The organism is Pseudomonas lactucae (assembly GCF_036688725.1).
Classification (GTDB): Bacteria; Pseudomonadota; Gammaproteobacteria; order Pseudomonadales; family Pseudomonadaceae; genus Aquipseudomonas; species Aquipseudomonas lactucae.
Genome location: NZ_JAQQPT010000006.1, coordinates 228,060 through 284,076 on the forward strand (window position 1 = coordinate 228,060; position 56,017 = coordinate 284,076).

Consider the following 56,017-nt stretch of genomic DNA (forward strand, 5'->3'; position numbering starts at 1 on the left):
GCGTGCCGGTTTTCGAAGAAACGTGCCTGGTCGATTCGGGGCATTGAGATCAACCTGCCGTCGTTGCGCATGGCGTGCTTGCAGTTGGCCCTGGGCGCGTTGAACTGGTCGCTGATGGCGGCGGTGATTTTTACCTTGCTGCCGGCCAAGCTGGATTATCCGCTGGTGCTGGGCGTGTTGCTGATCAGCGCTATCGCCGGCGTGGTGACACACATACCGGCCGGGCTTGGGGTGCTGGAAGCGGTGTTTATCGGGCTGTTGCAACACGAGGCGTCGCGCGGCAGTTTGCTGGCGGGGTTGATCGCGTATCGGGCGATTTACTTTATTTGTCCGCTGCTGATTACGTTGGTGATGTATCTGGGCGTGGAGGCCAAGGCCAAGGCGTTGCGGGTGAAGAAGACGGCCTGACAGGACTGTTGTGATTGATACATCGCCATCGGGGGCAAGTCGAATCGTCGCACCGCCCCCTCCCACATTTGAGCGCGGGGCATCGGGTAAATGCCTCTCAGCTGTCAGACCGCCACGGGCGCGGGTGATTTATCGGGACTGGATGATGCTCAACCGCTCCCCCACCACCATCTCGGTAATCCAGTCCACCAGGATCGAGGTGTAGGCCTGCTGGGAGACTGGATCGCTAAGGGAATGGTCGGCGCCGTCGATGATGCGGTGGGTCAGGGAATGGGTCTGCTGACAGGCCGCGCGGTAGCTCATGATGGTGGCGTGGGGCACATGATCGTCGGTTTCAGATTCGACGATCAGCACGTCTCCGGTAAACGCCGAACACGCGTGCAGCGCCCGATTGGTGTCGGCCTGTACCAGCGTGCTGCGGTAATCCATCAGGTCCATCTTGTCCAGGTCACGCTTGGGCTTGGTCCACTCCTGGTCGCGATACAGCGCCGGTACCCGCAGCGCCAGCCAACGCACCGGGCGCAATGACGTGAGGATCGCCGCCAGGTAACCGCCGTAGCTGGTGCCCACCACCGCGACCGCCGAGGTGTCGATGGCGGGATGGGACAGCAGCCGGTCGTAAGCCGCCATCAGGTCGCGCAGGTTGTCTTCGCGGGTAACGCGTGACAAGGGAATACCGGTGCCGGCATGCCCGCGCAGGTCGAAGGTCAGGCACACACAGCCGAGGCCTGCGATGCCCTTGGCCCGCTCCAGGTCACGTTCCTGGCTGCCGCCCCAGCCGTGCACGAATAACACGCCCGGCACTTTGGATTTGGGACTCAGGAACGTCCCGCTCATCTGTTCGTCGTCGATATCGATCGCAATGCTTTCGCTTCTAGCCGTCATAAGGGTTAACCGTTACATACTTGAGAAGAAAGTCGCTGTGGTCCGCAGGGCCGCGGTACACCTCGATGGCATCGGCCGGCAGCGCTTGCTCCTGGTAGGTTTCTACCGAGGACACCCGTATCGCCTTGAGCCCCGGATCGTTGATGAAGCACTGCAGCGCTGCGACTTCCGCGCTGCTGGCCCCGCCCATGCGCCAGGATTGTTCGAGCACGCCGCTGCGGCGTTGGCCATCACTGTCCAGGCCTTGGGCGATGTCGTAGTTGCGCCGCGAGGCGTAGAAGCCAGGGTAGGCTTCGTCGGCGGCTGCGTCGAAGACCTGGGCTTGCTCGATAGCCAGACGCACGTCGTCAGGCAGGTCGAGCGTGAGCAAGTCCTCGTAATACCCCGGCACCACCAGCAGGTTGGACCCGCCGTAGACGTCCTCACCCTGCCCGTCCTTTGTCAGGTATTGCTCGCCGCAATAACTGAACACGTGCTCGCCGATAAAACTCTGGCCCACACTATGGGTGACCACATCGCGCAGGTCTTGTTCCAGCACCACGCCCGCATTGAACAGCGTCGCCGCATCGGGCCGCGCCAATAGCGCTTCGAACGCGTCGAGGCTGTGGATAACTTCCTGGCCTCGCCCGGCGCAGGCGTGTACCGGCTTTAGCCGGATGGGTCCGCTGTAGAGCAGGCGTGTGGCCGCTGGTCGCGCGTCTTCCAGTGCGAATACGCTGAGGCCATCGAGCACCACGTTGCGCACGCGCTCGCAGAACAGCGGCGACCAGCCTTCGGGCGCCCTGGCTTCAGGGCCCAGCAGACCGTGGCTGATGGCTTTGGTGCAGATGAAATCGTGATCGACATAACCGCCCCACAAGTCTTCGGGGCCCCTGACGTTGAGTGCAAGCGCCTGGGCCGGACCCACCAGGGTCTGCGTGGGCAGCACGTAGAGTTCACGGCCTGCGTGGTGTTGCGGATCGTAGCGACCGCCGAATTCAAGCCCCAGGACCTGCGCCAGCCAGCGCGCCAAGGCTCGGTTGGTGTCGACTTCGTGCTGGGGCGCCTCTGCTCGAGTGGAGTGAGCGACGACCAGCTTTTGAGGATGAATCGGGGTCATGCGTCCCCCTTGGCCATGCTTCCATGTGTGTAGCAGGAGCGTTGCAGAGATCAGGCCAAATGCGCTGTGCGCAGGAGTGGTTTGAAATCAGCCGGTTGGCACAATCCCGATGGCAGTTGGCCTGTTTTATTCTGCACGACGCCGCCACGGGAAGACGGCGTTCTGCACGATTCACACGCCAAACCGATGACGGTAATCACTGGGGGCCAGGCCGGTGATTTTCTTGAACGTGGCGCGAAAGGCGCTGGGGTCCTGGTAGCCGACGGTCCAGGCGATATGGTCAATGGTGCCGTTGGTGAACTCCAGCATCTGCCGTGCCTTGCCCACGCGCAGGTGCTGGCAGTATTCGGTGGGTTTCAAGCCGGTGGCGCTGCGAAAACGCCGCAGGAAGGTGCGCTCCTCCAGGCCCGCTTGCTGCGCCATGGCGGCGATGGACACATCCACCGCGCCGCTGGCTTGCAAGCCATGCTGAACCTTGAGGATGGCGGCGTCGCCATGGCTGAGGATGGGTGCGAAGTTACTGCCGCACTGGCTGGCGCTGTCGCTGTGTTCGATGACCAAAAAGCGCGCGGTGTCCGCCGCAATGCTCGGCCCCATCAACCGGTCCACCAGGCGCAGGCCCAGTTCGGACCAGGCCATCAGCCCGGCGGTGGTGATCAAGTCACCGTCATCGACAATAGGCTTGTCCGCCTCCAGGCGCACGGCCGGAAAGCGCGCGGCAAAAGACTCGGCGGACGACCAGTGGGTCGTCGCGCTACGACCGTCCAGCAGGCCACTGCGCGCCAGCATGATCGACCCGATGCACACGCCACCCAGTACCGTGCCCTGTGCGTGCTGCCGGCGTAGCCATTCCAGCAATGCCGGGGGCGTCTGTTGCTCGCTGAACTCACCAATCGACGGCGGCACCAGCACGGCCATCAGCGGTTGATCGAGACCTGGGTGGCTATCGAATACGCGGGTCGGTTGGCCATCGTCCTGAACCTGCCAATGGCTGATGCGCAGCAACGGCAATTGCGCCGACTGGTGCTCGGCGGCGATGCGGTTGGCGACCCCGAACAGGTCGGTCAAGCCGTGCACCGCCGCCAGTTGCGCGCCTTGGTAGATCAACACGCCCAATTCCACAACAGCCATTGTCAGTTTTCCCCCTGTTATTGTCGGTGCAGCCAATGCCCGGCGTCGACGCCAGCTAAGATACTGGCCCCATCCACCCATCACGAGGCACTCACCATGGCCAAGCAAGCGCTCATCCTAATCGATATCCAGAACGACTACTTCCCCGCAGGCAAGTGGCCGCTTGACGGCGTGCAGGCGGCGGCGGACAAGGCCGCCCAGGTGCTGCAGGCGTTCCGCACAGCCGGGGACGCGGTGATTCATGTGCGCCATGAATTTACCTCCGAGGACGCACCCTTCTTCACACCAAACTCCGAGGGCGCCCATTTGCACCCGACCGTGCTGAACGAAGGCAACGAGCCGGTGGTACTTAAACATTTTGTGAATGCGTTTCGCGAAACCAACCTGCGCGCCCTGCTGGAGCAACGCAGCATCACCGAACTGGTGGTGGTCGGCAGCATGAGCCATATGTGCATCGATGCCGTGGTGCGGGCGGCGACGGACCTGGGCTACAGCGTCACGGTGATCCATGATGCGTGCGCCACGCGGGACCTGGAATTCAATGGGCAAGTGATTCCGGCGGCACAGGTGCATGCCGCTTACATGGCGTCACTGGCGTTCGGGTACGCGAGTGTGGTGTCGGCCGATGAGTATGTGCAGGCTCAGGCAGCCGTATGACCGCTACCGGCGTTAGCGGGTCGCGATGATGAACAGGCGCGGGAATGGCAGCAACACCGTGCCATCTGCCAGGGCTGGGTAGGCCTGGGTAATGCGCGCCTGATAATCCCGCAGGAACGCGGCTTTTTCACTATCGCTCAGCGGTGCGAGATAAGGCCGCAACGCCGAGGCCTTGAACCACTCCACCACTGCCGCGTGATCCGCCAAGGGGTGCAGGTAGGTGGTGCGCCATACGTCGACGCTGCTGCAGTGCGGAGTCAGCAGTTCGTAGTAGTCACTCGCGGTGTGACGCGCATTGTGTTTGACCGCGCCGATCCTGTCCGCCCACGGCCCCTCCCCCGCAACCTCACGCGCCAGCCGGTGCGCGGGTTCGTCGAGGTTGTCCGGGGTTTGCACCGCCAGCGTACCGCCGGGGTTCAATTGCCTGACCAGGTGCGGGTACAGGGTGGCGTGGTCCGCCAGCCACTGCAGGGAAGCGTTGGCCAGGATCACATCGAAGCTTTGCGCAGGAGCCCAGGCGCCGATATCCGCCAGTTCGAAGCTGAGCGTCGGCAGACGCTTGCGGGCGTCGATCAGCATGTCGTCGGAGCTGTCCAGCCCCGTGATCCGCGCCTGCGGAAAACGTTCGGCCAGAACTTCGGTGGAATTGCCAGGGCCGCAGCCCAGGTCAACAGCGGTCTGCACTTCGGTGCTTGGAATGGCCGCTACCAAGTCGCGGACGGGGCGAGTGCGTTGTTGTTCAAATAGTGTGTACTGCTTGGCGGACCAGGTCATTGCGGCTTTCCTTTAAAACGCAGCGCCTTTAAAACGCAGGGCGCTAAGGCTGGCGTTGTTGCGCGGTGAGGGTGTTGTCCGACTCCATCTGCATCAACTGGCCAACGGTCTGCCCGACCTTTTGCACGGCCATCTCGACCTTGCGGGTGGGCGGGTTGGCGAAATTCAAGCGGATGCAATTACGGTATTTTCCCGCCGCCGAGAAAATATTGCCATTGGCCACCTGCACATCCTGGGCTTCCAGCAGGCGGTTGAGGGCATAGGTGTCGAACTCCCCAGGCAATTCGACCCACAGGGTAAAGCCACCCTGGGGCTGGCTGACGCGGGTGCCGGCCGGGAAATAGCGGTTGACCCACTCACTCATCAGGTCGCCGTTGCGCTTGTACTGCTTGCGCATGCGGCGCAGGTGCAGCAGGTAGTTGCCCTTGGCGATAAATTCGGCCGCCGCCAGTTGCGGTTGGGTGACGGTGGCGCCGGAGCCGATGTATTTCATATGCAGCACCTGGGGCAGATAGCGCCCGGGAGCGATCCAGCCGACGCGCAGGCCTGGGGCCACGGTTTTGGAAAGCGAACTGCACAACACGACCCGATTGTCCTCATCAAAGGACTTGAGCGAGCGCGGGCGTGGATAGCGGTGCGACAGGTCACCGTAGATATCGTCTTCAATGATCGGCACGTCGAAGCGCTGGGCCATGCGGATCAGCTTGAGCTTGCGCTCGTCGGGCATGATGTAGCCCATGGGGTTGTTACAGTTGGCGGTCAATTGGATCACCTTGATCGGCCACTGTTCCAGGGCCATTTCCAAGGCTTCCAGGTTGATGCCGGTCACGGGGTCGCTGGGGATTTCCAACGCCTTGAGATCGGCCGCCTTGAGGATCTGCATCATCCCGTGGTAGCTCGGCGAGGCGACCGCCACAATGTCGCCGGGCGAGCAGATCGCGCGGATTGCGGTGGACAGCGCTTCCTGGCAGCCGCTGGTGATAATCAGGTCGGCCGGGGTGAGGCGAACGCCCGAGTCGATGGACAGCCGGGCGATCTGTTCGCGCAAGGCCAATACGCCCTGGATGTGGCTGTATTGCAGGCTGGTGCTGTCACTGCGCCGGCTGATACGCGCCATCGCGGTCAGCAGCGGTTTGAGGGTCGGGGAGCTGATATCCGGCATGCCGCACCCCAGTTGGACGATATCGGCGCTTTGATCGAAGCGCATCAGCTCCTGGACCATGTCCCACTGAGAGATGTCCACCGGCCGCAGGATCGGCCGGCCCATCTGCGGCAAGGGTGCCACGCGCCGGTCCGACGGCACGAAATAGCCCGACTTGGGACGCGGTATCGCCAACCCCGAACATTCCAATACACGGTAGGCCTGTTGCACGGTGGTCAGGCTGACGCCGTGCTCGTGACTGAGGGTGCGTACAGATGGCAAACGCTCGCCAGGCCCGTACAGGCCTTGCTCGATGCGGCTGCTGATGAATTCGGCGAGGTTCAGATAAAGAGTCATAAGTCTGACTGTAGCTGCTCATCTGTGGCTTAAGAAGTTACAGATAGGCATTTTTTTGAAAAATTTTCGGCCTTAAAAGCGTATCTGTATTTAAAAGATTGAGTTCTGCTGTATCTGCAATACACACCGTCGCCTTGGGATGATAGGCCCCAGAACGGTGCACAGGGCCTAGGACACGGTAGCCGCAAAATAACAAAGCAGCACAGTACGCACCAATTTTAAGAAATGCCCTACAAAACAGACGCCTGATAATTATCAACGCCAGGTGTTGGAAACTGCCCAGCGAATACCAAGGGGACCCAGCGCAATGACGGCAAGGATGACGCTCACACCGCAGATGGCCGAGTACGAACAGAAATTTACCGATGCCGGTGAAGTTCGATGGTTACCCTATTTGATGTACTTCCACCCGACTGACCATTGTTCTCCCGTGGTCAATACAGATTCGTCCGGTTTCCGTTATTCCGAGTCATTGGGCACCAATTATTCAGTGATCGATGGCGGCAAGAATAACGGCCCGGTGCGCCTGTTGGCGGGCAGCTCCACTGTATTCGGCATTGGCGCCAGCGCCGACAGCTGGACGCTGGCCTCGCGCCTGACGCACAACGACTCCCGGGGTCAACGCTGGATCAATTTCGGCGGTCGCAGTTTCAACTCCACTCAAGAATTGGTGCTGTTCACCCTGAACCGGCACCACCTGCCGCGGGTGGATGAAATCGTGCTGTTCTCCGGGTTCAACAACCTTGGCCTGGCGCGCCAGCCCCAGGCCTATCGGGGCGAACACGGGGCGTTTTTCAACTGCCATCAGTTTTTCGATGCCCTGACGCCGCAACAGCCGGCCGCCAGCCACTGGAGCCTGTCGAATCTGTTCGGCAAGCCTCAGGAGCCCGAGCAACCCGCGCCGCCGTCGATGCAGGAACAGATCGACTACGCCGCCAACCTGACTTTGCAGCATCTGGATATCTGGCGCGCCCTGGCGGCCGACATGGGGGCGAAGCTGACATTCATCCTGCAACCCTTGGCCGGCTGGGTCCGCGAGACCGGCAGCGCCGAGGAAGAGCAACTGTTTGCCGAACTCGACCAGCTCGGCAACTTCACCGAGGTGTATGGCGACATCCTGCAAACCTCGGTGCGCGAAGCCTATGCCCAGCGCCTGCGTGAAGGGGCACAGGCGATGGGGGTGGGGTTTGTCGACATCACGCCATTGCTGGCCGAGGCATTGGCCCCGCAGGACTGGCAGTTCGTCGACCGTATCCACTTCACCGATGCCGGCAACGACCTGGTTTCAAAACTCATTCTTGACGTCACTCGCTGAAAAGGACTTGCACATGAAATCCATCAAAAAGTTTTTCCTGCGCCTGTTTGGAAAAAAGAAGAAAAAGCCTGATTCCTCCATTTATCCGATGTTCTGACGCGGCACTGCAAGGTAATGGCTATGGATGGCTCGGTTTTAACGCGGGACCCCGCACACGACAGGTGGCGCGAACTCTATCGTTTGGCGCTCGACCCTGAATGTTTCCTGGATGCGGAGTATCTCGACAACCTGCTGGGTGACGACGGCGAGCCGGCGCAATTACCGCTGCTGTCGCGGCAGATTGACGCGTGGCAGCTGGAGCAGGCGTCGGCGTATGCCGGTGCCGCGGCCGCCGCGGTCGAACAGCACAACGCCCGCGCCTTTGCCCAGGCGCTGGCCATCTATTCGGCACCGCTGGCCTCGGTGCTGGGCTGCTGGCTGCAGGGCATGAGCGCGCCAGGGGTGTTTGAAGACCCCGCACAGTTGCGCTTGATGCAATTGTTCGCCCATGACGTCGGCGTCGGTTACCCGAACGCCTCCCGCGCCCATCATTTCAATGCGCTGTTGGGGCAGTTGCAGTTGACGACGTACGCCTTGGCCCCGGCGCAACTGGCGACCCTGCCGGACCTGAATGACGATGCGTTCGAACTGCCCGCGCTGTTACAGGCCTTGAGCCGGCGCAGCGATGCCTTCGGCGATGAACTCTGTGGTGTCGATTGGGCCTTGCGCGCCGTCGGGCTGTGCCCGGGCTGGGCAGCCATGGGACAGCTTGAAGGTCTCGCGCTGGAGTTGGGACGGCTGGACCTGAGCGCCGCCTTCCCTGGCCTGGAACCGGCCTCGCTGCGCCATATCAGCCAATGGGTCGCGCAGCGGATCATCGAGCAGGGCGAAGAACGCCAGGCCCGTCTGCTGCGCGGCGCCAACTGGTTGTTCGGCGCGCTGCGGCGCTGGAATGCGCGGCTGTATAACGCCTCGCTGACCGCCACCTCGCCCCAGCAGGCCATGGCGCATTTGATGCAACGCCTGGCCCGGGTTGGCGCGGTGTATCACCAGAATTACCTGATCGAAGGCCGCAGCCTGGCGCTGTGGCTTGAAGACGCGCAGCACGACCCGTTGCCCTTGCTGGACGTGCTGTCGCGCAGCCGCCTGATCGTGCCTGGCAATGCGAAAAAAAGCCTGCTGGTGACCAGCCTGGTCGCGCCGACCGGGCGCATGTTCCGCATCTTCAGTGAGGCGGACTTGAACGTGATCCGCCAGTGGATCGACTGGTTGCCCCAGGCGGGTACCACTGAGCAACTGCCGCGTCAGCCGATCGACAGTTGCGCCATGGCGGCCCGCCCGACTACAGCCAGCGCGGCCGACACCGGGCACTGGCCCCAGAGCCTGCGCGAGGCCTATTTTGTCTTGCAGGGGCGCGCGCTGCAGCCCACCACCCTGAAGTTCGCCCATGCCTATGTGAGCCGTTGGCTGGAGCGCTCGCGCCAATCGCTGAAAACGTCCGAGCGCCAATTGCCCGAGCAATGGGGCACCCAGGTGCTGCGCGGCTGGTTGCTGGACAAGCATGACCAGAACGGCCAGCAGTTCGATGACAGCGACCCGGCGCAAATCCCCAGCCGTGAAGAAATCGTCGAGTCGACCTTGCAACTGGCGCCCCTGACGCTGATCGACGGCGCGTGGCTGCAAGGCTTCACCGACGTGGGGCTGGCGTCGTCCCATGTGGGCTACACCTTGTTCCAGACCTATTGGGACGAATTGGGCAACGGCATCGAGGCGCTCAATCACCCGAAGATCTACCGCGATGGCCTGCGGGAAATGGATTTCGAACTGGCGCCTACCGGTAGCCGGGAATTTGCCGAAGACCCGCGCCTGTATGAAGAGTCCTTCCGCCTGCCGGTGTATTGGCTGTGCCTGGGCAAGTTGCCGGTGACGTTCATGCCTGAAATCCTCGGCATGAACCTGGCGATGGAATTATCCGGCGTGGGCGGCAGCTATCGCTCGGCACGGCGCTTTTTACGGCACTACGGGTTCAGCACGGCGTTCGTCGATCTGCACAACACCATCGATAACGTGTCCACCGGGCACTCGGCCTGGGCCGCCGATGCTATTGATGCGTACATGCGCTCGCTGACCAGCGCCGAGCAGGTCGCCGCGCAATGGCAGCGCGTGCGGGTGGGCTATGAGTCCCTGGCGCCGATGCCGGGCAAGTGGACCTCGATGCTGCGTCGATTGGGTCTTTCGTCCGCAGGCAATGTCCTTCCGCGTCCGGCACGTGCAGCAACGTCAAGCCGCTATCTGCATCACTTGCCGATCACCCGGGAAGTGCTGCTGGAAACCCACGAACCTTAACGCCACGAGGAACAATTATGTCTTTGGTAGAAGTGCATAACGAATGGGACCCCCTCGAGGAAATGATCGTGGGTGTTGCCCATGGCGCGCGCGTGCCTCGACCGGACAGGGGCCTGTTCGCCCTCGACTACAGCGAGCACCACGACTCGCCCCACGAGATTCCGTCAGGCCCCTATCCTGAACAGTTGATCGAAGAGGCCCAGGAAGATCTGGACGCCTTTGCAGCCTTCCTGGTCGGTCACGGGGTGACCGTGCGCCGGCCCAGGGAGACCTACCATGCCGCGCTGTTCGGCACCGCCGACTGGAAGACCGACGGCGAATACAACTACTGCCCCAGGGATGTCCTGCTGCCGATTGGAAAGACCATCATTGAAGCGCCGATGGCTTTACGCAGCCGTTACTTCGAACCGTTTGCCTACCGAGAACACCTGCAGGCGTACTTCGCCAGCGGCGCCAACTGGATTTCCGCGCCCAAGCCGGAACTGCCGGACAGCACCTACCGGGTCAACCCGCGTGAAGGCTCGATCATCGCCAACGATGAGCCGATCTTCGATGCGGCCAACGTGCTGCGCATGGGCCGCGACATTCTTTACCTGGTGTCGCGCAGCGGCAACCGCCTGGGCTACGAGTGGCTCAAGCGCGTGCTCGGCGATCAATACCGGGTGCACGCCCTCAGCGGCTTCTACGACGGTACGCACCTGGACACTACCATCACCCTGGTGCGCCCGGGGCTGGTGGTCTTGAACCCCGAGCGCATCGGCAAGGATCAGGTACCTGACGTGTTCAAGAACTGGGACATCATCTGGGCCCCCGACATGGTGGACACCGGCTACTGCTGGTCGTACCCGCGCGCGTCGATCTGGCAGGGCATGAACTTCATCATGGTCAACCCGTCGCTGGCGGTGATCAACGACCAGCAGGTCGCACTGATTCGCGCCCTGGAAAAACACCATGTCGATGTGGCGCCGTTGAAGATGCGCCATGCGCGCAGTTTGAGCGGCGGTTTTCACTGTGTGTCCGTCGACATTCGTCGACGCGGCACGCTGGAAGATTACCGTTGAGCAGGACGTGAGCATGCAGGCACTGGATTACTACTCGATTGTGTTGTTCGTGATCGCCACCTGCGTCACGCCTGGGCCGAACAACGTGATGTTGATGTCGTCCGGCGCCAATTTCGGCATGGGTCGCACCTTGCGCCATGTGGCCGGTATCAATATCGGCTTTCCACTGATGCTGGTGGCGGTCGGGCTGGGGGCCGGGGCGGTGTTCCGCCAGTACCCCTGGCTGCACGATGGCTTGCAGGTGATCGGCGCGCTGTACCTGTTGTTCCTGGCGTACCAGATCGCCAGTGCCCCGACCACCGATCTGGGTGACAAATCAGGCAAGCCTTTGGGGTTCACCGCTGCGGCGTTGTTTCAGTGGGTCAACCCGAAGGCCTGGGTGATGGCGGTGGGCGCGGTGCTGGCCTACACCTCGCCCTTGGGTTCGTACACGGTGCAGGTGTTCCTGATTGCACTGTTGTTTTTTTTGTTCGGTTCACCGTGCTCCATGGTCTGGGTGTTTTTCGGGCAGTACCTGCGGCGCTTCCTGACCCAGCCGCAACGTTTGAAGGCGTTCAATATCACCATGAGCCTGGTGCTCGTGGTGTCCTTGATCCCGGTTTTACGAAGCCTGCCATTCGCGCAATGGTGGTCTTGAAACGCAGAGGAAGGTTGCCCGGACGCCAGCAGATCGATTGGCACAGGCAACTCCACGGATTGGCGGAATGCGATGAGGATGCACAGTTAAATGGCTATTTATGTTTTAGGGATTTCTGCCTTCTATCACGACAGTGCCGCGGCCCTGGTCAAGGACGGCGTGCCCGTCGCTGCCGCCCAGGAAGAGCGCTTCACCCGCGTGCGCCACGACCCGGCGTTCCCGGCCCAGGCGATTGCCTACTGCCTGGACGCCGAGGGCATCAGCCTGGCTGACCTGCAGGCAGTGGTTTACTACGAAGACCCCCAGGAAAAATTCTCCCGGGTGATTTCCTCGTTTGCCAGCGGTGGCATCGGCGGCGCACGTACGTTCATCAATGCGATGCCGGAATGGATTCGCTGGAAGTGGAACGTGCTCAAGTTCGTCGACGAGCAACTTGAAATCATGGGCCGGGGCAAGGCACCACGCACCCAGGCCTCCCAGCATCACCGTTCTCACGCGGCGGCGGCGTTTTACCCCTCGCCGTTCAAGAACGCTGCGGTGTTGTGCATCGACGGTATCGGCGAATGGCATTCGACCACCATCTGGCACGGCCAGGGTTCGCAACTTGAACTGAAAAACTCGATCTCCTACCCCCATTCCGTAGGCTTGCTGTATTCGGCCATGACCTACTATTGCGGGTTCAAGGTCGACTCCGGCGAGTACAAGCTCATGGGCCTGGCGCCGTATGGCCAGCCGATCTACGCCGACAAGATTCGCGACGAACTGATCAATATCCGCGAGGACGGCTCGTTCACCCTGAACATGAAGTACTTCGAGTACCTGCGCGGCGAGCGCATGGTGGGCGAGGCCTTTGAGGCGCTGTTCGGCGGGCCGATCCGTCAGCCCGAAAGCCCGATCTCGCAGCGCGAGTGCGACTTGGCCGCATCGATTCAAAAGGTCACCGAGGAAGTGGTACTGGGCCTGGCCACCGCCGCGGTCAAGCAGACCGGCGAGCGCAACCTGTGCCTGGCCGGTGGCGTGGCGTTGAACTGCGTGGCCAACGGTGTGCTCAGCCGCTCGGGGCGTTTCGATTCGATCTGGATCCAGCCGGCGGCCGGCGATGCCGGTTGTGCCCTGGGGGCGGCGCTGGATTTTGCGGTCAAGCACAGCGGTCGTCCGCACCTGGATGGCAACAAGTCCGACGCCATGAGCGGCAGCCTGCTGGGGCCGGGTTTTGGCGACGAAGAAATCGCCCAGTTCCTGCTGGAAAACCACTACCCCTTTACCCGCTACGACGACGCCGGGCTGTATGACCAGGTCGCCAGTCGCCTGGCCGACGGTGCGGTGGTGGGTTGGTTCCAGGGGCGCATGGAGTTTGGCCCACGGGCCTTGGGCGCGCGTTCGATTCTCGGCGATGCGCGCAACCCCGAGATGCAGCGCACCATGAACCTGAAGATCAAATACCGCGAGTCGTTCCGCCCGTTCGCCCCGGCCGTGCTGGCCGAAGACGCCGGCAACTATTTCGATATCTGCGAAAAAAGCCCGTACATGTTGATGGTCGCGCCGGTCACCGACTCGATCAAATCCCAGCAGTCGCTGCAAGAAGGCGGCCCCGAGCGGGGCTTGGGCAGCATCAACCATATTCGCTCGCAGTTGCCGGCGGTGACCCACGTCGACCTGTCGGCGCGGGTGCAAACGGTGACCGAAGAAAACAACGCACCGTTCACCTACCTGCTGCGCAGTTTCAAGGAGCACACCGGCTGCTCGGTGTTGGTCAACACCTCGTTCAACGTGCGTGGCGAACCGATCGTGTGCACGCCGCAGGAAGCGTACGCCTGCTTCATGCGCACGGAAATGGACGTGCTGGTTCTGGGCCGCTACGTGCTTGAGCGCCCCGCCCAGCCGGCCTTCGTCGAGGCCGTTGACTGGCGCAGCGAGATCCCGCTGGACTGATCCCCACCCCCTTCACTCTTTGGAGCTTTTACCGTGCTGAGATTTCTTGCGTTTCTGATGTTTATCGTCGTGTTGCTGCCCATCGGGCTGACGCGTTCGGTGTTTCATTCGTCCCGTTTCGGGCGGCGCTTTCACCAGGCGCCGACGGCTTGGGATCACTCCGTAAGTAACCCGTAAGGCCAATCGCCCAAGGAACCGCGCGCATGTCAAAAGTGATTTACAAAAATCTCAACACCTCGCCGATCCTGGCGGTCGGCGGCGCAGGGGTGTGGCTTGAGGATGCAACGGGCAAACGCTACCTCGACACCTGCGGCGGTGTCGCGGTGTCGAGCCTGGGCCATGGCCATCCGCGTATCGCAGCGGCATTCGAGCGCGAAGCGAAGAAACTGGCGTGGGCGCACGCGGGCAGCTTCACCACCGCCGCCGCCGAGGAACTGGCCGAACGCCTGGTGGCAGCCAGTGGCGGCCTGGCGCGTGCGCAGTTTTTATCCGGCGGCTCGGAGGTGATGGAGCTGGCGATGAAAATCGCTTACCAGTACCAATGCGAACGCGGCTTGCCTGAAAAGTCGTTGTTCATTTCCCGCCGGCAGAGCTACCACGGCAGCACCCTGGGCACCTTGAGCATCTCCGGTAACCCGCAGCGCCAATCGGTGTTTGGTCAACTGTTCGCGGCGGCCGAGTTTGTCTCGCCATGCTACGCCTACCGTGATCAACGGCCCGACGAAAGCGAAGAGCAGTACGCCACGCGCCTGGCCGATGAACTGGACGCCAAAATTCGCAGCCTGGGCAGTGAAAACGTCGCGGCGTTCTTTGCCGAAACCGTGGTGGGCTCCACCAATGGCGCGGTGCCTGCGGTGCCCGGTTACTTTCGCAAGATCAAGGCCGTGTGCGAGCGTCACGATGTGCTGCTGATCCTCGATGAGGTGATGGCCGGCATGGGGCGTACTGGGCAGCTGTTCGCCTACGCCGACGAAGGCATCGTGCCGGACATGGTCGCGGTCGGCAAAGGCCTGGCGGCGGGCTACATGCCGATCTCGGCGCTGTTGATCAGCGACCAGGTGCACTCGGTAATGGCCCGTGGTTCAGGCGTGCTGGGCAACGGCCAGACCCACGTCAACCATCCACTGGCCTGTGCCATTGCCTTGGAAGTGCAACAAGTCATCGAGGACGAAGACCTGCTGGCGCAAGTGCGCCAACGCGGTGAGCAATTGCGCGCCTGGCTCAGGGAAAGCCTGGCTGACCTGGATATCGTCGGTGATGTGCGCGGGCGCGGGCTGTTCGTGGGCGTCGAGTTTGTCGAGAGCCGCGCCACCAAGGCGCCGTTCAAGGGCGGCGGCGCGTATGCCGCGGCGCTCAAGCAAGAGGCGTTGCGGCGCGGCCTGTTGATCTATCCCGGCAGCGGCACCGTGCAGGGAACGCACGGCAATCATGTGCTGTTTGCACCGCCGTTTATCACCAGCGAAGGGGAGCTGGGGCAAATGGTCGAACGCTTCAACGCAGTGGTCAGGGCTGTCGCGTACTAGCGACAGCGCGGGCTTGACGGGGGGGCGGGCGTTGTCACCCACATTACCTGGAAATGGAGAAGTGAAGATGCAGACAATCGAGCCATGCAAGGACAAGGTCCTGCTGTCGGTGTGCACCATGGACTGGTGCGATCACGGCGTGGAATTCGCCAAGACCGTATTCTCCAACCTTGAGGTGTTTTGCTGGGACCCGGGCGATCCCTATCCTTACCATCTGGATAACTGGGAAGGCGATTGGATCATCTCCTACCGTGGCGACTTCATTTTTCCGCCGAGCATCTACAAGAATGCCCGCAAAGGCGCGATCAATCTGCACCCGGCACCGCCCAAGTACCGGGGCCTGGGCAGCCAGCATTACGCGATCTACTACAACGATGAAACCTACGGCTCGACCTGCCATCACCTGGCCCCTTCGGTGGACAGCGGGCAGATCATCAATGTGGCGCGTTTCAACGTCGCACCCGCCGAGACGGCTTCATCGTTGCGCCTGCACGTAGGTGCCTATTGCCTGCAGCAGTTCATCCACCTGCTCACCGACTACATCCTGCTGGGACGGCCACTGCCGGTCTCGCCGGAAAATTGGGGCGAGCGCCTGTACAAGCAATCGGAACTCAAGCCCTGGATGGAGAAGATCCGCGCCCAGGAGCCGGATCATCGTTGCTTCAAATAGCTTTTTCTTGGCCGTCACTTCAAGCCACGGGTGGCTTGAAGTGCTCACTGCGCGCTGGCGCGACGGGTATGAGTGCATCTATGTTTGAGTTTTCGAGTTTTGCAGCGGCACTGGGGGTCTACGTGATCGGCACCGCCAGCCCTGGCCCGGGCAACCTGGCCATCGCCAACACCTCCTTGAACTACGGGCGCACACCGGGCCTGGCGTTGGCGGCCGGGGTGATTTCCGGGTCGTTGTGCTGGGGCGCGATGACCGCCGCAGGCGTGTCGGCGTTGTTGATGTCCAACACCCAGATCATCCTGTGGTTAAAAGTGTTCGGCGCCTGCTATCTGTTTTTCCTGGCCTGGAAATCGGTGCGCAGTGCGCTGGCGCACAACGCCACGACGGTAGCCAAAGTACGGGAAAAGCAGACGCGCAACCTGGGCTTCTATTTGCAGGGGTTGGGCATTCACCTGACTAACCCCAAGGCGGCCTTGACCTGGTTCACGGTGACCACCGTGGGCCTGAGCGTCAACGCGCCGGCCTGGGCCAGTTTCGTGCTGGTGGCGGCCTGTGCGCTATTGGGTTTCCTGATTTTCTGTACCTACGCCTTAGCGTTTTCCGCCCATTCGGCAGAACCGTTTTTCACCCGGACGCGCAAGTCCTTCGGGCTGATTTGTGCAGCGTTCTACTCGATGGTTGCCATTGGTTTTCTCAGTTCGTTGTTCTGACTCCAACTACAAGTGGCCACACTGCACCTGTATCCCGCGCTGTCCGGGTGGCAGGTAAACGCGAAGGCCCGTTTCCAGGAAATATCCATGTCCTTGTCGTTTGATTTAATGCTGGCGTTTGCTTTGTTTGCGTTTGTCACTTCCGTCACCCCTGGCCCCAATAACGCCATGCTGTTGGCCTCGGGCGTCAACTTTGGCTTCCAGCGCACCATCCCGCACATCCTGGGTATCAGCTCCGGGTTCCTGGTGCTGGTATTGGCCGTGGGGCTTGGGCTGGGTGCAGCCTTTACCGCCTATCCGGTGCTCTACACCGTGCTGCGCTATGCGGGCGCGGCTTACTTGCTGTACCTGGCATGGAACATCGCCCGTTCCGGCCCGGCATCAGAAGACACCGAAGGTAAAGGCAAGCCCCTGGGGTTCTGGGGCGCAGCGGCGTTTCAGTGGGTCAATCCCAAGGCGTGGGTCATGGCAATTGGTGCGATCAGCACGTACACGCCCTTGCAGGGCTACACCATGAACGTGGTGATCATCGCTACGGTGTTCGCTCTGATCAACGCCCCAAGCGTGGGGGTATGGGCGGGGTTCGGCAGTGTACTGCGCAACGTGCTGCGCAACCCGCGCTGGCTGCGCATGTTCAATTTCGGCATGGCGGCGTTGCTGGTGATTTCGCTGTATCCGCTGCTGCAGCATACGAGTTGATCCCAGGCACGCAGTTGTTACTTCACAAAAATCTGTGGCCATAAAAAAAGCGAAGCCAGATTAATGGCTTCGCTTTTTTATGGGTTACGGTACTGAAAGCTGCGTTAGAACGGAATATCGTCATCAAAGCTGTCGAAATCCGGCGCCGGTTGCGCAGCGGCCTGCTGGGGCGCTGGACGCGACTCACGCTGTGGCTGCTGGCTTGGCTGTGGACGCGACTGTTGTGGACGCGGTGCCGAGTTGGACATGCCACCCTGCCCCTGTTGGTCGCCCTGTGGACGGCCGCCCAGCAGTTGCATGGTGCCTTGCATGTCGACCACGATCTCGGTGGTGTAACGCTTGATGCCGTCTTTTTCCCACTCGCGGGTTTGCAGTTTGCCTTCGATGTAGACCTGCGAACCTTTGCGCAGGTACTCACCAGCGATCTCTGCAACCTTGCCGAACATCGACACACGGTGCCATTCGGTTTTCTCGACCTTCTGGCCGGTCTGCTTGTCGGTCCACTGTTCGCTGGTCGCCAGACTCAGGTTGGTCACGGCGTTACCGTTGGGCAAGTAGCGAACTTCGGGATCCTGGCCGCACGTACCGACCAATATGACTTTGTTAACCCCACGGGCCATAACGTTCTCCTAAGCTGGGCGCGCTGTCGGCACTGGGTTGACCAGTTGCTCGAGCGTCGCGCGATCCAATAATTCGGTGTCCAATTTGATGTAGATGGCGGCTTCTTCAGCAACAACCACGGCATCGGTAACCCCAGCGACGGCCTTGAGGCGCTCGGCCAAGCCAGCTTCGCGAATCGCTTCGGGCGATAACGGCAAGCGCAGACTCGTCACATAGGGAGGTTCGCGCATGGTAACAGCAAAGGCGAGCCAGAGGGCAGCCAGACCTGCGCATCCCAGGAACACAACCGACAAACCGCCATGCTGGAACATCCAGCCACCCATGATGCCGCCCAGTGCGGAGCCCAGGAACTGGCTGGTGGAATACACCCCCATCGCCGTGCCCTTGCCACCGGCCGGTGAAACTTTACTGATCAGCGAAGGCAGCGAAGCCTCCAGCAGGTTGAACGCGGTGAAGAACACCACCGTGCCGATCACCAGCGCCCGCAAGCTGTCGCCGAACTGCCAGAAGAATAGTTCAGTGAGCATCAATGTCGCGACGGCGCCCAGCAAAACTCGTTTCATTTTGCGTTTTTTCTCGCCATAGATGATGAACGGGATCATGGCGAAGAACGAAATCAACAGCGCAGTAAGGTAGACCCACCAGTGCTGTTCCTTGGGCAGACCGGCTTTTTGTACCAGCGCCAGGGGCAAGGCGACGAAGCTGCACATGAGCATCGCGTGTAATACGAAGATACCTAAATCCAGACGCAGCAGGTCGGGGTGCTTGAGCGTCGGCAACAGCGCCTTGCGCGCCACACCGGACTCGCGATGCTGCAGGGTGCCGGTGGAACGCGGCACCATGAAGGCCACGATCAGGATACCGATCAGCGCCATGCCGCCGGTGGCGAGGAACAAGCCATGCAAGCCGAACGCGCGCGTCAGCAGCGGGCCGACCACCATGGCGACGGCAAACGACAGGCCGATGGTCATGCCGATCATGGCCATGGCCTTGGTGCGGTGCTGTTCGCGGGTCAGGTCCGACAACAGCGCCATCACCGCAGCAGAAATCGCCCCGGCACCCTGCAGGATACGTCCGGCGATCACGCCCCAGATCGAATCGGCCTGAGCGGCGAGCACACTGCCGAGGGCGAACACGATCAGCCCCAGGTAGATCACCGGGCGCCGGCCGATGCGGTCGGAAATGATTCCGAACGGAATCTGAAAAATCGCCTGGGTCAGGCCATAGGCGCCAATCGCCAGGCCGATCAGTGCCGGGGTCGCGCCGGCGAGGTCCATGCCATAGGTCGCCAGTACCGGCAACACCATAAACATGCCCAGCATACGGAAGGCGAACACCAGTGCCAGACCGCTAGCTGCTCGGGTCTCGCCGCTACTCATGCGTTCGCTGTGGGGATCGTGCATGGAAAAACCTCGTGTGAACCGGCGGCGATTCTACCAGTCCCATCGATTGAGAGGGTATATGCGGCGCTTTGCCGCGCAGCTTTCATGTAAGGCTGCACCCGGCACTTTGACAGTGTATATTCATCCAGTCTTCCGTCGTATACTCCCGCATTATTTATGCCCGCCGTGCGAGGCCATCTTGGACAAGATCCTGATTCGTGGGGCTAGAACCCACAACCTGAAGAATATCGACCTGACCCTGCCGCGGGACAAACTGATCGTCATCACCGGCCTGTCCGGCTCCGGCAAATCGTCCCTGGCGTTCGACACGCTGTATGCCGAAGGTCAGCGTCGCTATGTGGAATCGCTGTCGGCCTATGCCCGCCAGTTCCTGTCGATGATGGAAAAGCCCGACGTCGACACCATTGAAGGCCTGTCGCCGGCGATTTCCATCGAGCAGAAGTCGACCTCCCATAACCCGCGGTCCACCGTGGGCACCATTACCGAAATCTACGACTACCTGCGCCTGCTGTATGCGCGGGTCGGTATCCCGCGTTGTCCGGACCACGACATTCCGCTGGAAGCCCAGACCGTCAGTCAGATGGTCGATCTGGTGCTGGCCCAGCCTGAAGGCGCCAAGCTGATGCTGCTGGCACCGGTGATCCGCGAGCGCAAGGGCGAACACCTTTCGGTCTTCGAAGAGCTGCGTGCCCAGGGTTTTGTGCGCGCGCGGATCAACGGCAAACTGTATGAGCTGGACGAGGCGCCGAAGCTCGACAAGCAGAAGAAGCACTCCATTGATGTCGTGGTCGACCGCTTCAAAGTGCGCGCCGACCTGCAGCAGCGCCTGGCGGAATCGTTCGAGACCGCGTTGAAGCTGGCGGACGGCATTGCCCTGGTAGCACCGATGGACGACGAGCCCGGCGAAGAGATCATCTTCTCCGCGCGCTTTGCCTGCCCGATCTGTGGCCATGCCATCAGCGAGCTGGAACCCAAGCTGTTTTCCTTCAACAACCCGGCAGGTGCCTGCCCGACCTGCGATGGCCTGGGGGTAAAGCAGTTCTTCGACATCAAGCGTCTGGTTAACGGTGAGCTGACGTTGGCGGAGGGCGCGATACGTGGCTGGGACAGGCGCAACGTTTATTATTTCCAGATGCTGGGATCGTTGGCCTCCCACTATAAATTCAGCCTCGAAGTGCCGTTCAACCAACTGCCGGCGGATCAGCAGAAGGTGATTCTCAACGGCAGCGGCTCGCAGAACGTCGACTTCAAATACTTGAACGACCGCGGCGATATCGTCAAACGCTCGCACCCGTTCGAAGGCATCGTGCCGAACCTGGAACGGCGTTACCGCGAAACGGAATCGGCCAGCGTGCGCGAAGAGTTGGCGAAATTCCTCAGCACCCAGCCCTGCCCGGATTGCCGGGGGACTCGCCTGCGTCGCGAGGCACGGCATGTGTGGGTGGGTGAGAAAACCTTGCCGGCAGTGACCAACCTGCCGATTGGCGATGCCTGCGAATACTTCGGTGTTCTCAAGCTGACCGGACGTCGCGGGGAAATTGCCGACAAGATCCTCAAGGAAATTCGCGAGCGTCTGCAGTTCCTGGTGAACGTGGGCCTGGACTACCTATCGCTGGATCGCAGTGCCGATACCCTGTCCGGCGGCGAAGCACAGCGTATTCGCCTGGCCAGCCAGATTGGTGCCGGCTTGGTCGGCGTGCTGTACATCCTCGATGAGCCGTCGATCGGCTTGCACCAGCGCGACAATGATCGACTCCTGGGCACGCTCAAACATTTGCGGGATATCGGCAACACCGTGATCGTGGTCGAGCACGATGAAGACGCGATCCGCCTGGCGGACTACGTGGTCGATATCGGCCCGGGCGCTGGCGTGCATGGTGGACACATTGTCGCCGAGGGCACACCCGCCGAGGTGATGGCGCATCCGGATTCGTTGACCGGCAAGTACCTGTCCGGCCGTGTGAAAATTGAAGTGCCGGCCAAGCGTACGCCACGCAACAAGAAGATGGCGTTGCACCTCAAGGGCGCGCGCGGCAACAACCTGCGCAATGTTGACCTGGAGATTCCACTGGGCCTGCTGACGTGCGTGACCGGTGTGTCGGGGTCGGGTAAATCGACACTGATCAACAACACGCTGTTTCCATTGAGTGCAACCGCCCTCAACGGCGCGACCACCCTGGAAGCGGCGGCGCACGATAGCATCAAGGGCCTGGAGCATCTGGACAAGGTGGTCGATATCGACCAGAGCCCGATTGGCCGGACCCCACGTTCCAACCCGGCGACCTACACCGGCTTGTTCACACCGATTCGCGAACTGTTCGCCGGTGTGCCGGAGTCCCGCTCTCGTGGGTACGGGCCTGGCCGGTTCTCGTTCAACGTCAAGGGTGGGCGATGCGAAGCGTGTCAGGGCGATGGCCTGATCAAGGTGGAGATGCACTTCCTGCCGGACATCTACGTGCCGTGCGATGTGTGCAAGAGCAAGCGCTATAACCGCGAAACCCTGGAGATCAAATACAAGGGCAAGAGCATCCACGAGACCCTGGAGATGACGATCGAAGAAGCTCGCGAGTTCTTCGACGCGGTTCCCGCGCTGGCGCGCAAGCTGCAGACGCTGATGGACGTGGGCCTGTCATATATCAAGCTGGGGCAATCGGCGACCACGTTGTCTGGTGGTGAGGCGCAACGGGTGAAGCTATCCCGTGAGCTGTCCAAACGCGATACCGGCAAGACTCTGTATATCCTCGATGAGCCCACCACCGGGCTGCACTTTGCGGATATCCAGCAATTGCTGGACGTGCTGCATCGACTGCGCGACCACGGCAACACAGTGGTGGTCATCGAGCACAACCTGGATGTGATCAAGACGGCCGACTGGCTGGTGGACCTGGGGCCGGAAGGTGGTTCCAAGGGTGGCCAGATCATTGCGGTGGGCACGCCGGAGCAGGTCTCCGAGATGCCGCAATCGCACACCGGTTATTACTTGAAACCATTGCTTGCTCGCGATCGGGCCTGATTCCCCGGCCCACGAAAAAGCCCCTGTCACCTCACGGCGACAGGGGCTTTTTCGTAGCGGGTGGTCAGAACTGCGATTGCAGGTAGTTCTCCAGACCAATCAGCTTGATCAGGCCCAACTGCTTTTCCAGCCAGTAGGTGTGATCTTCTTCGGTGTCATTCAACTGTACCCGCAGAATTTCCCGGGTGACATAGTCATTGTGCTGCTCGCAGAGCTCGATGCCCTTGCAGAGTGCGGCACGCACCTTGTACTCAAGGCGAAGATCAGCAGCGAGCATGTCAGGCACCGTGGTGCCCACATCCAGATCGTCGGGACGCATACGCGGCGTGCCTTCGAGCATCAGGATGCGACGCATCAGAGCATCGGCATGCTGCGCCTCTTCTTCCATTTCGTGGTTGATACGCTCGTAGAGCTCGGTAAAGCCCCAGTCTTCGTACATACGCGAATGGATGAAATATTGGTCACGAGCTGCCAGTTCGCCCGTCAGCAACGTGTTGAGGTAATCGATTACGTCGGGGTGACCTTGCATCGCCCTACATCTCCCTGCTTGAAAGTCTGTAGTTTGAACCATGCTGACTCTGAGGTCACGGGACTAACGGCAGAAAAGTGAACATTTCCGGAGAAAAGTAGCTGAAATAACGCAAAAACCGCCCAAATGAGGGCGGTTCTGCTTATCGTTTAGAGTCAGTTAAGCGATACACCCAGTGCCTTTGCGATTGCTTCTCCGTACGCAGGATCGGCCTTGTAGAAGTGCGCCAACTGGCGCTGGACCACATCGCTGGAAACCCCACCCATCGCACCGGCGATGTTATTGGTGAGCAGGGCTTTCTGCTCATCGTTCATCAGGCGGAACAGCGCACCGGCGTGGCTGTAGTAATCAGTGTCTTCGCGGTGATCATAACGATCAGCGGCGCCGCTCAGGGCCAGGGCAGGCTCGGCGTACTGTGGAGCTTGCTTCGGTGCATCGGCGTAGCTGTTTGGCTCGTAGTTGGGCGTTGCACCACCGTTGCTGCCAAATGCCATGGAACCGTCGCGCTGGTAGCTGTTCACTGGGCTAAGCGGGGCATTCACCGGCAGTTGCTGGTGGTTGGTGCCAACACGGTAGCGGTGGGCATCGGCGTAGGCAAAGACGCGACCTTGCAGCATGCGGTCAGGCGACAGACCCACGCCAGGAACCATATTGCTCGGGCCAAATGCAGCTTGTTCCACTTCAGCGAAGTAGTTTTGCGGGTTGCGGTTGAGCTCCAACTCGCCGACTTCGATCAACGGGAATTCCTTCTGCGACCAGGTTTTGGTCACGTCAAAGGGGTTCTCGTAGTGAGCATTGGCCTGGGCTTCAGTCATGATTTGGATACAGACGCGCCATTTTGGGAAATCACCACGCTCGATCGCCCCGAACAGGTCGCGCTGGGCGTAATCAGGATCGGTACCCGCAAGACGTGCAGCCTCAGCCGGCGCAAGGTTCTTGATGCCCTGCTTGGTCTTGTAGTGCCACTTTACCCAGTGACGCTCGCCCTTGGCATTGATCAGGCTGTAAGTGTGGCTACCGAAGCCGTGCATGTGACGATAACCGTCTGGAATGCCACGATCCGAAAACAGAATGGTGACCTGGTGCAGCGCCTCTGGGGAGTGCGACCAGAAGTCCCACATCATCTGCGCGCTTTTCAGATTGCTTTGCGGCAAACGCTTTTGGGTGTGGATGAAATCAGGAAACTTCAACGGGTCGCGGATGAAGAACACCGGTGTGTTGTTACCCACGATGTCCCAGTTACCCTCTTCGGTGTAGAACTTCAAAGCGAAGCCACGTGGGTCGCGCTCGGTATCCGCCGAACCGCGCTCACCGCCCACCGTGGAGAACCGCAGGAAGGTCGGCGTTTGTTTGCCAACGGCGCCAAACAGCTTGGCGCTGGTGTACTGGGTAATGTCTTGGGTGACGGTGAATGTACCGTAGGCACCCGAGCCTTTGGCGTGTACCCGACGCTCCGGGATATTTTCACGGTTGAAGTGGGCCAGCTTCTCGATCAGGTGAAAATCGTCGAGCAACAAGGGACCGCGCGGACCGGCGGAACGGGAATTCTGGTTATCCGCAACGGGCGCGCCGCTGGCGGTAGTAAGGATTTTATTTTGACTCATGCTCAATTTTCCTCAGGTCGGGCTTGGATCTGCCGGCTAATCGGCTTGGAGGGGAGTATTGACCATTAACATGACGCCTACAAATTCATTAAATTGCAGGCTTCAATAGAAAATAACTACCAACAATCCCAGTTCCTATAGTGCTGATGCCTATCTGAGGAAGCTTGTACAAATCGCGCTTTTGTTACGCGCACAAAAAACCGGGCGCTAGGCCCGGTTCTTCGTTGCAGCTTGTCGTCTTACTCGGCGCTTACAGCTTCGCCGGCAGTAGCACGATCAACCAACTCGACGTACGCCATAGGCGCGTTGTCGCCAGCGCGGAAACCGCACTTGAGGATGCGCAGGTAGCCACCCTCACGGGTAGCGTAACGCTTGCCCAGGTCGTTGAAGAGCTTACCAACGATAGCTTTCGAACGAGTACGGTCGAAAGCCAGACGGCGGTTAGCCAGGCTGTCTGTCTTGGCCAAAGTGATCAGCGGCTCAGCAACGCGACGCAGTTCTTTAGCTTTCGGCAGTGTAGTTTTGATCAGCTCGTGCTCGAACAGCGACACCGCCATGTTTTGGAACATGGCCTTGCGGTGCGAGCTGGTACGGCTCAGGTGACGACCACTTTTACGATGACGCATGGTTCATTCCTTACCAAACTCACGTTCGGTGATTACGACGATCAGGCAGTCGCCTTGTCGTCCTTCTTAAGACTTGCAGGCGGCCAGTTGTCGAGGCGCATGCCGAGGGACAGACCGCGGGAGGCCAGAACGTCCTTGATTTCAGTCAAGGATTTCTTGCCCAGGTTCGGAGTCTTCAACAGTTCTACTTCGGTACGCTGAATCAGGTCGCCGATGTAGTAAATGTTTTCCGCCTTAAGGCAGTTAGCCGAACGTACAGTCAGTTCCAGATCGTCAACCGGGCGAAGCAGGATCGGATCGATCTCGTCTTCCTGCTCGATTACCACTGGTTCGCTGTCACCTTTGAGGTCGACGAACGCAGCCAACTGCTGTTGCAGAATGGTTGCAGCGCGGCGGATAGCCTCTTCAGGATCCAGAGTACCGTTGGTTTCCAGATCAATAACCAGCTTGTCCAGGTTAGTACGCTGTTCGACACGGGCGTTTTCCACCACGTATGCGATACGGCGAACCGGGCTGAACGAAGAGTCAAGCTGCAAGCGACCAATGCTGCGGCTTTCGTCTTCATCGCTCTGACGCGAGTCGGCCGGTTCATAACCACGACCACGAGCTACGGTGAGCTTCATGTTCAGGGCGCCGTTAGACGCCAGGTTAGCGATTACGTGATCGGGGTTAACGATCTCGACATCATGATCCAGCTGAATATCGGCAGCGGTAACCACCCCCGAACCCTTCTTCGACAAGGTCAGCGTAACTTCGTCACGGCCGTGCAGCTTGATAGCCAGACCTTTAAGGTTCAACAGGATTTCAATTACGTCTTCCTGTACACCTTCGATGGCGCTGTACTCGTGGAGCACACCGTCAATCTCGGCCTCGACTACTGCACAGCCGGGCATTGAGGACAACAGGATGCGGCGCAGCGCGTTGCCCAGGGTGTGGCCAAAACCACGCTCGAGAGGCTCGAGAGTGATCTTGGCGCGGGTTGGACTGACAACCTGCACATCAATGTGGCGGGGTGTCAGGAACTCATTTACCGAAATCTGCATGGATGCACCTATTTTCTAGCCCTTACTTGGAGTAGAGCTCGACAATCAGGCTTTCGTTGATGTCGGCGGACAGATCACTGCGAGCTGGAACGTTCTTGAAAACGCCCGACTTCTTCTCAGTGTCTACTTCTACCCATTCTACGCGGCCACGTTGGGCACACAGATCGAGAGCTTGGACAATGCGAAGTTGGTTTTTAGCTTTCTCGCGAACTGCGACCACGTCACCAGCACGAACCTGGTAGGAAGGAACGTTTACGGTCTGACCGTTAACGCTGATCGACTTGTGCGATACCAGCTGACGGGATTCGGCACGAGTCGAACCGAAGCCCATACGGTATACAACGTTGTCCAGACGGCATTCGAGCAGTTGCAGCAGGTTTTCACCGGTTGCACCTTTCTTGCCAGCAGCTTCTTTGTAGTAGCCGCTGAACTGACGCTCGAGAACGCCGTAGATACGACGGACCTTCTGCTTTTCACGCAGTTGGGTGCCGTAATCGGACTGGCGACCGCGGCGTTGGCCGTGGATACCAGGTGCTGCTTCAATGTTGCACTTCGATTCGATCGCGCGCACGCCGCTCTTCAGAAAGAGATCGGTGCCTTCGCGACGAGCGAGTTTGCATTTTGGACCAATGTAACGAGCCATTCTTTACAATCTCCTGGATTACACGCGGCGCTTCTTCGGCGGACGGCACCCGTTGTGCGGGATTGGCGTCACGTCGGTGATGCTGGCGATCTTATAGCCACAGCCGTTCAAAGCACGGACAGCAGACTCACGACCTGGACCTGGACCTTTGACGTTAACGTCGAGGTTTTTCAGGCCGTATTCCAGCGCAGCTTGACCAGCACGTTCAGCAGCTACTTGAGCAGCAAACGGGGTGGACTTGCGGGAACCGCGGAAACCCGAACCACCGGAGGTAGCCCAAGAAAGCGCGTTACCTTGACGGTCGGTGATGGTCACGATTGTGTTGTTAAAAGACGCATGGATGTGGGCGATGCCATCAACCACTGTCTTTTTAACTTTTTTACGAGGACGAGCAGCAGGTTTTGCCATGATAATTTTCCTGTCGATTCGCGTGGGCGATTACTTGCGGATCGGCTTACGCGGACCTTTACGGGTACGCGCGTTAGTCTTGGTACGCTGACCGCGCACTGGAAGACCACGACGATGACGCAGACCACGGTAGCAACCGAGGTCCATCAAACGCTTGATTTTCATGTTGATTTCGCGACGCAGGTCACCTTCAGTGGTGAACTTCGCCACTTCGCCACGCAACAGCTCAATCTGCTCGTCGCTCAGATCTTTAATCTTTGCGGCTGGGTTTACCCCAGTATCTGCGCAAATTTTCTGCGCAGTAGTGCGACCAACACCATAGATGTAGGTCAGCGAGATAACAGTGTGCTTGTTATCTGGAATGTTAACGCCTGCAATACGGGCCATTCAGTGGGACTCCAATTGACAGCTACCTACGCCCCGGAAGCCAAGAAATAGGGCGCGAGATAATATCGCTGTAATAACAAATAATCAACCCGGCAGCGCACTAGCTGCCGGGCTTCAAGCGGATCACACTCAGCCTTGGCGCTGTTTGTGACGCGGTTCCGCGCTGCAAATTACTCGAACAACACCTTCGCGGCGAATAATCTTGCAGTTACGGCACAGCTTTTTCACCGATGCACGAACTTTCATCACCAACTCCTCGAACCTTATGGGGTACTCAGCGCAACATGCCGCTGCCGTAGCCCTTCAGGTTGGCTTTCTTCATCAGGGATTCGTACTGGTGCGAAACGAGGTGCGATTGTACTTGGGACATGAAGTCCATCACAACCACGACCACGATCAGCAACGAGGTCCCGCCAAGGTAGAACGGAACGTTTGCTGCAACCACCAGGAACTGGGGAAGCAAGCACACGGCCGTCATATATAGAGCACCGAACAGGGTCAAACGGGTCAGAACGCCATCAATGTAGCGTGCAGACTGCTCACCTGGACGGATACCCGGAATAAAGGCACCGGACTTCTTCAGGTTTTCCGCTACGTCTTTCGGATTGAACATCAACGCCGTATAGAAGAAGCAGAAGAAAATAATCCCTGCACTAAACAGCAGAATATTCAACGGCTGACCAGGAGCGATCGACTGAGAGAGGTCCTGCAGCCAGCCCATATTTTCAGACTGACCAAACCAGGTACCCAACGAAGCCGGAAACAGCAAAATGCTGCTCGCGAAAATTGCCGGAATCACACCGGCCATATTCACTTTCAGCGGCAAGTGGCTGGTCTGCGCAGCAAAAACCTTACGGCCCTGCTGACGCTTGGCGTAGTGAACAGCAATACGACGCTGGCCACGCTCAATGAACACCACAAAACCGATAATCGCTACTGCCAGCAAACCGATGGCAACCAGGGCGAAGATATTGATATCACCCTGACGTGCAGACTCGAAAGACTGCCCGATTGCTCTCGGAAGACCGGCGACGATACCTGCGAAAATCAACATCGAGATACCGTTACCAACACCACGCTCAGTAATCTGCTCACCCAGCCACATCATGAACATCGCACCAGCCACAAACGTGGATACCGCGACGAAATGGAAGCCAAAGTCACCAGTGAACGCAACACCCTGCCCGGCCAGACCAACGGACATGCCGATAGCCTGAACAAGGGCGAGGATGACAGTGCCGTAGCGGGTGTACTGGCTAATCTTGCGACGGCCAGCCTCACCTTCCTTCTTCAACTGCTCCAGCTGCGGGCTGACGGCGGTCATCAATTGCATGATGATCGATGCCGAGATGTACGGCATGATCCCCAGTGCAAAGATACTCATCCGTTCCAGCGCGCCGCCGGAAAACATGTTGAACAAGCTAAGAATGGTCCCCTCATTCTGTCGAAACAGGTCTGCGAGTCGGTCCGGGTTGATACCTGGAACCGGGATGTGTGCGCCTATTCGGTAGACGATAATCGCCAGGAACAGAAAACGCAGACGAGCCCAAAGTTCAGACATACCGCCTTTGCCGAGCGCTGAGAGAGCACCTTGCTTAGCCATTTATTCCTCGAACTTGCCGCCAGCTGCTTCGATAGCCGAACGCGCACCTTTGGTGGCGCCGATTCCCTTGCCGATAGTGACAGCGCGAGTCACTTCACCGGACAGCATGATTTTCACACGCTGTACGTTGACGTTGATCACGTTGGCATCTTTCAGGGTCTGCACAGTAACGATGTCGCCTTCCACTTTAGCCAGCTCGGACAGACGCACTTCTGCGCGGTCCATGGCTTTCAGGGATACGAAACCGAACTTAGGCAGGCGACGATGCAGCGGCTGTTGACCGCCTTCAAAGCCTGGAGCAATGGTGCCACCGGAGCGGGAGGTTTGACCCTTGTGGCCACGGCCACCGGTCTTACCCAAACCACTACCGATACCACGGCCCGGACGATGCTTTTCGCGACGGGAACCCGGCGCTGGACTCAGATCATTGAGTTTCATCGATTAACCCTCTACACGCAGCATGTAGTAAGCCTTGTTGATCATCCCGCGATTCTCGGGAGTATCCTGGACTTCTACAGTGTGACCGATGCGACGCAGACCCAAACCTTTAACGCACAATTTGTGGTTAGGGATGCGGCCGGTCATGCTTTTGATCAGCGTTACTTTAACGGTAGCCATGATCAGAAGATCTCCTTGACAGTCAGACCACGCTTGGCAGCGATGGACTCAGGAGATTGCATAGCCTTCAGACCCTTGAAAGTGGCGTGAACCACGTTTACCGGGTTAGTCGAGCCGTAGCACTTGGCCAGAACGTTCTGAACGCCAGCAACTTCGAGGACAGCACGCATAGCGCCGCCAGCGATGATACCGGTACCTTCAGAAGCAGGCTGCATGTACACCTTCGAAGCGCCGTGAGCGGACTTCATTGCGTACTGCAGAGTGGTGCCGTTCAGATCAACTTGGATCATGTTGCGACGAGCAGCTTCCATTGCCTTCTGGATCGCGGCAGGCACTTCACGTGACTTGCCACGGCCGAAGCCAACACGCCCTTTACCATCACCTACCACGGTCAACGCGGTGAAAGTGAAGATACGGCCGCCTTTAACGGTTTTGGCTACGCGGTTAACTTGAACCAGCTTCTCAATGTAGCCTTCGTCGCGCTTTTGGTCGTTATTTGACATAACTTAGAACTCCAGCCCAGCTTCACGAGCAGCATCAGCCAGCGCTTTAACGCGGCCGTGGTACTTGAAGCCAGAGCGGTCGAAAGCCACTTGCGAGACGCCAGCGGCCTTAGCACGCGTAGCGACCAGCTGGCCAACCTTAGTGGCCGCGTCGATGTTGCCGGTGGCACCATCACGCAGTTCTTTATCCAAAGTCGAGGCGCTTGCCAGGACCTGGTTGCCGTCGGCCGAGATGACCTGGGCGTAGATGTGCTGCGACGAGCGATACACGCAGAGACGCACGACTTCGAGTTCGTGCATTTTCAGGCGTGCTTTGCGAGCGCGACGCAGTCGAGTAACTTTTTTGTCGGTCATTTGCTATGCCCTACTTCTTCTTGGCTTCTTTACGACGGACGACTTCGTCCGCGTAGCGCACACCTTTGCCTTTGTACGGCTCTGGTGGACGGAAGTCGCGGATCTCAGCGGCCACCTGACCTACCAGCTGCTTATCGATGCCCTTGATCAGGATATCGGTTTGGCTAGGGGTCTCAGCGGTGATGCCTTCCGGCAGTTCGTAATCCACTGGGTGCGAGAAGCCAAGGGCAAGGTTCAGAACCGTGCCTTTTGCTTGCGCTTTGTAACCAACACCGACCAGCTGGAGCTTACGCTCGAAGCCTTGGCTTACGCCTTGGACCATGTTGTTTACCAACGCACGCGTGGTACCGGCCATTGCGCGAGTTTGTTGATCGCCATTGCGAGCAGCGAAACGCAGCTCACCAGCTTCTTCAACGATCTCAACGGACGAATGGATGTTCAGTTCAAGAGTGCCCTTGGCACCCTTCACCGAAAGCTGTTGGCCTGCGAATTTGACTTCGACACCGGCTGGCAGCTTAACGGGGTTCTTAGCGACGCGAGACATGCTTATCCCCCCTTAGAACACAGTGCAAAGAACTTCGCCGCCGACACCGGCAGCGCGCGCAGCACGATCCGTCATCACACCTTTGTTGGTGGAGACGATAGACACGCCCAGACCGCCACGAACTTTCGGCAGATCTTCAGCGGACTTGTACTGACGCAGGCCTGGACGGCTAACGCGCTTCACTTCCTCGATGACCGAACGGCCTTCGAAGTACTTCAGCTCGATGGACAGCAGTGGCTTGATTTCGCTGCTGATCTGATAACCCGCAATGTAGCCTTCGTCTTTCAGGACTTTGGCAACAGCTACCTTCAACTTGGAAGATGGCATGCTTACGACGGACTTTTCAGCCATCTGGGCATTACGGATACGAGTTAGCATGTCCGCTAACGGGTCCTGCATACTCATGGGCTAGACGCTCCTAATACAAAAAAATTAGCCTTGCGGCTACATATGTCGCTGAGAATCTCCGAGCATAAAAAACACGGGCTCAGGCGAGCCGCGTATTTTAGACACACTCCGGAAATGAAACAAGCCCCAAAAGGGGCTTGTTCCAGATTCAAGGTCACCGGCGGTCAGTATCTTGCGATTCAGACCGCCTGGACGCTGAAAGTACTTACCAGCTGGCTTTAACCAGACCTGGTACGTCACCACGCATTGCCGCTTCACGCAATTTGTTACGGCCAAGGCCGAACTTGCGGTAAACGCCGTGTGGACGACCGGTCAGGCGGCAGCGGTTACGCATGCGCGAAGCGCTTGCGTCACGTGGCTGCTTCTGCAGAGCAACTGTCGCTTCCCAACGCGCTTCTGGACTTGCGTTCAGATCAACGATGATTGCTTTCAGTGCTGCACGCTTCTTGGCGTACTTGGCAACCGTGAGCTGACGTTTCAGCTCGCGGTTTTTCATGCTCATCTTGGCCATGGTCCTACTCCAATCAGTTGCGGAACGGGAATTTGAAAGCACGCAACAGGGCGCGACCTTCATCATCGTTCTTGGCAGTGGTGGTCAGGGTGATGTCCAGACCGCGGAGAGCATCGATCTTGTCGTAGTCGATTTCCGGGAAGATGATCTGCTCTTTCACGCCCATGCTGTAGTTACCACGACCATCGAAGGACTTGGCATTCAGGCCGCGGAAGTCGCGGACCCGAGGCAGGGAGATCGACAGCAGACGATCCAGGAATTCGTACATACGCTCACGGCGCAGAGTCACTTTGACGCCGATCGGCCAACCTTCACGGACTTTAAAGCCAGCGATGGATTTCCGAGCGTAAGTCACAACGACTTTTTGACCGGTGATCTTTTCCAGGTCAGCAACAGCGTGCTCGATGACTTTTTTGTCGCCGACCGCTTCGCCCAGACCCATGTTCAGGGTGATTTTGGTAACGCGTGGAACTTCCATCACGTTCGAAAGCTTAAGTTCTTCCTTAAGCTTCGGTGCGATTTCTTTCCAGTAAATCTCTTTTAGTCGTGCCATGGTCTTCTACCTAGCAGTGTTCAAGCATCAACCGCTTTTTGGGTCGACTTGAAGACACGAATTTTCTTGCCATCTTCTACTTTGAAACCAACGCGGTCAGCCTTGTTGGTTTCGCCGTTGAAAATGGCGACGTTAGAAGCATCCAGCGGAGCTTCTTTTTCGACGATACCGCCTTGTACGCCCGACATCGGGTTAGGCTTGGTATGACGCTTAACCAGGTTCAGACCACCAATAACCAGACGGTTATTAGCGAGAACCTTAAGCACCTTACCGCGCTTACCTTTGTCTTTGCCGGCGATCACGATGATCTCGTCGTCACGACGAATCTTTTGCATGTCGGATCTCCTTACAGCACTTCTGGGGCGAGCGAGACGATCTTCATGAACTTCTCAGTACGAAGTTCACGGGTCACTGGCCCAAAGATACGGGTGCCGATCGGCTCTTGCTTGTTGTTCAGAAGAACAGCAGCGTTGCCATCAAAGCGGATAATGGAGCCATCTGCACGGCGTACGCCGTGACGAGTGCGGACTACAACAGCAGTCATCACTTGGCCTTTTTTCACTTTACCGCGAGGAATTGCTTCCTTGACGGTAACTTTGATGATGTCACCGATACCAGCGTAACGACGATGGGAGCCACCCAGCACCTTGATGCACATAACGCGGCGAGCGCCGCTGTTATCGGCCACATCGAGCATGGATTGAGTCTGAATCATATAATTTCTCCGACCCCTAGTCCTTAGACTTCCACAGCGCGTTCGAGAACATCAACCAGTGCCCAAGACTTGGTCTTGGCCAGCGGACGAGTTTCACGAATAGTGACTTTGTCGCCGATGTGGCACTGATTGGTTTCGTCGTGCGCGTGCAGCTTAGTCGAACGCTTAACGTATTTACCGTAGATCGGGTGCTTAACGCGACGCTCGATCAGAACGGTGATGGTTTTGTCCATCTTGTCGCTGACAACACGGCCAGTCAGCGTACGGACAGTCTTTTCGGCTTCAGCCATGATCACTTACCTGCCTGCTGGTTGAGCACAGTCTTCACGCGAGCGATGTCACGCTTAACTTGCGAGAGCAGATGAGACTGCCCCAACTGGCCAGTTGCTTTCTGCATACGCAGATTGAACTGGTCGCGCAGCAGGCCGAGCAGTTGCTCGTTCAGCTGCTGTGCGGATTTTTCACGAAGTTCATTCGCTTTCATCACATCACCGTCCGTTTAACAAAGGAGGTGGCGAGCGGCAGCTTTGCAGCAGCCAGGGCGAAAGCCTCACGCGCCAGCTCTTCAGAAACGCCCTCGATTTCATACAGGACTTTGCCTGGCTGAATCTGGGCTACCCAGTATTCCACGTTACCCTTACCTTTACCCATCCGAACCTCGAGAGGTTTTTTGGAGATCGGCTTGTCCGGGAATACACGGATCCAGATCTTGCCGCCACGTTTTACGTGACGGGTCAGAGCACGACGCGCTGACTCGATCTGACGAGCGGTGAGACGACCACGAGCTACAGACTTCAGCGCGAACTCGCCGAAGCTGACTTTGCTACCGCGCTGAGCCAGACCACGGTTGTGGCCTGTCATCTGCTTGCGGAACTTCGTACGCTTAGGTTGCAACATTTGGCGTACCCCTTACTTAGCAGCTTTTTTACGAGGCGCTGGTGCTTGTGGTTTCAGTTCTTCTTGGCGACCACCAATTACTTCGCCTTTGAAGATCCAAACCTTTACACCGATCACACCGTAAGTGGTGTGAGCTTCGTAGTTGGCATAGTCGATGTCGGCACGCAGGGTGTGCAATGGCACACGACCTTCGCGATACCATTCAGTACGTGCGATTTCAGCACCGCCGAGACGACCGCTCACTTGGATTTTGATGCCTTTGGCACCAATGCGCATGGCGTTCTGTACGGCGCGCTTCATAGCGCGACGGAACATTACGCGACGCTCCAGCTGCTGAGCTACGCTCTGCGCAACCAGCATACCGTCGAGCTCCGGCTTGCGGATCTCTTCGATATTGATGTGCACAGGCACACCCATTTGCTTGGTCAGGTCCTGACGCAGTTTCTCAACATCTTCACCTTTCTTCCCGATAACGATACCTGGACGAGCGGTGTGGATGGTGATACGTGCAGTTTGCGCCGGACGATGGATATCGATACGGCTTACGGACGCGCTTTTTAGTTTGTCTTGGAGATACTCACGCACCTTCAGATCAGCGAACAAGTAGTCCGCATAAGTCCGACCGTCTGCGTACCAGACGGAGGTGTGCTCCTTGACGATTCCCAGGCGAATGCCAATGGGATGTACTTTCTGACCCATCTCTTCGACTCCGTTACTTGTCAGCAACCTTGACAGTGATATGGCAAGACCGCTTGACGATGCGATCAGCACGGCCTTTGGCACGCGGCATGATGCGCTTCAGCGAACGCCCTTCGTTGACGAAAACGGTGCTGACCTTCAGGTCATCAACGTCTGCGCCTTCGTTATGCTCGGCGTTGGCTACGGCCGACTCCAGCACTTTCTTCATGATCTCGGCGGCTTTCTTACTGCTGAAAGCCAACAGGTTGAGCGCTTCGCCCACCTTCTTCCCGCGGATCTGGTCGGCGACCAAGCGGGCTTTCTGGGCGGAGATTCGAGCGCCCGACAACTTAGCGGCTACTTCCATTTCCTAACCCCTTAACGCTTGGCTTTCTTGTCTGCCACGTGCCCACGATAAGTGCGGGTACCGGCAAACTCGCCCAGTTTGTGGCCGACCATGTCTTCGTTAACGAGAACTGGGACGTGTTGACGACCGTTGTGTACTGCGATGGTCAGACCGACCATTTGTGGCAGGATCATCGAACGACGCGACCAGGTCTTAACTGGTTTGCGATCGTTCTTTTCCGCCGCCACTTCGATCTTCTTCAGTAGGTGAAGATCAATAAAAGGACCTTTTTTCAGAGAACGTGGCACTGTCGTATCCCTCTATTTACTTGCGACGACGGACGATCATTTTGTCGGTACGCTTATTACCACGAGTCTTCGCGCCCTTAGTCGGGAAGCCCCATGGCGATACCGGATGACGACCACCAGAGGTACGACCTTCACCACCACCGTGTGGGTGGTCAACCGGGTTCATGGCAACACCACGAACGGTTGGGCGAACGCCACGCCAGCGTTTGGCACCAGCTTTACCCAGCGAACGCAGGCTGTGCTCGGAGTTCGAGACTTCGCCCAGGGTCGCGCGGCACTCAGCCAGCACTTTACGCATCTCACCAGAACGCAGACGCAGGGTCACGTAGACACCTTCACGAGCGATCAGCTGAGCCGAAGCACCAGCGGAACGAGCGATCTGTGCGCCTTTACCTGGCTTCAATTCGATGCCGTGTACGGTGCTACCAACTGGAATGTTACGCAGTTGCAGAGCGTTGCCCGGCTTGATCGGTGCCAAAGCACCTGCGATCAGCTGGTCGCCAGCACTCACGCCTTTAGGGGCGATGATGTAGCGACGCTCGCCATCTGCGTACAGCAGCAGAGCGATGTGAGCAGTACGGTTTGGATCGTATTCAATACGCTCGACAGTGGCAGAAATGCCATCTTTGTCGTTGCGACGGAAGTCGACCAGACGATAATGCTGCTTATGGCCACCACCGATGTGACGAGTGGTAATGCGACCATTGTTGTTACGACCACCAGTCTTCGATTTCTTCTCGAGCAGCGGTGCGTGAGGAGCGCCTTTATGCAGCTCCTGGTTGACCACCTTGACCACAAAACGGCGGCCAGGGGAAGTCGGTTTGCATTTAACGATTGCCATGATGCACCCCTTCCTTACTCAGCACTGCTGCTGAAATCGAGATCTTGGCCTGGCTGAAGGGAGATAACTGCCTTCTTCCAGTCATTACGCTTGCCCAGACCGCGAGCAGTGCGCTTGCTCTTACCCAGAACATTCAGGGTAGTAACACGCTCTACTTTCACGCTGAACAGGCTTTCGACGGCCTTCTTGATTTCCAGCTTGGTTGCGTCAGTTGCAACCTTGAAAACGAACTGGCCTTTCTTGTCAGCCAGAACCGTAGCCTTTTCGGAAACGTGCGGGCCAAGCAGAACTTTAAATACGCGTTCCTGGTTCATCCCAGCAGCTCCTCGAATTTCTTCACGGCCGACACGGTGATCAACACCTTGTCGTATGCGATCAGACTAACTGGATCGGAACCTTGCACGTCACGTACATCAACGTGTGGCAGGTTGCGAGCAGCCAGGTACAGGTTCTGATCAACAGCTTCAGACACGATCAAAACGTCGGTCAGGCTCATGTTGTTCAGTTTGCCCAGCAGATCTTTGGTTTTTGGACTTTCAACAGCGAAGTCCTGAACCACGACCAGACGATCAGTACGCACGAGTTCAGCAAGGATGGAGCGCAGAGCTGCGCGGTACATCTTCTTGTTGAGCTTCTGAGAGTGATCCTGTGGACGAGCTGCGAAAGTGGTACCACCGCCACGCCAGATTGGGCTACGGATAGTACCGGCACGAGCACGGCCAGTACCTTTCTGACGCCAAGGGCGCTTACCGCCACCACGTACGTCGGAACGGGTCTTTTGCTGCTTGCTACCTTGACGGCCGCCAGCCATATAGGCCACGACTGCTTGGTGAACCAGCGTCTCGTTGAATTCGCCGCCAAATGTCAGTTCGGAAACTTCGATCGCTTGAGCGTCATTTACATTTAATTGCATGTCAGCTTCCCCTTAACCGCGAGCCTTGGCCGCTGGACGTACAACCAGGTTGCCGCCAGTAGCGCCAGGAACAGCACCCTTGACCAACAACAGATTGCGTTCAGCGTCGACGCGCACTACTTCGAGGGACTGCACGGTCACGCGCTCAGCGCCCATATGACCGGACATTTTTTTGCCCTTGAATACACGACCAGGAGTCTGGCACTGGCCAATAGAGCCCGGGACGCGGTGGGAAACGGAGTTACCGTGAGTGTTGTCTTGACCACGGAAATTCCAACGCTTGATCGTACCCTGGAAGCCTTTACCTTTGGACTGACCGGTTACATCAACCAGTTGACCAGCAGCAAAGATTTCAGCGTTGATCAGATCGCCAGCCTTGTAGTCGCCGTCTTCAAGACGGAACTCCATGACGGTGCGACCAGCTGCAACGTTTGCTTTAGCGAAGTGACCTGCTTGAGCAGCAGTCACGCGCGAAGCACGACGCTCGCCGACAGTGACTTGCACTGCACGATAGCCATCGGTTTCTTCAGTTTTGAACTGGGTGACGCGATTCGGCTCGATCTCAATGACCGTGACCGGAATGGAGACACCTTCTTCGGTGAAAATACGGGTCATACCGCATTTACGACCGACTACACCAATAGTCATGTTGTAAACCTCATGAGTGTACGGGGCTTTCACCCGCTATGGCCGCCCATTTCAGAGCGTTACACGACTAAGACCCAAGTCTTAGCCGAGGCTGATCTGTACTTCCACACCGGCCGCCAGATCGAGCTTCATAAGTGCGTCAACGGTTTTATCCGTTGGCTGGACGATGTCCAAAACGCGCTTATGAGTACGGATCTCGTACTGGTCACGCGCGTCTTTGTTGACGTGCGGGGAGACCAGAACGGTGAACCGCTCTTTACGGGTAGGCAGTGGAATTGGACCACGCACTTGTGCACCAGTACGTTTCGCGGTTTCCACGATTTCCTGGGTGGATTGGTCGATCAGGCGATGGTCAAAAGCCTTCAACCTGATACGGATTTGCTGATTTTGCATTGGATTTCAGACTCCGGCTGCTATTCCCAGCGAGCGCAATACGCCCGTTAAAAGGAGGCGCAATTCTATAGACGCCCCAGATAGGTGTCAACCCAATAAAAAAGCCCCCGCTGAGCGGGGGCTTTTCAAAGCATCGAAGCTATCTCAAAAGAGACGCTTACTCGATGATTTTAGCTACAACACCAGCACCAACGGTACGGCCGCCTTCACGGATAGCGAAACGCAGACCATCTTCCATAGCGATGGTTTTGATCAGGGTGACAACCATTTTGATGTTGTCGCCTGGCATTACCATTTCTACGCCTTCCGGCAGTTCGCAGTTACCAGTTACGTCGGTAGTACGGAAGTAGAACTGTGGACGGTAGCCTTTGAAGAACGGAGTGTGACGACCGCCTTCTTCTTTGCTCAGCACGTACACTTCAGCTTCGAACTTGGTGTGCGGCTTAACCGAACCTGGCTTAACCAGAACCTGGCCACGCTCAACGTCGTCACGCTTGGTACCACGCAGCAGAACGCCGCAGTTCTCGCCAGCACGACCTTCGTCGAGCAGCTTACGGAACATTTCAACACCGGTGCAGGTGGTGACGGTAGTGTCACGCAGACCAACGATTTCCAGTGGATCTTGAACCTTGACGATACCGCGCTCGATACGACCAGTTACAACAGTACCGCGACCGGAGATCGAGAATACGTCTTCGATTGGCATCAGGAATGGCTTGTCGATAACACGGACTGGATCTGGGATGTAGCTGTCCAGAGTCTCAACCAGTTTACGAACGGACGTGGTGCCCATTTCGTTATCGTCTTTGCCTTCCAGAGCCATACGAGCAGAACCGATGATGATCGGAGTGTCGTCACCTGGGAAGTCGTAAGTGCTCAGCAGATCGCGCACTTCCATCTCAACCAGTTCCAGCAGCTCAGCGTCGTCTACCAGGTCAGCCTTGTTCAGGTAAACAACGATGTACGGTACACCTACCTGACGGGACAGCAGGATGTGTTCACGGGTTTGTGGCATCGGACCATCAGCGGCCGAGCAAACCAGGATCGCGCCGTCCATCTGGGCAGCACCGGTGATCATGTTCTTCACATAGTCAGCGTGACCTGGGCAGTCAACGTGAGCGTAGTGACGGATCAGCGAGTTGTATTCAACGTGCGCAGTGTTGATGGTGATACCACGAGCTTTCTCTTCTGGTGCGCTGTCGATTTTATCGAAATCAACGATTGCGGAACCGAATACTTCGGAGCAAACGCGAGTCAGAGCAGCAGTCAGAGTGGTTTTACCGTGGTCAACGTGACCGATGGTGCCAACGTTGACGTGCGGTAGGGAACGATCAAATTTTTCTTTAGCCACGACAATTAACTCCTTGCCTAAAGGACTGAATCAGCCTTGTTTTTTGGATACAGTTTCAGCGATGTGCGCCGGAGCTGTGTTGTATTTTTTGAATTCCATAGAGTAGCTTGCGCGACCCTGGGACATGGAGCGAACGTCGGTCGCGTAACCGAACATCTCACCCAACGGAACCTCGGCGCGAATCACTTTGCCGGAAACCGTGTCTTCCATACCCAAGATCATGCCGCGACGACGGTTAAGGTCGCCCATGACATCACCCATATAGTCTTCAGGTGTAACAACTTCTACCGCCATGATTGGCTCAAGCAACTCACCACCGCCCTTCTGGGCCAGTTGCTTGGTTGCCATGGAAGCAGCCACCTTAAACGCCATCTCGTTGGAGTCGACGTCGTGGTAAGAACCGTCAAAAACGGTTGCTTTCAGGCCGATCAGCGGATAGCCGGCAACAACACCGTTCTTCATCTGCTCTTCGATACCCTTCTGGATAGCAGGGATGTATTCCTTAGGAACAACACCACCTACTACTTCGTTCACGAATTGCAGACCTTCTTGACCTTCGTCAGCAGGAGCAAAACGGATCCAGCAGTGACCGAACTGACCACGACCGCCGGATTGACGAACGAACTTGCCTTCGATTTCACAGTTCTTCGTGATGCGCTCACGATAGGAAACCTGAGGCTTACCGATGTTGGCTTCGACGTTGAACTCACGGCGCATCCGGTCAACCAGGATGTCCAGGTGAAGCTCGCCCATGCCCGAGATGATCGTTTGACCAGTCTCTTCATCAGTCTTGACGCGGAAAGATGGATCTTCCTGAGCAAGCTTGCCCAGAGCGATACCCATTTTTTCCTGGTCATCCTTGGTCTTAGGCTCTACGGCAACCGAAATAACCGGCTCCGGGAAGTCCATGCGAACCAGGATGATTGGCTTATCAGCGTTGCACAAGGTTTCACCAGTGGTGACGTCCTTCATGCCGATCAGGGCCGCGATGTCACCAGCGCGTACTTCCTTGATCTCTTCGCGGGCGTTTGCGTGCATTTGCACCATACGACCCACGCGCTCTTTCTTGCCTTTAACCGAGTTGATCACGCCGTCGCCGGAGGCCAACACGCCCGAGTAAACGCGGACGAAGGTCAAAGTACCCACGAATGGGTCGGTAGCGATTTTGAACGCCAGGGCCGAGAACGGCTCGCTGTCGTCTGCATGACGCTCCATTTCCTCTTCCTCGTTATCAGGGTTGGTACCCTTGATAGCAGGAATGTCGGTTGGAGCAGGCAGGTAGTCGATCACAGCATCGAGAACCAGGGGAACACCCTTGTTCTTGAACGAGGAACCGCAAACAGCCAAGACGATCTCACCAGCGATGGTACGCTGACGCAGAGCGGCCTTGATTTCCACGTTGGTGAGCTCTTCACCTTCGAGGTACTTGTTCATCAGTTCTTCGTTGGCTTCGGCCGCAGCTTCAACCATGTTGTTGCGCCACTCGTCAGCCAGCTCCTGCAACTCTGCAGGGATAGGCTTACGAACAGGAACCATACCTTTGTCGGAATCATTCCAGTAAACAGCTTCCATGGAGATCAGGTCGATCTGACCCTGGAAGTTGTCTTCGGAACCGATTGCCAATTGGATTGGCACCGGAGTGTGACCCAGACGCTGCTTGATCTGACCGATCACGCGCAGGAAGTTGGCACCAGCACGGTCCATCTTGTTTACATAAACAAGACGTGGAACGCCGTATTTGTTGGCTTGACGCCATACGGTTTCCGACTGAGGCTCAACACCCGAGGTACCGCAGAACACAACGACAGCGCCGTCGAGTACGCGCAGGGAACGCTCAACTTCAATGGTGAAGTCTACGTGGCCTGGGGTATCGATAACGTTGAAGCGGTGCTCGTCTTTGTACTGCTTCTCGGAACCCTTCCAGAAGGCGGTAATAGCAGCAGAAGTAATGGTAATACCACGCTCCTGCTCCTGAACCATCCAGTCTGTGGTCGCGGCGCCGTCATGCACCTCGCCCATTTTGTGACTTTTGCCGGTGTAAAACAGTACGCGCTCGGTGGTGGTGGTTTTACCAGCATCCACGTGAGCAACGATACCGATGTTACGGTAGCGGCTAATCGGAGTAGTACGAGCCATAAAGCCCTCGCAAAATTAGTGAAGCTGGATTTAGAAGCGGTAGTGCGAGAAAGCTTTGTTAGCTTCAGCCATACGGTGCACGTCTTCACGCTTCTTAACAGCAGCACCTTTACCTTCAGCAGCGTCCAACAGCTCGCCGGCCAAACGCAGAGCCATAGACTTCTCGCCACGCTTACGGGCGAAGTCTACCAACCAGCGCATTGCCAGGGCGTTACGACGGGACGGACGAACTTCGACCGGAACCTGGTAAGTAGCACCGCCTACACGGCGCGACTTCACTTCGACCAGCGGAGCGATGGCGTCGAGAGCTTTCTCGAAGATTTCCAGGGGGTCGCTGTTCTTGCGTTCTTTAACCTTTTCCAGCGCGCCATAAACGATACGCTCGGCAACGGCTTTCTTGCCGCTTTCCATCACGTGGTTCATGAACTTGGCCAGGATTTGGCTTCCGTATTTTGGATCGTCAAGCACTTCGCGCTTGGCTGCTACGCGTCTTCTTGGCATGGATAAGCCCTCAAACGGTCTTCAGGTTCGCTCGGAATCAGTGCCCTTTCGGGACGCCTCCGACCTTACTCTTATCGACTCAGAAAATAAGATGATTCAGTTTTACAAAAAGCCGCTACTACTTAGGCTTCTTGGTACCGTACTTCGAACGACCCTGGTTACGACCTTTAACGCCGGAAGTATCCAAGGAGCCGCGTACGGTGTGATAACGAACACCTGGCAAGTCTTTTACACGACCGCCGCGGATCAGTACCACGCTGTGCTCTTGCAGGTTGTGGCCTTCACCGCCGATGTACGAGGAAACCTCGAAACCGTTGGTCAGGCGCACACGGCATACTTTACGCAGTGCCGAGTTAGGTTTTTTCGGCGTGGTGGTATACACACGGGTGCATACGCCACGACGTTGCGGGCAGTTCTGCAGCGCAGGTACGTCGGATTTCTCGACGATACGCTTACGCGGCTGACGTACCAGCTGGTTGATAGTTGCCATCTACTAGCTCCACTGTTGTCTTGCGACGCTATTGTCTTGCAAGAAAAGCAAAATGGCAGGAACGAATTCCCGCCAAATTTAGGGGTACAAGAGTCTAAAGAGGATCTTGCCCCCAGTCAAGGCAAGGCCCCGGCCTCTCCGCTCATCGAATCGGTGCAAAAATGCCTCGATCCGACGAACGGAGCTGCCAGGGCCCGGACTCATCTACCGCAGAACTCAGTTACCGCTTGAGTTCAGCGCTTCGGTCAGTGCAGCTTCCACTTCACTGGCGCTCACGCGCAGCGGCTTGTCAGCATCACGGCGGCGCTTACGCTCGCTGTGGTAAGCCAAACCGGTACCGGCCGGGATCAGACGACCCACAACCACGTTTTCTTTCAGGCCGCGCAGGTAATCGCGCTTGCCGGTTACCGCTGCTTCGGTCAGTACGCGAGTGGTCTCCTGGAAGGAGGCCGCCGAGATAAACGACTCAGTGGACAACGACGCCTTGGTGATACCCAGCAGTACGCGAGTGAACTTGGAAACGAATTTCTCGTCGCCAGCCAGACGCTCGTTCTCCACCAGCACGTGAGTCAGTTCCATCTGGTCGCCCTTGATGAAACTCGAATCGCCAGATTCAGCGATTTCAACTTTACGCAGCATCTGACGCAGGATGGTCTCGATGTGCTTGTCGTTGATCTTCACGCCCTGCAGGCGGTAAACGTCCTGGATTTCGTTAACGATGTACTTGGCCAGCGCACTTACACCCAGCAGACGCAGAATGTCGTGTGGATCGCTCGGACCGTCGGAGATAACTTCGCCGCGGTTTACCTGTTCGCCTTCGAAGACGTTCAGGTGACGCCACTTCGGAATCAGCTCTTCATACGGATCGCTACCGTCGTTCGGGGTAATGACCAAACGACGCTTGCCTTTGGTCTCTTTACCGAACGCGATGGTGCCGCTGACTTCAGCCAGAATCGACGCTTCTTTCGGACGACGCGCTTCGAACAAGTCGGCAACACGCGGCAGACCACCGGTGATGTCGCGGGTTTTCGAAGTTTCTTGCGGGATACGCGCGATAACATCACCGATCGCGATCTTCGCACCATCCGCTACACCGACCAGGGCGTTGGCTGGCAGGAAGTACTGAGCGATTACGTCAGTGCCTGGCAGCAGCAAGTCCTTACCGTTGTCATCGACCATCTTCACGGCAGGACGGATGTCTTTACCGGCAGCTGGACGATCTTTGGCGTCGAGTACTTCAATGTTGGTCATACCGGTCAATTCGTCAGTCTGACGCTTGATCGTGATGCCTTCTTCCATGCCCACGTAGGTCACGGTACCTTTCATTTCGGTAACGATTGGGTGAGTGTGCGGATCCCACTTGGCCACGATTGCGCCAGCGTCGACCTTGTCACCTTCTTTAACCGAAATCACAGCACCGTACGGCAGCTTGTAACGCTCACGCTCACGACCGTAGTCATCAGCGATGGCCAGCTCACCGGAACGGGACACAGCAACCAGGTGGCCATCCACGCGCTCAACGTGCTTCAGGTTGTGCAGACGGACTGTACCGCCATTCTTCACCTGAACGCTGTCAGCTGCGGAGGTCCGGCTTGCCGCACCACCGATGTGGAACGTACGCATGGTCAGCTGGGTACCTGGCTCACCGATGGACTGGGCGGCGATAACGCCGATTGCCTCACCGATGTTCACCTGGTGACCACGAGCCAAGTCACGGCCGTAGCACTTGGCGCAGATGCCGTAGCGGGTTTCGCAGCTGATCGGCGAGCGAACGATCACTTCGTCGATGCTGTTGAGCTCGATGAACTCGACCCACTTCTCATCCACCAGGGTGCCGGCAGGAACGATAACTTCCTCGGTACCTGGCTTGAACACGTCACGGGCAATCACACGACCCAATACGCGCTCACCCAGCGGCTCTACAACGTCACCGCCTTCAATGTGCGGTGTCATCAGCAGGCCATGCTCGGTGCCGCAATCGATCTCGGTTACAACCAGATCTTGCGCAACGTCTACCAGACGACGAGTCAGGTAACCGGAGTTAGCGGTTTTCAACGCGGTATCCGCCAGACCTTTACGAGCACCGTGAGTGGAGATGAAGTACTGAAGTACGCTCAAACCTTCACGGAAGTTCGCAGTAATCGGCGTTTCAATGATGGAACCGTCCGGCTTGGCCATCAGGCCGCGCATACCGGCGAGCTGACGGATCTGCGCAGCAGAACCCCGTGCGCCCGAGTCGGCCATCATGTACATCGAGTTGAAGGATTCCTGATCAACTTCGTCGCCGTGACGGTCGATGACTTTCTCTTTCGAGAGGTTAGCCATCATCGCCTTCGACACTTCGTCGTTGGCCTTGGACCAAAGGTCGATCACTTTGTTGTATTTCTCGCCCTGTGTTACCAGGCCCGAGGCGTACTGGCTTTCGATCTCTTTCACTTCATCGGTAGCAGCCGCGATAATGCGAGCTTTTTCATCCGGGATAACGAAGTCGTTAACACCAATGGAAACGCCAGAAATCGTCGAATAAGCAAAACCGGTGTACATCAACTGGTCAGCGAAGATTACGGTCTCTTTCAAACCAACCACGCGGTAGCACTGGTTGATCAGCTTGGAGATCGCTTTTTTCTTCATTGGCAAGTTGACGACGTCGTACGACAGACCTTTTGGAACAACCTGGTACAACAGCGCACGGCCGACAGTGGTGTCGACGATACGGGTGTTGCTCACGCTGCCGCCATCACGGTCGTTGACAGTTTCGTGGATCCGCACCTTGACCTTGGCATGCAGTGCGGCTTCGCCGGCACGGAACACACGGTCAACTTCCTGCAGATCCGCGAACACACGACCTTCGCCCTTGGCGTTGATCGCTTCGCGGGTCATGTAGTACAGACCCAATACAACGTCCTGCGACGGAACGATGATTGGCTCACCGTTGGCTGGCGACAGAATGTTGTTGGTCGACATCATCAACGCACGCGCTTCCAACTGGGCTTCCAGTGTCAGCGGTACGTGCACGGCCATTTGGTCGCCGTCGAAGTCGGCGTTGTACGCAGCACAGACCAGAGGGTGCAGCTGGATAGCCTTACCTTCGATCAGTACCGGTTCAAACGCCTGGATACCCAGACGGTGAAGGGTCGGTGCACGGTTGAGGAGGACTGGGTGTTCGCGAATCACTTCAGCGAGAACGTCCCAAACCTCTGGCAGCTCGCGTTCGACCATCTTCTTGGCAGCCTTGATGGTGGTAGCGAGACCACGCATTTCAAGCTTGCCGAAAATGAACGGCTTGAACAGCTCGAGAGCCATTTTCTTCGGCAGACCGCACTGGTGCAGACGCAGGGTCGGACCTACGGTAATTACCGAACGGCCGGAGTAGTCAACCCGCTTACCGAGCAAGTTCTGACGGAAACGACCTTGCTTACCCTTGATCATGTCAGCCAGGGATTTCAGAGGACGCTTGTTCGAACCGGTGATAGCGCGGCCACGACGGCCGTTGTCGAGCAGAGCATCGACCGCTTCTTGCAACATACGCTTTTCGTTGCGCACGATGATGTCCGGAGCGGACAGATCGAGCAGACGCTTCAAGCGGTTGTTACGGTTGATCACGCGACGGTACAGGTCGTTGAGGTCGGACGTTGCGAAACGGCCACCGTCCAACGGTACCAGCGGACGCAGGTCTGGCGGCAGAACCGGCAGAACGGTCAGCACCATCCACTCTGGCAAGTTGCCGGAACCCTGGAAGGCTTCCATCAACTTCAGACGCTTGGACAGTTTCTTGATCTTGGTTTCGGAGTTGGTTTGCGGAATTTCTTCACGCAGACGACCAATCTCGTGTTCCAGGTCGATAGCGTGCAGCAGCTCGCGGACCGCTTCGGCACCCATGCGGGCATCGAAATCGTCACCGAACTCTTCCAGCGCTTCGAAGTACTGCTCGTCGTTCAGCAGCTGACCTTTTTCAAGGGTGGTCATGCCTGGGTCGATAACGACATAGCTCTCGAAGTAGAGAACGCGTTCGATATCACGCAGGGTCATGTCCATCAACAGGCCGATACGGGACGGCAGTGATTTCAGGAACCAGATGTGGGCAACTGGCGAAGCGAGTTCGATGTGCGCCATGCGCTCACGACGAACCTTGGCCAGTGCAACTTCAACGCCGCACTTCTCGCAGATCACACCGCGGTGCTTCAAGCGCTTGTACTTACCGCACAGGCACTCGTAATCCTTTACCGGGCCAAAGATCTTGGCGCAGAACAGGCCGTCACGCTCAGGTTTGAACGTACGGTAGTTGATGGTTTCCGGCTTTTTAACTTCACCGAACGACCACGAACGGATCATCTCAGGCGATGCCAATCCAATACGGATGGCGTCGAACTCTTCGACTTGACCCTGGTTTTTCAGCAAATTCAGTAGGTCTTTCAAGGCCTTTCCTCCTGGCGGAGCAGAGAGCGGGCATCACTGCACCGCTCTCGATTCGCGTCACGTGTTATTCGGTTTCCAGATCGATATCGATGCCGAGGGAACGAATTTCTTTGATCAACACGTTGAAGGACTCGGGCATGCCCGGCTCCATACGGTGATCGCCGTCCACGATGTTTTTGTACATCTTGGTACGACCGTTCACATCGTCCGACTTCACTGTGAGCATTTCTTGCAGAGTGTATGCAGCACCGTATGCTTCCAGTGCCCAAACCTCCATCTCCCCGAAACGCTGACCACCGAACTGAGCCTTACCACCCAGCGGCTGCTGGGTAACCAGGCTGTACGAACCGGTAGAACGAGCGTGCATCTTGTCGTCTACCAAGTGGTTCAGCTTCAGCATGTACATGTAGCCAACAGTAACCGGGCGCTCGAACTTGTTGCCAGTACGGCCATCGAACAGCTGCATCTGGCCGCTTTCCGGCAGGTCTGCCAGTTTCAGCATGGCCTTGATTTCGCTTTCCTTGGCACCGTCGAATACCGGGGTAGCCATTGGAACGCCGCCGCGCAGGTTCTTCGCCAAATCCAGGATTTCCTGGTCGGAGAAGGTGTCCAGCTCTTCGTTGCGACCGCCGATCTCGTTGTAGATCTCGTGCAGGAATTTACGCAGGTCTGCGACCTTGCGCTGCTCTTCGATCATACGGTTGATCTTCTCACCCAGACCTTTGGCCGCGAGGCCCAGGTGGGTTTCAAGGATCTGACCAACGTTCATACGCGAAGGTACGCCCAACGGGTTGAGGACGACGTCGACCGGGGTGCCATTGGCATCGTGCGGCATGTCTTCAACCGGCATGATCACGGAGACCACACCCTTGTTACCGTGACGACCGGCCATCTTGTCACCCGGCTGGATGCGGCGACGGATTGCCAGGTAAACCTTGACGATTTTCAGCACACCTGGAGCCAGATCATCGCCTTGCTGCAGTTTGCGCTTCTTGTCTTCGAACTTGTCGTCCAGCAGACGGCGGCGATCAACAATATAGGCCTGAGCCTTCTCGAGCTGCTCGTTAAGAGCATCTTCAGCCATGCGCAGTTTGAACCACTGCCCGTGCTCAAGACCGTCGAGGATTTCGTCGGTGATGTCCTGACCTTTCTTCAAACCTGCGCCGCCTTCAGCCTTGTGGCCTACCAGGGCAGAACGCAGACGTTCGAAGGTCGCGCCTTCAACGATACGGAACTCTTCGTTCAGGTCCTTGCGGATCTCGTCGAGTTGAGTCTTCTCGATGGACAGTGCACGAGCATCACGCTCAACGCCGTCGCGGGTGAAGACCTGTACGTCGATGACAGTACCCTTGGTACCGGTAGGTACACGTAGGGAGGTGTCTTTAACGTCGCTGGCTTTTTCACCGAAGATGGCACGCAGCAGCTTCTCTTCCGGCGTCAGTTGGGTCTCGCCTTTCGGAGTGACCTTACCGACCAGGATGTCGCCAGCGCCAACTTCAGCACCTACATAAACGATACCGGCTTCGTCCAGCTTGTTCAGTGCAGCTTCACCCACGTTCGGGATGTCTGCAGTGATTTCCTCAGGCCCAAGCTTGGTGTCACGCGCCACACAGGTCAGTTCCTGGATGTGGATCGTGGTGAAGCGGTCTTCTTGAACCACACGCTCGGACAGGCAGATGGAGTCTTCGAAGTTGAAGCCGTTCCATGCCATGAACGCGATGCGCATGTTCTGACCCAGAGCCAGTTCACCCATGTCGGTGGACGGGCCGTCGGCCATGATGTCGCTGCGCTGAACGCGATCACCCTTGCTCACCAGCGGACGCTGGTTGATGCAGGTGTTCTGGTTCGAGCGGGTGTATTTGGTCAGGTTGTAGATGTCGACACCGGCTTCGCCAGTTTCTACTTCGTCATCGGCAACACGAACCACGATACGGCTGGCATCAACGGAGTCGATCACGCCGCCACGACGAGCCACGACGCAAACGCCGGAGTCACGTGCTACGTTGCGCTCCATGCCGGTACCTACCAACGGCTTGTCAGCACGCAGGGTGGGTACAGCTTGACGCTGCATGTTGGAACCCATCAACGCACGGTTGGCGTCATCGTGTTCCAGGAACGGGATCAGCGACGCTGCAACCGAAACTACCTGTTTCGGCGAAACATCCATCAAGGTGACGTCTTCCGGCGCCTTGACGGTGAACTCGTTCAAGTGACGAACAGCTACCAGCTCGTCGATCAGGACTTTCTTGTCGTTCATCGTGGCCGAAGCCTGGGCGATCACGTGATCAGCTTCTTCGATGGCGGACAGGAACACGATCTCGTCGGTGACCAGAGCGTCTTTCACCACGCGGTACGGGCTCTCAAGGAAGCCGTACTGGTTGGTGCGCGCATAGGCAGCCAGGGAGTTGATCAGACCGATGTTCGGACCTTCCGGCGTTTCGATCGGGCAAACACGACCGTAGTGCGTCGGGTGTACGTCACGAACTTCAAAGCCAGCACGCTCACGGGTCAGACCGCCCGGGCCCAGTGCAGAAACACGGCGCTTGTGGGTGATCTCGGAGAGCGGGTTGTTCTGGTCCATGAACTGCGAGAGCTGGCTGGAACCGAAGAACTCCTTCACCGCTGCCGCAACCGGCTTGGCGTTGATCAGGTCTTGCGGCATCAGGCCTTCGCTTTCTGCCATCGACAGACGCTCTTTGACCGCACGCTCAACGCGCACCAGGCCAACGCGGAACTGGTTCTCGGCCATTTCGCCTACGCAGCGAACACGACGGTTACCCAGGTGGTCGATGTCATCGACGATGCCTTTACCGTTACGGATGTCGACCAGAGTCTTCAGTACCGCGACGATGTCTTCCTTGCACAACACACCCGAACCTTCGATCTCGGTACGACCGATACGACGGTTGAACTTCATCCGGCCGACCGCAGACAGGTCATAGCGCTCAGGGCTGAAGAACAGGTTGTTGAACAGAGTTTCGGCAGCGTCTTTGGTCGGTGGCTCGCCTGGACGCATCATGCGATAGATCTCGACCAGCGCTTCCAATTGGTTGCTGGTGGAGTCGATCTTCAGGGTGTCGGAGACGAACGGACCGCAGTCGATGTCGTTGGTATACAGAGTCTCGATGCGAACAACCTGGGCCTTGGCGATTTTTGCCAGGATCTCGGTGTTCAGCTCGGTGTTGCACTCGGCCAGGATTTCGCCTGTAGCCGGGTGAACGATGACCTTGGCAGTAGTGCGGCCCAGAACGTAGTCCAGAGGCACTTCCAGCTCTTTGATACCGGCTTTCTCGATCTGGTTGATGTGGCGCGCGGTAATACGGCGACCAGCCTCAACAATCACTTTGCCGTTTTCGTCCTGGATATCCAGAACGGCAATTTCACCACGCAGACGCGAAGCGATCAGCTCCAGCTTGAGGGTTTCATCCTTCAGGCTGAATACGTTGGTGGTATAGAAAGCGTCCAGCACTTGCTCAGTGGTATAGCCAAGCGCGCGCAGCAATACCGAGGCCGGCAGCTTGCGACGACGGTCGATACGCACGAACACGCAGTCTTTCGGGTCGAACTCGAAGTCCAGCCACGAACCGCGGTATGGAATGATCCGCGCGGAGTACAGCAGTTTACCGGAGCTGTGCGTCTTGCCGCGGTCGTGGTCGAAGAACACGCCCGGGGAACGGTGCAGCTGGGAAACGATTACACGCTCGGTACCGTTGATAACGAAGGTACCGTTCTCAGTCATCAATGGGATTTCGCCCATGTAGACTTCTTGCTCTTTGATGTCCTTGATCGCTTTGTTCGACGATTCTTTGTCGAAAATGATCAGACGGACTTTTACCCGCAAAGGTACGGCGTACGTAACGCCACGCAACACGCATTCTTTGACATCAAATGCCGGTTCGCCCAGGCGATAACCGACGTACTCCAGCGCAGCATTGCCGGAGTAGCTGATGATCGGGAAAACGGATTTGAAGGCCGCATGCAGGCCCACGTCGCGGAACTGATCTTTGGTCGCTCCCGCCTGCAAGAATTCACGATACGAATCCAGCTGGATAGCCAGAAGGTACGGGACATCCATGACGTCCGGCAACTTGCTAAAGTCCTTGCGGATACGTTTTTTCTCAGTATATGAGTAAGCCATCAGCGTTCCCCAGCTTGGTCACCTGCTTGTTTGGCCCCTCCGACGGGAGCAGCCAGAAAATCTTGCAAACCCCATGGTTTGCACCACCGCGTCGGGTGGCTACAGCGCGTTAATGGCGGCGACCGAGTCGACAGCCAAGAACGGAAAAAGGCCGGTGGCAAGAGCCACCAGCCATCAGCCTTCAGCTTAACGCTTGGGCTGGAGACGCAAGGTCGATGCTTACTTCAGCTCGACTTTAGCGCCTGCTTCTTCCAGAGTAGCTTTGGCTTTGTCAGCGGCGTCTTTCGACACTGCTTCCAGAACCTGGGCAGGAGCGCCGTCAACGACAGCCTTGGCTTCTTTCAGGCCCAGACCGGTCAGTTCACGTACTGCCTTGATCACGTTTACTTTCTTCTCGCCAGCTTCCAGCAGCATGACGTTGAATTCGGTTTGCTCTTCAGCAGCGACAGCAGCAACAGCTGGGCCAGCGGAAGCAGCGGCAGCGGAAACGCCGAATTTTTCTTCGAAAGCTTTGATCAGCTCAACAACCTGCAGAACCGACATTTCAGCTACGGCGTTGAGGATATCGTCTTGGGAGATAGACATTGCTGTATTTCCTGAATTGGGGGACGGCCTACGCGGCCATCGAAATAAACAAAAATACGCGAGAGAATTTGCTCAGCCTTAGGCTGCGGCAGCTTCTTTTTGCTCGCGAACTGCAGCCAGAGTACGAGCCAGCTTGCTGGTAGCGCCTTGAATCACGCTCATCAGCTGCGAAATAGCTTCGTTACGGGTCGGCAGTGTTGCCAGTACGTCGATTTGGTTAGCTGCGAGGAACTTGCCCTCGAACGCAGCTGCCTTGATCTCGAACTTATCCTGACTCTTGGCGAATTCCTTGAACAAACGGGCAGCAGCGCCTGGATGATCCTTGGAGAACGCGATCAGAGTCGGGCCGGTGAACACGTCGTTGAGAACACTGTATTCAGTGTCAGCAACAGCGCGCTTGAGCAGGGTGTTACGTACAACACGTACGTATACGCCAGCTTCACGAGCCTCTTTACGGAGTCCGGTCATAGCGCCTACTGTCACACCACGGGCATCAGCCACGACAGCGGACAGAGCAGCTTTGGCAGCCTCGTTGACTTCAGCGACGATGGCCTTCTTGTCTTCGAGATTAATTGCCACGGGTTTAACTCCTGCTTGTTACCGTTTCATCTGGCCGGAGCCGGATGTCGTTTTGGTGTCTGATTCGGTAAGGAACCGGGAGCACCATCTGCGTAGGCTTGTTGGTTTAAGACTTGCGTCGCCTACGGTCTTGGATAGCCCCCGCCAGGCAGGGACCCCAATCTTTCAATTGGCGCAATCGCTTGCACCAATTCGTGTCTTATACGTCCAGCGAGCCTTGGTCGATGACCAGACCTGGGCCCATAGTGGTGCTCAGGGTAACGCGCTTGACGTAGATACCTTTCGAAGAAGCTGGCTTGATACGCTTCAGATCAGCGATCAGGGCTTCAACGTTTTCCTTCAGCTTGACGGCATCGAAGCCGACTTTGCCAACGGAGGTGTGAATGATGCCGTTTTTGTCGGTGCGATAACGAACCTGACCAGCCTTGGCGTTTTTAACCGCGGTAGCTACGTCTGGGGTTACGGTGCCGACTTTAGGGTTAGGCATCAGGCCACGTGGACCCAGGATCTGGCCCAACTGACCTACAACACGCATTGCGTCCGGGGAAGCAATAACGACGTCATAGTTCAGGTCGCCGCCTTTCATTTCGGCAGCCAGGTCGTCCATGCCAACGCGATCAGCGCCAGCAGCCAGAGCAGCTTCAGCCGCCGGGCCTTGGGTGAAGACAGCTACACGTACAGTCTTGCCAGTACCGTGTGGCAGCACAGTTGCGCTACGAACGACCTGGTCGGATTTACGTGGGTCAACACCCAGGTTCACAGCAACGTCAACGGACTCGCTGAACTTGACAGTCGACAGCTCGGTCAGCAGGGCGGCAGCGTCTACGAAGTTGTAGGACTTGCCCGCTTCGATTTTGCCGGCGATAGCCTTTTGGCGCTTGGTCAGCTTAGCCATTACACACCCTCCACGTTAAGGCCCATGCTACGAGCAGAACCGGCGATGGTACGCACGGCTGCATCCATATCAGCTGCAGTCAGATCCGCGTTTTTGGTTTTCGCGATTTCTTCCAGCTGAGCACGGGTCACGGTGCCAACCTTAACGGTGTTAGGACGAGCGGAACCGCTAGTCAGACCAGCAGCTTTCTTCAACAGAACCGAAGCCGGGGTCGACTTGGTTTCGAAGGTGAAGCTACGGTCGCTGTATACAGTGATGATCACTGGAGTCGGCAGACCTGGCTCAAGACCCTGAGTACGGGCGTTGAAGGCCTTGCAGAATTCCATGATGTTCACGCCGTGCTGACCCAGAGCTGGACCGACGGGTGGGCTAGGGTTGGCCTGAGCGGCCTTCACTTGCAGCTTGATGTAAGCGGTAATCTTCTTGGCCATGAGGCACTCCAATTACGGGTTCAAACGCCTCGAAAGGCTCCCCGGTTACTTGCGCGTTTATCCCAGTGACGACAAAACCCCACAGCCTAGGCTGTGGGGTTGGGATGCTTGCTCAGCTAGACCTTCTCGACCTGGCTGAACTCCAGCTCTACCGGGGTAGAGCGACCGAAAATGAGCACTGCCACTTGGATCCGGCTCTTTTCGTAGTTAACTTCTTCGACGGTGCCATTGAAATCAGCGAACGGACCATCTGTAACACGAACAACCTCACCCGGCTCGAACAACGTCTTCGGCTTAGGCTTGTCGCTACCGTCAGCAACGCGACGCAGAATTGCTTCCGCCTCTTTATCGGTGATCGGCGCAGGCTTATCAGCGGTACCGCCAATGAAACCCATGACACGAGGAGTATCCTTGACCAAGTGCCAAGTACCTTCGTTCATGTCCATCTGTACCAGCACATAGCCAGGGAAGAACTTGCGTTCACTCTTGCGCTTCTGACCATTCCGCATTTCAACCACTTCTTCAGTGGGAACCAGAATTTCGCCGAAGCCATCTTCCATGCCTGCCAGCTTTACGCGCTCCAGCAAAGAGCGCATAACATGCTTCTCGTAACCCGAGTAAGCATGCACAACGTACCAACGCTTAGCCACGGGACACCCTTAGCCAACAATCAAGGAAACAAGCCAGCCGAGCAGGGAATCAAGCCCCCACAACAGCAACGCCATAACCAGAACTACAGCCACGACAATCAATGTGGTCTGAGTGGTTTCTTGGCGAGTCGGCCAAACGACTTTACGGATTTCGGTACGAGCTTCCTTTACCAGGACCGCGAAAGACTTGCCTTTGGCAGTCTGCAGGCCTACAAAGGCAGCTACAGCAGCAAGAGCAAGCAAAGCGAGGACGCGGTACAGGATCGGCGAAGCAGAATAGTACTGATTGCCAACAACGCCTACGACCACCAAGACGACTACAGCGAGCCACTTGACCAGATCGAAACGAGAGCTTTGAGCTTCAGCCTTAGGAGTCATCTATGAAGATCCTGTGAAAAGAAAGCCAGATACACCACGTGAATCTGGCAGGTCAGGAGGGAATCGAACCCCCAACCTACGGTTTTGGAGACCGTCGCTCTGCCAATTGAGCTACTGACCTAAAACAAAATCAGGCCGACCATTATGCAGGCCTGAAAAAGACTTTACAACAACCAACCCCACAAGACTTGAAATAACGGACAGCAATCAAGCCGAGGCAGCTGTTAAAACAAAGGCAGATATTTTCATATCTGCCTTGTCATATGGAGCTCTTGAGCGGATTTGAACCGCTGACCTCACCCTTACCAAGGGTGTGCTCTACCAACTGAGCTACAAGAGCAAAACACCGTGCACAACCTGCAAACTTGGAGCGGGTAGCGGGAATCGAACCCGCATCATCAGCTTGGAAGGCTGAGGTTCTACCACTAAACTATACCCGCGGAGCTTGCAGCTCACGCTAAAATGGTGGAGGGGGAAGGATTCGAACCTTCGAAGTCGTAGACGTCAGATTTACAGTCTGATCCCTTTGGCCGCTCGGGAACCCCTCCTAAGCGAGCCGGCATTTTACATCACGCCGGCCTTCTGTCAAGCATTTTCTCATTTAAATTATGAGGTTAGCTGCGTTGACGCCGCTTCACATCAAATCCCCCTAGAGGTCTTCACTGCGAAGCGGGCGCCATTCTATGCAAACTATTCGACAGTTGCAATGCCTTCGCACAGCATTATTTTGTGTTTTAACTCATTGAATTCCTTAGCAAGGTTTTCAAAGGGCAAATCGTCGGCCAAGCGCCTGCTTTCAGGGGCTACTCGAAGCCAGTAGCCCGTGGCGTCAGCCGTATTCAACAACTGAAGCCTGGCCTTTATATCCAGACTGGTGAGGCGTTGCTCGACGGATTGTGCCTGGCGCGGGTCGGAGAACCCACCAATGTACAAGCACGTATCGGACGATTTCGCTCGATCCCTTCGCGTCATCGCCTCAGAAGACTCACTTAGCAGACGAATATCCTGCTGCGAGCCTCGATAAAGACTTAGC

63 protein-coding genes and 4 tRNA genes (2 of these 67 only partly in view) are annotated in these 56,017 nt (G+C 57.5%); 13 read left to right on the plus strand and 54 right to left on the minus strand.

The features are described 5' to 3' along the window. Positions 1-408 carry the 3' portion of a lysylphosphatidylglycerol synthase domain-containing protein gene (locus V6M90_RS08970; RefSeq protein ID WP_003176378.1) on the plus strand. It extends 546 nt beyond the left edge of the window, so only the last 408 of its 954 coding nucleotides appear in the window; the start codon falls outside the window, past its left edge; the stop codon is at positions 406-408. Between the two features lie 129 nt (positions 409-537). On the opposite strand, the gene V6M90_RS08975 is transcribed toward V6M90_RS08970, so the two are convergent. From V6M90_RS08975 to V6M90_RS08985, 3 genes are all read right to left on the minus strand, one after another. Further along, complete coding sequence (locus V6M90_RS08975; RefSeq protein ID WP_003176379.1) at positions 538-1,293, minus strand: alpha/beta hydrolase family protein; 756 nt, start codon at positions 1,291-1,293, stop codon at positions 538-540. Further along, positions 1,283-2,392, minus strand: coding sequence for a DUF3182 family protein (locus V6M90_RS08980; RefSeq protein ID WP_141063399.1), 1,110 nt, complete (start codon positions 2,390-2,392; stop codon positions 1,283-1,285). The genes V6M90_RS08975 and V6M90_RS08980 overlap by 11 nt, the downstream gene beginning before the upstream one ends. Before the next feature lie 171 nt (positions 2,393-2,563). Next, complete coding sequence (locus tag V6M90_RS08985) at positions 2,564-3,523, minus strand: GlxA family transcriptional regulator (RefSeq protein WP_042945351.1); 960 nt, start codon at positions 3,521-3,523, stop codon at positions 2,564-2,566. Between the two features lie 96 nt (positions 3,524-3,619). Here V6M90_RS08985 and V6M90_RS08990 point away from each other — a divergent pair, with 96 nt between their 5' ends. Next, the gene (locus V6M90_RS08990; protein WP_141063398.1) at positions 3,620-4,180 is read left to right on the plus strand and encodes a cysteine hydrolase family protein; all 561 of its coding nucleotides are present in this window, start codon (positions 3,620-3,622) and stop codon (positions 4,178-4,180) included. Between the two features lie 12 nt (positions 4,181-4,192). Here V6M90_RS08990 and tam read toward each other — a convergent pair whose 3' ends face one another. Both tam and V6M90_RS09000 read right to left on the minus strand, forming a co-directional pair. Continuing rightward, positions 4,193-4,954: a trans-aconitate 2-methyltransferase gene (gene tam / locus V6M90_RS08995; protein ID WP_141063397.1), complete on the minus strand. Its 762-nt coding sequence runs from the start codon at positions 4,952-4,954 to the stop codon at positions 4,193-4,195. 43 nt (positions 4,955-4,997) lie between these two features. Further along, the gene (locus V6M90_RS09000) at positions 4,998-6,452 is read right to left on the minus strand and encodes an aminotransferase-like domain-containing protein (protein ID WP_332846348.1); all 1,455 of its coding nucleotides are present in this window, start codon (positions 6,450-6,452) and stop codon (positions 4,998-5,000) included. 307 nt (positions 6,453-6,759) lie between these two features. Between V6M90_RS09000 and V6M90_RS09005 the strand changes: the two genes are divergently transcribed. From V6M90_RS09005 to V6M90_RS09050, 10 genes are all read left to right on the plus strand, one after another. After that, positions 6,760-7,767 (plus strand): SGNH/GDSL hydrolase family protein, encoded by a 1,008-nt coding sequence (locus V6M90_RS09005; protein ID WP_003176386.1) that lies wholly within the window; start codon positions 6,760-6,762, stop codon positions 7,765-7,767. 180 nt (positions 7,768-7,947) lie between these two features. After that, positions 7,948-10,092, plus strand: a complete 2,145-nt coding sequence (locus V6M90_RS09010; protein ID WP_305427969.1) for an iron-containing redox enzyme family protein — start codon at positions 7,948-7,950, stop codon at positions 10,090-10,092. 17 nt (positions 10,093-10,109) lie between these two features. Continuing rightward, a complete protein-coding gene (locus V6M90_RS09015; protein ID WP_141063394.1) occupies positions 10,110-11,153 on the plus strand; it encodes an inosamine-phosphate amidinotransferase 1 in 1,044 nt (347 codons plus the stop codon). 13 nt (positions 11,154-11,166) lie between these two features. Beyond that, positions 11,167-11,790: a LysE family translocator gene (locus V6M90_RS09020; protein WP_003176390.1), complete on the plus strand. Its 624-nt coding sequence runs from the start codon at positions 11,167-11,169 to the stop codon at positions 11,788-11,790. Positions 11,791-11,880: 90 nt separating this feature from the next. Next, complete coding sequence (locus V6M90_RS09025; protein ID WP_332846349.1) at positions 11,881-13,722, plus strand: carbamoyltransferase family protein; 1,842 nt, start codon at positions 11,881-11,883, stop codon at positions 13,720-13,722. 33 nt (positions 13,723-13,755) lie between these two features. Then, on the plus strand, positions 13,756-13,899 hold the full coding sequence (locus V6M90_RS09030) for a hypothetical protein (protein WP_003176392.1): 144 nt from the start codon (positions 13,756-13,758) through the stop codon (positions 13,897-13,899). Between the two features lie 26 nt (positions 13,900-13,925). Next, positions 13,926-15,245: an aspartate aminotransferase family protein gene (locus V6M90_RS09035; protein ID WP_332846350.1), complete on the plus strand. Its 1,320-nt coding sequence runs from the start codon at positions 13,926-13,928 to the stop codon at positions 15,243-15,245. Between the two features lie 67 nt (positions 15,246-15,312). Continuing rightward, a complete protein-coding gene (locus V6M90_RS09040; RefSeq protein ID WP_003176394.1) occupies positions 15,313-15,915 on the plus strand; it encodes a formyltransferase family protein in 603 nt (200 codons plus the stop codon). A gap of 80 nt (positions 15,916-15,995) precedes the next feature. Beyond that, positions 15,996-16,625, plus strand: a complete 630-nt coding sequence (locus V6M90_RS09045) for a LysE family translocator (RefSeq protein WP_003176395.1) — start codon at positions 15,996-15,998, stop codon at positions 16,623-16,625. An 87-nt stretch (positions 16,626-16,712) separates the two neighbouring features. Further along, positions 16,713-17,324: a LysE family translocator gene (locus tag V6M90_RS09050; RefSeq protein ID WP_003176396.1), complete on the plus strand. Its 612-nt coding sequence runs from the start codon at positions 16,713-16,715 to the stop codon at positions 17,322-17,324. Between the two features lie 104 nt (positions 17,325-17,428). On the opposite strand, the gene V6M90_RS09055 is transcribed toward V6M90_RS09050, so the two are convergent. Both V6M90_RS09055 and V6M90_RS09060 read right to left on the minus strand, forming a co-directional pair. Beyond that, on the minus strand, positions 17,429-17,944 hold the full coding sequence (locus tag V6M90_RS09055; RefSeq protein WP_003176397.1) for a single-stranded DNA-binding protein: 516 nt from the start codon (positions 17,942-17,944) through the stop codon (positions 17,429-17,431). 9 nt (positions 17,945-17,953) lie between these two features. Continuing rightward, on the minus strand, positions 17,954-19,348 hold the full coding sequence (locus V6M90_RS09060) for an MFS transporter (protein ID WP_003176398.1): 1,395 nt from the start codon (positions 19,346-19,348) through the stop codon (positions 17,954-17,956). Between the two features lie 178 nt (positions 19,349-19,526). Here V6M90_RS09060 and uvrA point away from each other — a divergent pair, with 178 nt between their 5' ends. After that, positions 19,527-22,361 (plus strand): excinuclease ABC subunit UvrA, encoded by a 2,835-nt coding sequence (gene uvrA, locus V6M90_RS09065; RefSeq protein WP_078734879.1) that lies wholly within the window; start codon positions 19,527-19,529, stop codon positions 22,359-22,361. A gap of 64 nt (positions 22,362-22,425) precedes the next feature. Here the strand turns inward: uvrA and bfr are convergent, their stop codons facing one another. From bfr to V6M90_RS09300, 47 genes are all read right to left on the minus strand, one after another. After that, positions 22,426-22,890: a bacterioferritin gene (bfr, locus tag V6M90_RS09070; protein WP_003176400.1), complete on the minus strand. Its 465-nt coding sequence runs from the start codon at positions 22,888-22,890 to the stop codon at positions 22,426-22,428. Positions 22,891-23,045: 155 nt separating this feature from the next. Continuing rightward, positions 23,046-24,494 carry a catalase gene (locus V6M90_RS09075; protein ID WP_078734880.1) on the minus strand — a complete coding sequence of 483 codons (1,449 nt, stop codon included), beginning with the start codon at positions 24,492-24,494 and terminating at the stop codon, positions 23,046-23,048. A gap of 239 nt (positions 24,495-24,733) precedes the next feature. Next, positions 24,734-25,120 (minus strand): 50S ribosomal protein L17, encoded by a 387-nt coding sequence (gene rplQ / locus V6M90_RS09080; RefSeq protein WP_003176402.1) that lies wholly within the window; start codon positions 25,118-25,120, stop codon positions 24,734-24,736. A 41-nt stretch (positions 25,121-25,161) separates the two neighbouring features. Next, entirely contained in the window at positions 25,162-26,163 is a 1,002-nt protein-coding gene (locus V6M90_RS09085) for a DNA-directed RNA polymerase subunit alpha (RefSeq protein WP_003176403.1), read from the minus strand. 22 nt (positions 26,164-26,185) lie between these two features. Next, a complete protein-coding gene (gene rpsD / locus V6M90_RS09090) occupies positions 26,186-26,806 on the minus strand; it encodes a 30S ribosomal protein S4 (protein WP_003176404.1) in 621 nt (206 codons plus the stop codon). Between the two features lie 18 nt (positions 26,807-26,824). Continuing rightward, on the minus strand, positions 26,825-27,214 hold the full coding sequence (rpsK, locus tag V6M90_RS09095) for a 30S ribosomal protein S11 (protein WP_002555466.1): 390 nt from the start codon (positions 27,212-27,214) through the stop codon (positions 26,825-26,827). A gap of 30 nt (positions 27,215-27,244) precedes the next feature. Then, positions 27,245-27,601, minus strand: a complete 357-nt coding sequence (gene rpsM, locus V6M90_RS09100) for a 30S ribosomal protein S13 (protein ID WP_003210063.1) — start codon at positions 27,599-27,601, stop codon at positions 27,245-27,247. A gap of 129 nt (positions 27,602-27,730) precedes the next feature. Further along, a complete protein-coding gene (gene rpmJ / locus V6M90_RS09105) occupies positions 27,731-27,847 on the minus strand; it encodes a 50S ribosomal protein L36 (RefSeq protein ID WP_002555468.1) in 117 nt (38 codons plus the stop codon). A 28-nt stretch (positions 27,848-27,875) separates the two neighbouring features. Continuing rightward, a complete protein-coding gene (gene secY / locus V6M90_RS09110) occupies positions 27,876-29,204 on the minus strand; it encodes a preprotein translocase subunit SecY (RefSeq protein WP_003176406.1) in 1,329 nt (442 codons plus the stop codon). Beyond that, on the minus strand, positions 29,205-29,642 hold the full coding sequence (rplO, locus tag V6M90_RS09115) for a 50S ribosomal protein L15 (RefSeq protein ID WP_003176407.1): 438 nt from the start codon (positions 29,640-29,642) through the stop codon (positions 29,205-29,207). A 3-nt stretch (positions 29,643-29,645) separates the two neighbouring features. Next, the gene (gene rpmD / locus V6M90_RS09120; RefSeq protein WP_003176408.1) at positions 29,646-29,822 is read right to left on the minus strand and encodes a 50S ribosomal protein L30; all 177 of its coding nucleotides are present in this window, start codon (positions 29,820-29,822) and stop codon (positions 29,646-29,648) included. Positions 29,823-29,824: 2 nt separating this feature from the next. Continuing rightward, positions 29,825-30,325 carry a 30S ribosomal protein S5 gene (gene rpsE, locus V6M90_RS09125; RefSeq protein ID WP_003176409.1) on the minus strand — a complete coding sequence of 167 codons (501 nt, stop codon included), beginning with the start codon at positions 30,323-30,325 and terminating at the stop codon, positions 29,825-29,827. A gap of 3 nt (positions 30,326-30,328) precedes the next feature. After that, the gene (gene rplR / locus V6M90_RS09130) at positions 30,329-30,679 is read right to left on the minus strand and encodes a 50S ribosomal protein L18 (protein WP_003176410.1); all 351 of its coding nucleotides are present in this window, start codon (positions 30,677-30,679) and stop codon (positions 30,329-30,331) included. Between the two features lie 10 nt (positions 30,680-30,689). After that, entirely contained in the window at positions 30,690-31,223 is a 534-nt protein-coding gene (rplF, locus tag V6M90_RS09135; RefSeq protein WP_003176412.1) for a 50S ribosomal protein L6, read from the minus strand. A 12-nt stretch (positions 31,224-31,235) separates the two neighbouring features. Further along, positions 31,236-31,628, minus strand: coding sequence for a 30S ribosomal protein S8 (gene rpsH / locus V6M90_RS09140; protein WP_003176413.1), 393 nt, complete (start codon positions 31,626-31,628; stop codon positions 31,236-31,238). 208 nt (positions 31,629-31,836) lie between these two features. After that, positions 31,837-32,142: a 30S ribosomal protein S14 gene (rpsN, locus tag V6M90_RS09145; RefSeq protein WP_003176414.1), complete on the minus strand. Its 306-nt coding sequence runs from the start codon at positions 32,140-32,142 to the stop codon at positions 31,837-31,839. A gap of 13 nt (positions 32,143-32,155) precedes the next feature. After that, the gene (rplE, locus tag V6M90_RS09150) at positions 32,156-32,695 is read right to left on the minus strand and encodes a 50S ribosomal protein L5 (RefSeq protein ID WP_003176415.1); all 540 of its coding nucleotides are present in this window, start codon (positions 32,693-32,695) and stop codon (positions 32,156-32,158) included. Between the two features lie 20 nt (positions 32,696-32,715). Further along, positions 32,716-33,030: a 50S ribosomal protein L24 gene (rplX, locus tag V6M90_RS09155; protein ID WP_003176416.1), complete on the minus strand. Its 315-nt coding sequence runs from the start codon at positions 33,028-33,030 to the stop codon at positions 32,716-32,718. 11 nt (positions 33,031-33,041) lie between these two features. Next, positions 33,042-33,410 carry a 50S ribosomal protein L14 gene (rplN, locus tag V6M90_RS09160; RefSeq protein WP_002555479.1) on the minus strand — a complete coding sequence of 123 codons (369 nt, stop codon included), beginning with the start codon at positions 33,408-33,410 and terminating at the stop codon, positions 33,042-33,044. Between the two features lie 23 nt (positions 33,411-33,433). Next, positions 33,434-33,700, minus strand: a complete 267-nt coding sequence (rpsQ, locus tag V6M90_RS09165; protein WP_003176419.1) for a 30S ribosomal protein S17 — start codon at positions 33,698-33,700, stop codon at positions 33,434-33,436. Positions 33,701-33,702: 2 nt separating this feature from the next. Then, entirely contained in the window at positions 33,703-33,894 is a 192-nt protein-coding gene (rpmC, locus tag V6M90_RS09170) for a 50S ribosomal protein L29 (RefSeq protein WP_002555481.1), read from the minus strand. After that, positions 33,894-34,307, minus strand: a complete 414-nt coding sequence (gene rplP / locus V6M90_RS09175; protein ID WP_003176421.1) for a 50S ribosomal protein L16 — start codon at positions 34,305-34,307, stop codon at positions 33,894-33,896. The genes rpmC and rplP overlap by 1 nt, the downstream gene beginning before the upstream one ends. A 12-nt stretch (positions 34,308-34,319) precedes the next feature. Further along, positions 34,320-35,006: a 30S ribosomal protein S3 gene (gene rpsC / locus V6M90_RS09180; protein WP_003176422.1), complete on the minus strand. Its 687-nt coding sequence runs from the start codon at positions 35,004-35,006 to the stop codon at positions 34,320-34,322. A gap of 13 nt (positions 35,007-35,019) precedes the next feature. Then, positions 35,020-35,352 carry a 50S ribosomal protein L22 gene (gene rplV / locus V6M90_RS09185; protein WP_003103908.1) on the minus strand — a complete coding sequence of 111 codons (333 nt, stop codon included), beginning with the start codon at positions 35,350-35,352 and terminating at the stop codon, positions 35,020-35,022. 11 nt (positions 35,353-35,363) lie between these two features. Then, positions 35,364-35,639 (minus strand): 30S ribosomal protein S19, encoded by a 276-nt coding sequence (gene rpsS, locus V6M90_RS09190; protein WP_002555486.1) that lies wholly within the window; start codon positions 35,637-35,639, stop codon positions 35,364-35,366. Positions 35,640-35,655: 16 nt separating this feature from the next. After that, complete coding sequence (rplB, locus tag V6M90_RS09195) at positions 35,656-36,480, minus strand: 50S ribosomal protein L2 (protein ID WP_003176423.1); 825 nt, start codon at positions 36,478-36,480, stop codon at positions 35,656-35,658. Positions 36,481-36,494: 14 nt separating this feature from the next. Next, positions 36,495-36,794, minus strand: a complete 300-nt coding sequence (gene rplW, locus V6M90_RS09200; RefSeq protein WP_002555488.1) for a 50S ribosomal protein L23 — start codon at positions 36,792-36,794, stop codon at positions 36,495-36,497. Beyond that, on the minus strand, positions 36,791-37,393 hold the full coding sequence (gene rplD / locus V6M90_RS09205; RefSeq protein WP_003176424.1) for a 50S ribosomal protein L4: 603 nt from the start codon (positions 37,391-37,393) through the stop codon (positions 36,791-36,793). Before rplD ends, rplW begins: the two co-directional genes overlap by 4 nt. Positions 37,394-37,405: 12 nt before the next feature. Then, the gene (gene rplC, locus V6M90_RS09210; protein ID WP_003176425.1) at positions 37,406-38,041 is read right to left on the minus strand and encodes a 50S ribosomal protein L3; all 636 of its coding nucleotides are present in this window, start codon (positions 38,039-38,041) and stop codon (positions 37,406-37,408) included. An 81-nt stretch (positions 38,042-38,122) separates the two neighbouring features. Continuing rightward, positions 38,123-38,434, minus strand: coding sequence for a 30S ribosomal protein S10 (gene rpsJ, locus V6M90_RS09215; protein ID WP_003186070.1), 312 nt, complete (start codon positions 38,432-38,434; stop codon positions 38,123-38,125). A gap of 157 nt (positions 38,435-38,591) precedes the next feature. Next, positions 38,592-39,785, minus strand: coding sequence for an elongation factor Tu (tuf, locus tag V6M90_RS09220; RefSeq protein ID WP_003176426.1), 1,194 nt, complete (start codon positions 39,783-39,785; stop codon positions 38,592-38,594). Between the two features lie 30 nt (positions 39,786-39,815). Then, positions 39,816-41,921 carry an elongation factor G gene (gene fusA / locus V6M90_RS09225; protein WP_003176427.1) on the minus strand — a complete coding sequence of 702 codons (2,106 nt, stop codon included), beginning with the start codon at positions 41,919-41,921 and terminating at the stop codon, positions 39,816-39,818. Positions 41,922-41,951: 30 nt separating this feature from the next. Then, positions 41,952-42,422 (minus strand): 30S ribosomal protein S7, encoded by a 471-nt coding sequence (gene rpsG / locus V6M90_RS09230; protein WP_002555493.1) that lies wholly within the window; start codon positions 42,420-42,422, stop codon positions 41,952-41,954. Between the two features lie 118 nt (positions 42,423-42,540). Further along, a complete protein-coding gene (gene rpsL / locus V6M90_RS09235) occupies positions 42,541-42,912 on the minus strand; it encodes a 30S ribosomal protein S12 (RefSeq protein WP_002555494.1) in 372 nt (123 codons plus the stop codon). Positions 42,913-43,128: 216 nt separating this feature from the next. After that, the gene (gene rpoC / locus V6M90_RS09240) at positions 43,129-47,328 is read right to left on the minus strand and encodes a DNA-directed RNA polymerase subunit beta' (protein WP_332846351.1); all 4,200 of its coding nucleotides are present in this window, start codon (positions 47,326-47,328) and stop codon (positions 43,129-43,131) included. Between the two features lie 64 nt (positions 47,329-47,392). After that, positions 47,393-51,466 carry a DNA-directed RNA polymerase subunit beta gene (gene rpoB / locus V6M90_RS09245; protein WP_003176431.1) on the minus strand — a complete coding sequence of 1,358 codons (4,074 nt, stop codon included), beginning with the start codon at positions 51,464-51,466 and terminating at the stop codon, positions 47,393-47,395. Between the two features lie 219 nt (positions 51,467-51,685). Next, positions 51,686-52,051, minus strand: a complete 366-nt coding sequence (rplL, locus tag V6M90_RS09250; protein ID WP_003176432.1) for a 50S ribosomal protein L7/L12 — start codon at positions 52,049-52,051, stop codon at positions 51,686-51,688. 78 nt (positions 52,052-52,129) lie between these two features. After that, positions 52,130-52,630: a 50S ribosomal protein L10 gene (gene rplJ, locus V6M90_RS09255; RefSeq protein WP_003176433.1), complete on the minus strand. Its 501-nt coding sequence runs from the start codon at positions 52,628-52,630 to the stop codon at positions 52,130-52,132. Between the two features lie 199 nt (positions 52,631-52,829). Next, positions 52,830-53,525, minus strand: a complete 696-nt coding sequence (rplA, locus tag V6M90_RS09260) for a 50S ribosomal protein L1 (protein ID WP_003176434.1) — start codon at positions 53,523-53,525, stop codon at positions 52,830-52,832. Further along, on the minus strand, positions 53,525-53,956 hold the full coding sequence (gene rplK, locus V6M90_RS09265; protein ID WP_003176435.1) for a 50S ribosomal protein L11: 432 nt from the start codon (positions 53,954-53,956) through the stop codon (positions 53,525-53,527). Before rplK ends, rplA begins: the two co-directional genes overlap by 1 nt. A gap of 116 nt (positions 53,957-54,072) precedes the next feature. Next, positions 54,073-54,606: a transcription termination/antitermination protein NusG gene (gene nusG, locus V6M90_RS09270; protein ID WP_003176436.1), complete on the minus strand. Its 534-nt coding sequence runs from the start codon at positions 54,604-54,606 to the stop codon at positions 54,073-54,075. Positions 54,607-54,615: 9 nt separating this feature from the next. Further along, positions 54,616-54,984: a preprotein translocase subunit SecE gene (secE, locus tag V6M90_RS09275; RefSeq protein WP_016969478.1), complete on the minus strand. Its 369-nt coding sequence runs from the start codon at positions 54,982-54,984 to the stop codon at positions 54,616-54,618. Positions 54,985-55,029: 45 nt separating this feature from the next. Continuing rightward, a tRNA-Trp gene (locus V6M90_RS09280) sits at positions 55,030-55,105 on the minus strand. Between the two features lie 143 nt (positions 55,106-55,248). Next, positions 55,249-55,324: transfer RNA gene (locus V6M90_RS09285), tRNA-Thr, on the minus strand. Positions 55,325-55,350: 26 nt separating this feature from the next. Continuing rightward, positions 55,351-55,424 (minus strand) — tRNA-Gly (locus V6M90_RS09290). A 23-nt stretch (positions 55,425-55,447) separates the two neighbouring features. Beyond that, positions 55,448-55,532: transfer RNA gene (locus tag V6M90_RS09295), tRNA-Tyr, on the minus strand. A gap of 142 nt (positions 55,533-55,674) precedes the next feature. Then, positions 55,675-56,017, minus strand: the 3' portion of a protein-coding gene (locus V6M90_RS09300) for a hypothetical protein (RefSeq protein WP_003176437.1). The gene runs 95 nt beyond the window's last position; only the last 343 of its 438 coding nucleotides appear in the window; its start codon lies beyond the right edge, outside the window; the stop codon is at positions 55,675-55,677.

Excerpts from the sequence above, each read along its gene's own strand:
- secY (WP_003176406.1), bottom strand. The coding sequence starts at position 29,204 with ATGGCTAAGCAAGGTGCTCTCTCAGCGCTCGGCAAAGGCGGTATGTCT.
- V6M90_RS08980 (WP_141063399.1), bottom strand. The coding sequence starts at position 2,392 with ATGACCCCGATTCATCCTCAAAAGCTGGTCGTCGCTCACTCCACTCGA.
- rplF (WP_003176412.1), bottom strand. The coding sequence starts at position 31,223 with ATGTCTCGCGTCGCTAAGAACCCCGTTAAGCTGCCAGCCGGTGTCGAA.
- secE (WP_016969478.1), bottom strand. The coding sequence starts at position 54,984 with ATGACTCCTAAGGCTGAAGCTCAAAGCTCTCGTTTCGATCTGGTCAAG.
- rplD (WP_003176424.1), bottom strand. The coding sequence starts at position 37,393 with ATGCAATTAAATGTAAATGACGCTCAAGCGATCGAAGTTTCCGAACTG.
- V6M90_RS09020 (WP_003176390.1), top strand. The coding sequence starts at position 11,167 with ATGCAGGCACTGGATTACTACTCGATTGTGTTGTTCGTGATCGCCACC.
- rplR (WP_003176410.1), bottom strand. The coding sequence starts at position 30,679 with ATGACCGACAAAAAAGTTACTCGACTGCGTCGCGCTCGCAAAGCACGC.
- rpsN (WP_003176414.1), bottom strand. The coding sequence starts at position 32,142 with ATGGCCAAGATGAGCATGAAAAACCGCGAGCTGAAACGTCAGCTCACG.
- V6M90_RS09045 (WP_003176395.1), top strand. The coding sequence starts at position 15,996 with ATGTTTGAGTTTTCGAGTTTTGCAGCGGCACTGGGGGTCTACGTGATC.
- fusA (WP_003176427.1), bottom strand. The coding sequence starts at position 41,921 with ATGGCTCGTACTACTCCGATTAGCCGCTACCGTAACATCGGTATCGTT.
- rpsC (WP_003176422.1), bottom strand. The coding sequence starts at position 35,006 with ATGGGTCAGAAAGTACATCCCATTGGCATTCGCCTGGGAATCGTCAAG.
- rpsD (WP_003176404.1), bottom strand. The coding sequence starts at position 26,806 with ATGGCTCGTTACATTGGTCCAAAATGCAAACTCGCTCGTCGCGAAGGC.
- V6M90_RS09060 (WP_003176398.1), bottom strand. The coding sequence starts at position 19,348 with ATGCACGATCCCCACAGCGAACGCATGAGTAGCGGCGAGACCCGAGCA.
- rplK (WP_003176435.1), bottom strand. The coding sequence starts at position 53,956 with ATGGCCAAGAAGATTACCGCTTACATCAAGCTGCAAGTGAAGGCCGCT.
- rpsH (WP_003176413.1), bottom strand. The coding sequence starts at position 31,628 with ATGAGTATGCAGGACCCGTTAGCGGACATGCTAACTCGTATCCGTAAT.
- rplB (WP_003176423.1), bottom strand. The coding sequence starts at position 36,480 with ATGGCAATCGTTAAATGCAAACCGACTTCCCCTGGCCGCCGTTTTGTG.
- V6M90_RS09035 (WP_332846350.1), top strand. The coding sequence starts at position 13,926 with ATGTCAAAAGTGATTTACAAAAATCTCAACACCTCGCCGATCCTGGCG.
- rplP (WP_003176421.1), bottom strand. The coding sequence starts at position 34,307 with ATGTTGCAACCTAAGCGTACGAAGTTCCGCAAGCAGATGACAGGCCAC.
- rplO (WP_003176407.1), bottom strand. The coding sequence starts at position 29,642 with ATGAAACTCAATGATCTGAGTCCAGCGCCGGGTTCCCGTCGCGAAAAG.
- V6M90_RS09040 (WP_003176394.1), top strand. The coding sequence starts at position 15,313 with ATGCAGACAATCGAGCCATGCAAGGACAAGGTCCTGCTGTCGGTGTGC.
- rplC (WP_003176425.1), bottom strand. The coding sequence starts at position 38,041 with ATGACTATTGGTGTAGTCGGTCGTAAATGCGGTATGACCCGTATTTTC.
- rplN (WP_002555479.1), bottom strand. The coding sequence starts at position 33,410 with ATGATTCAGACTCAATCCATGCTCGATGTGGCCGATAACAGCGGCGCT.
- V6M90_RS08975 (WP_003176379.1), bottom strand. The coding sequence starts at position 1,293 with ATGACGGCTAGAAGCGAAAGCATTGCGATCGATATCGACGACGAACAG.
- rpsJ (WP_003186070.1), bottom strand. The coding sequence starts at position 38,434 with ATGCAAAATCAGCAAATCCGTATCAGGTTGAAGGCTTTTGACCATCGC.
- V6M90_RS09050 (WP_003176396.1), top strand. The coding sequence starts at position 16,713 with ATGTCCTTGTCGTTTGATTTAATGCTGGCGTTTGCTTTGTTTGCGTTT.
- rplL (WP_003176432.1), bottom strand. The coding sequence starts at position 52,051 with ATGTCTATCTCCCAAGACGATATCCTCAACGCCGTAGCTGAAATGTCG.
- V6M90_RS09015 (WP_141063394.1), top strand. The coding sequence starts at position 10,110 with ATGTCTTTGGTAGAAGTGCATAACGAATGGGACCCCCTCGAGGAAATG.
- V6M90_RS09005 (WP_003176386.1), top strand. The coding sequence starts at position 6,760 with ATGACGGCAAGGATGACGCTCACACCGCAGATGGCCGAGTACGAACAG.
- V6M90_RS09055 (WP_003176397.1), bottom strand. The coding sequence starts at position 17,944 with ATGGCCCGTGGGGTTAACAAAGTCATATTGGTCGGTACGTGCGGCCAG.
- rpsL (WP_002555494.1), bottom strand. The coding sequence starts at position 42,912 with ATGGCAACTATCAACCAGCTGGTACGTCAGCCGCGTAAGCGTATCGTC.
- rpsK (WP_002555466.1), bottom strand. The coding sequence starts at position 27,214 with ATGGCAAAACCTGCTGCTCGTCCTCGTAAAAAAGTTAAAAAGACAGTG.
- V6M90_RS08990 (WP_141063398.1), top strand. The coding sequence starts at position 3,620 with ATGGCCAAGCAAGCGCTCATCCTAATCGATATCCAGAACGACTACTTC.
- rplV (WP_003103908.1), bottom strand. The coding sequence starts at position 35,352 with ATGGAAGTAGCCGCTAAGTTGTCGGGCGCTCGAATCTCCGCCCAGAAA.
- rpsQ (WP_003176419.1), bottom strand. The coding sequence starts at position 33,700 with ATGGCTGAAGCCGAAAAGACTGTCCGTACGCTGACTGGCCGTGTTGTC.
- rpmD (WP_003176408.1), bottom strand. The coding sequence starts at position 29,822 with ATGGCTACCGTTAAAGTAACGCTGATCAAAAGCATGACCGGCCGCATC.
- rplX (WP_003176416.1), bottom strand. The coding sequence starts at position 33,030 with ATGCAAAAGATTCGTCGTGACGACGAGATCATCGTGATCGCCGGCAAA.
- bfr (WP_003176400.1), bottom strand. The coding sequence starts at position 22,890 with ATGCAAGGTCACCCCGACGTAATCGATTACCTCAACACGTTGCTGACG.
- rpmC (WP_002555481.1), bottom strand. The coding sequence starts at position 33,894 with ATGAAAGCGAATGAACTTCGTGAAAAATCCGCACAGCAGCTGAACGAG.
- V6M90_RS09085 (WP_003176403.1), bottom strand. The coding sequence starts at position 26,163 with ATGCAGATTTCGGTAAATGAGTTCCTGACACCCCGCCACATTGATGTG.
- rplW (WP_002555488.1), bottom strand. The coding sequence starts at position 36,794 with ATGAACCAGGAACGCGTATTTAAAGTTCTGCTTGGCCCGCACGTTTCC.
- rplQ (WP_003176402.1), bottom strand. The coding sequence starts at position 25,120 with ATGCGTCATCGTAAAAGTGGTCGTCACCTGAGCCGTACCAGCTCGCAC.
- rpsG (WP_002555493.1), bottom strand. The coding sequence starts at position 42,422 with ATGCCAAGAAGACGCGTAGCAGCCAAGCGCGAAGTGCTTGACGATCCA.
- V6M90_RS09000 (WP_332846348.1), bottom strand. The coding sequence starts at position 6,452 with ATGACTCTTTATCTGAACCTCGCCGAATTCATCAGCAGCCGCATCGAG.
- rpsE (WP_003176409.1), bottom strand. The coding sequence starts at position 30,325 with ATGTCAAATAACGACCAAAAGCGCGACGAAGGCTACATTGAGAAGCTG.
- rplA (WP_003176434.1), bottom strand. The coding sequence starts at position 53,525 with ATGGCTAAGCTGACCAAGCGCCAAAAGGCTATCGCCGGCAAAATCGAA.
- rpoB (WP_003176431.1), bottom strand. The coding sequence starts at position 51,466 with ATGGCTTACTCATATACTGAGAAAAAACGTATCCGCAAGGACTTTAGC.
- V6M90_RS09025 (WP_332846349.1), top strand. The coding sequence starts at position 11,881 with ATGGCTATTTATGTTTTAGGGATTTCTGCCTTCTATCACGACAGTGCC.
- V6M90_RS08985 (WP_042945351.1), bottom strand. The coding sequence starts at position 3,523 with ATGGCTGTTGTGGAATTGGGCGTGTTGATCTACCAAGGCGCGCAACTG.
- V6M90_RS09075 (WP_078734880.1), bottom strand. The coding sequence starts at position 24,494 with ATGAGTCAAAATAAAATCCTTACTACCGCCAGCGGCGCGCCCGTTGCG.
- tam (WP_141063397.1), bottom strand. The coding sequence starts at position 4,954 with ATGACCTGGTCCGCCAAGCAGTACACACTATTTGAACAACAACGCACT.
- rpsM (WP_003210063.1), bottom strand. The coding sequence starts at position 27,601 with ATGGCCCGTATTGCAGGCGTTAACATTCCAGATAACAAGCACACTGTT.
- rplE (WP_003176415.1), bottom strand. The coding sequence starts at position 32,695 with ATGGCACGACTAAAAGAGATTTACTGGAAAGAAATCGCACCGAAGCTT.
- rpmJ (WP_002555468.1), bottom strand. The coding sequence starts at position 27,847 with ATGAAAGTTCGTGCATCGGTGAAAAAGCTGTGCCGTAACTGCAAGATT.